The organism is Bacteroidota bacterium, assembly GCA_018266755.1.
Classification (GTDB): domain Bacteria; phylum Bacteroidota; class Ignavibacteria; order Palsa-1295; family Palsa-1295; genus JAFDZW01.
Genome location: JAFDZW010000005.1, coordinates 288357 through 346027 on the forward strand (window position 1 = coordinate 288357; position 57671 = coordinate 346027).

Sequence of the window (57671 nt, forward strand, 5' to 3'; positions counted from 1 at the left end):
CATGCTGCGTGATGTCCTTTTTCAGCTTCTCAATTGGCGGCGGCTTCGGTGGTACGAACGGTAGTTTCAGTGCCATACTTTCTCTTGAGACGCTTGATTGTTATTACACTTTGATGAATGCATCCGGTTTGTCCCAATCGCCGTTCTCAAAGCGATAGGTCGTGCCCTTATCGACGAGCAGTTCGCCGGTTTCGGTGAGCGTGATCTTGGCGCGCTCGAGCGGACGAGGTGCCGGTCCTTCGAAGTTGATTCCTGCAAAGGTGAATCCTGACCCGTGGCAGGGACATTTGAACTTATTCTCCGCAGCAAGCCAGCGGGGTGTACAACCGAGGTGCGTACAAATCGCGACGAGTGCGTATATCTTCTCTTCGTCGCGGCAGATCCATACACGCTCGGTGTCTTTATACTTTTCGGAGACCGTATCCGTCAAGTACTCGTTCGGCATGCCCGCCTTAAACACCTTCGGCGGTTCGTAGAGCGTGCGCGGGAACATCATGCGCAACGCGCCGACGGTTGCAATGGTAATAAAACCAAAGAAGCCCATCCAGCCGGATGCACGCAGGAAGCTGCGACGTCCGAATTCCCACGTACCCGGATCGTCCTCTTGCTTCGGAAGCGGCTTGGCCATCCGCACCTTCTCGGGCGGTGTCGCCTTGCGGGCAGTTGCGGAAGAAGGGTCAGCAGCTTTTGCCGCAACTTCCTTCAGTTCTTCCGGTGCATTCTTCATCGGAGGCATATTCGGCGTACTCGTCGGATGAGTACCCGCCTCTTCAGGACGAGGGATCTCCAGAAATGGCAGATCCGCTAATTGTTCGCTATTCTTGATATCGTCAGCCATGGTCTATGACATCTCAAACTTGATCACACCACATCGATCGTCTATGTACGATCAATAGGTCACACCCATTTGACGAGCTTCTTCGAGCACGTCGGAGTCGATCATTTCGATCGTCTCCCATGGGCAATACTTTGCACAGAGTTTGCAGCCGATGCATGTGGCTTCGTCGATCATGACGACGCCGTTGACAGCAGCATGCGGGTTATACTCAAGGATATGTTCCGGTCCGGGTATATGGTAGATGCAGTCGACCGGACAGAACTCGACGCAGACATCGCACCCCGTGCAGCCTTCCATGTGCACGACGGCGAGTAGTTTTGCTTTTTTCTTTTTGGCTGGAGCTGCGGCAGGTGCCTCGGCGACGGCCGTTGCAGCGGCAGAAGCGGCCGCAGGTGCAGCAGCCGCAGATGCGGGGGCGGCAGGTGCTCCTGCGCCCGGGCCTTTGATCGAACGGTCAGCCCCCTGTTTGAGCCACGGCGGGACTGCCCCAGATACTGGTCCTTGAGCCATCAGAGTTCGTTACGAGCTTCTCAAATCGAGCGTCGTGGGAATGAGTGTGCGTATAACAAGTTCTACACAACGCTTGTTCACTTCGGCGACCGCTACCGGAGCAGACTGGCCAAACCCATGGGGTTATGGTTCATCATCTGATCCGACACCGGCCCGCATTGTGGGCGCTGAGGGGTTCGAACCCCCGACCTTCTCGGTGTAAGCGAGACGCTCTAAACCAGCTGAGCTAAGCGCCCGACATTCGTCGAGTCTCTGTCCAGAGAATTACAAAAATACAAACAGAATCAAAATACAGTGGGAAATTCGGGAAATTGTGGATAGTGGCGAGAGACTACCCTTCGATGATACAGCCCTACCGTGAGCGTACGGTACGCTCTAATACAGCCTGATGAGCGGCTGTTCCATCTTCATTAGTGCCGTCAAGGATCAATTTATAGAGGTACGTACCGTTGCCGACCTCGTTGCCATTTTCATCGCGGCCATCCCACTCGATCGCATTAATGCCTACCCGTTGATTGGATGTGCCCTGGGTGAGTGTTCGTATCTTTCGACCCGCAATCGTATAGATCACGACCTTCACCTCCGACGTCCCGGATGCGGTGAGTCGATACGTAAACCATGTCTTATCCTTGAACGGATTCGGATAATTCATGACTTGTTGCAGCGAGTTCTTCCCTGCAACCACAAATTCAAAATCTACGGTATCAGTCTTGTTGCCGCTTGCATCGATAGCCCAAGCGGAAAGATCGTACGTTCCGGGCGCAAGCCCGCTGTCACGAGATGTAAGGAGCGTCGCCTGTATTCCTCCGGTTGGCAACGTCGCAAACGACGTACTGAAGCCCTCGGTTAGTTTTCCGCCCTTGAATATCCAGGGGGTAGTCGCAGGTGGATCGATCTGGATGAGCATCATCCCAATTGCACTCGAATCGGATACTCGCACCGGATTTGCATCGAACAATCGCGCATTGATTCGAACCTTCGATGCGACATTGTCCCGCGAATTGATATGATGGTCGTCGAAGAGCACATCGATCGTCGGTTTAAGGCTGTCGCGCAGAACATGCAGCGTAGCAGAAGCGGCATTGTTCAGGTCCGACTCCTCATTCACCGCCATACCAGGGTTGACGATTGCCGTATAGACCACATCGCCCAGTAACCCATACGTGGTAATGCTATCGACAAACGTTGTACTGGCATGTCCGGAGAGATGATCGATATTGTGTCGGGCGAGTGTGTCGTTCTTTCCCCCAAATGATCGCACAAGGACTACCGGAATGTTGGAGCCGTCAACACACAGCAAATTCGAACAGCTATATCGGATCTGCGCGGACAGACCCTCCATAATAGAGGTAGGTGTGAGCGAAAGCAGCATCGGATCCAGGAAGAATTCCGGCGCTAGGTCATATTGAAGATCGAGCGACGTGAACGCCGGACTCGAAAGCGTTATCGAGTCACGTTCGATCGTCAGTGCAATTTGGATCTGATCGTACGTCCGGGGATCGATAGTCGATAGGTCGGCGGAATTCGCAATGAGACCATCGAGCACTCTCACCGTATCGACCTGTCCCGTATGTTTGCGCGAGCCTAACACCAGCAAGCGTACGGCACTGTTCGGTGTCACGTTCGATGTGCTCCAGCGCAGTGTACCGTAGGCACTCGCGGCACTGGTGGCCGGGAACAGTGCTCTACCCTGCTTCCGAGTGATCCGTACCGTATCAAGGAGATGCACCCCATCCTTTCCTGCGACAGCGATCTGTTCGCGGGCTTTGCCGCTATCGAGCCCCTTCTCGCCAATGAGCGCATACGAACCGAAATACGGCAGCGTGACCATACCACCGGCCGAGCCGAGTTGCTGAAGCGCTGCGGTCACTTTCGGATTGGTTGTAAAGCCGACGATGAACGGCTGTAGGTTCGTGAGCACGATCGCTTTCGTCGCGTTCGGCAAACCGGCGATAATCGTCGAGAACGAATCGGCAAGCATCTGGCCATAACCAACCGAATCGTTATGTGCATTCTCGAACTCGAATACCGATTGCAGGCTTTGCCCGTCGTTCGAAAGCACAAGCAGCATCACTCCATTGAAGAACCCCCCGTCGGCCACGCGACGAGTCTTATACAAAAGTGTCGTATCGTTCAAATAGACATGTCCCGATGGAAGGAGATTCACATTCGTATCCTGAAGGCCTCGCGCCTCGATGTCGTAGCGAACCTCTTCGTTGTTCGGCAGCAACAATGCGCCGTTAGCCTGATCCACTACGAGTCCGGTAACGACGGTACGAGCGAGTTGATCGGGAGTCGTATACGACAACGATGACCTCTCCTGTGTTAGCCGAATCGAGAAACTCGAAGCTGGCGACGGTTCGTCCGGTTTATTTTTCGGATGTGCGATCGTCCTCCACCATATCACTCCACTACTCGGATTCGGAAGATCAGCAGTTGCAATCATCCGCGAATAATATGTCTCGCTGTCTGTGGTGACCTCGAACAGTGTCCGTGGGTTCGTAAATGCAACCGTCGTATCAGCCTGAACATCGAAGCCGGTGAGCGCTTGGGGCGATGGGACGGTAATGCTCACACGAAGCGAGTCCAAACGGATATCGCAGAAATTTTTCGCACCTTCCGGCGGAAAGACGATCTGCGTATAGCCTCCGGAGACGGAAAAGGAGACGATCGCTTCGTTATCGAGTTCGTTCGTTTCGGGAAATTGATTCAGCGAATCGATATAGATATGCAGCGAATGAAGTCCGATACTCGATGTATCGAGTGTTAATACTTCCGTAAGCGTGACGGTCGTGTCGAACACCCCGATCGTATCGCGTATCGTCGACGAATTGCCATTGACCACATCGGTGATGGAAACTATCACCGGGGTGGTCGCCGAGTATCCGTAATTATGAAGTGTGGCAGTGATCGAAACCGTCGAATCGAAAATACTATAGGTCGAACGTACCGTACCGTTCGACGACTTCAAACTGACATCCGAGGCCTCGATGTGAAATTCCGGCTGCGGCCGGAAGCTGAAGCCAAGCGCCGCGTCGCCAAGGACTGTGTATTCAAACAACGAATTGTCCTGTCCGTACTGCAATCCCAGATTTGCAGAATACACCGATTGAATGATCTTCGAAATCGTACAGATCGTCGGGAAGTTGATGACATGTGCGCCACTCCTCGGCAAACGTCCGATAATGGTATCTTCCTTCATGAGTTGGAAGATTCGGTTCGACATATAAAAGTCGTAGTCGACTTCCCCGAATCCCGTCGTGCCGAACGTCATGATAACCCCGGATGAAGCGCTTCGCAGGAAGGACTCGTTGAGCGAGATCAGATTCGGTTCTGCAAATGCGCCCGTTCGGCAGGATAGCGTAAGAAAGACTGGGTACATACCTTCATTGCGAAGCGTCCCAACCTCCGGCATCACTATATCGGTAATGAACGGCGCTCCGTGACCGAAGAAGTACATGAAGCCGATCCCGCGCTGAAATGCCGACTGAATCTCTTCGATATGATCCGCATCCAGACTATTTGAAAAATTTGTGCGGCGAATCATCGACGTTCGGGCATTCATCGGTGGAGCACTGATAAATGCATAGTTCGGATCATGAATAGAGGCCCACGCATCGCCGAACAATCGTGAATTTTCAAGCGGGTCACTGCCACCAATGACAAAGAGCATGTTCCGATTCCAATCGGCAGGCGGACGTGTTTCATACTCGACGATCTTCCGAACCGCCGCCTCGGCTTCATCCGGTGTTTCTACCGAGATGCGGCCGATTACCATGTTCGAGACAACCGAGTCGGGAAACCCCGTTCCTTGTGCGGCAGTGAAATAGTAGTCGCTCGACGGTACGCCGAAGGTCGGAACGAAGTCCCGATGATTTGTCGTCGGCATTGATACCTTCGGATCCCAGGTTCCATCCCCCATCAGCGTCACAAACGACGGCGGCACGCCAGGATACTGTTGGTACGCGAATTGCAGATAGCGTTGCAACGCCTCGGGGACGTTCGAGCCAAAGCCGAACGCATCGAAAATAGCGTCAGTCGTAACGACTTTCGTGCGAAACCCGTCACTCGTCGCACGACGAAGCGCTAATGCATCGGATGCATGCTTGAAGCTTGGGTGTGTAATAATGATGTAATCTGCCCCTGAAGACGTATCGAGCAAGGACGCGATCACCCCAGTCCTGTCCTCTACTCTATCCGGGGAGAGGAACGTCGACGACGTCGCCGCTGCAACGTGGAGCAACTGCGGCAACGAGGCAACATTGTAATGATAATCATTACCGCTCGACGACACCGGTGTGGAGCGAATTCTGCGATCAAGATCGAATAGGGTCGGGGCTCCATTACTGCTACTCAATTTAACAGAACGATCCCCCGAAGTCAGATCGCATATATACGACCATTGACCTTTTGCTATGGCCGTGTCACTGGAAGGGGCAAGCGGAGATTGAAATGAAAGTTCGGTATAATCGAGGTACCAGGAATCCTGATTATTATTCGGGAAGAGGATACTGACAACATTACTCCCGCCGTGTAGCAGCCCCATTGGCACACGGAGTTGCACGAGATCCTCATCAAAATCGGTGAATACGGCATCGGAGATTTTCGTGCCATTGACCACGACGCGGCATGTGTGTGTATCCTGCTGCACAAGCTGTTTAGACATCCCGCGCACAAATACACGCAGATCGGCAAACTGCCCAGCAGTATCGGATGCAAATGACGGGAGCACGAACGTGTCCAGAACAGAGGTATTGTTATTGCGCATGAACTGCCATACAAACCGCTCTCCGGGAATCCAGTTGTATCGGTGCAACGTGGTCGATTGATCCGATACTTCATCGCCGCCGTAGTAGTTGAGATCTCGCTCGTGGTGCATCGTCACGATCCCGCGGTCGAGCGTTTGACCGGGCGAAACAATGGCCCCTTGCGTATAACGAAGCGGGGGCGTCTGAGAGCGATTGCTCGTGGTCAGAAAGTATGCATTCGAATCGGTCTCCCAACTATAGTACTCATTCGGGAAACCCGGATACCGCTCGCCATAAAATTCAATGGCTGTCAGCACTCCTGCGCTTGCGTCGACCCAGATCGGTACCTCTTTCCCGTGATTCATCAGTCGGATCGCATCCGGCTGCCAGTTTGCCACACTCTGATTGCCCGAGCGGGTAATCAATTCTTGTGCACTGATGCGATATAGCCCTGTTCGCGTGACGGTCAGCTTGATATACGGGGCGGACGGATCGATCCACGCCGACACAGTCGTGTCGAACGTCCCTCCATTTACAAGTGTACGCGGCGTATTCTTGGTCGGCAGTGAATGAAATGGGGCTGCAAAACTGGCCAGATCGTTTGCATTCGCAACCATCGCTCTATATGCCGCGTCAAACGCGGGATCAAGGCTCGTTGCCGTCGACGGTGCAACCGGCGCGTCGAGATCGAAACCTACTTGCACGGAAAATTTTGTTCGGGCGCGAACATCATCCCCCGCTACCTGTGCAAGCGGTATCGAGATGGTCACGAACCGAACTCGGCGGAAACGCGCCGTCCTCGAAATCGACACCGTGCGACCTAGCCCCGTTGTGGAATACACCGAAGCCGAATACACACGCGGTCCAATACTGTCGCGAATGTGGGTCGGCGCCGGTGCAAGCAGCGCGTGTTGCAGAAGTTGTTCATCGGTGGAGACGATCTGTGCTCGGAGGTTGCGTGCGCCAAGAGGGATGGCAAGCGTTACACCCACAGTCGGGATCTCGGGGGCACCGGGCCGTCGGATTGACGAAAGCAACGTCCCTCGAGGCATGGAAGTCGGCGATATCTTGGCCCACCGCAGCACGGAGAACGTTCGTCCGTCGGCCTGTTCAATCTTCTCGGTACATGGGGTCGTAAATGCACGGCCGAGTGAACCCAAGATTGTGATGGTGCCCTGCTTGCCGCTCAGGTTGGTTTTCAGTTCGATTGGGCTGGCACTGACCGATTGCCCCACGTGTCTGAGAGGTGGTGCCGGACGAGCAATGAATCTGGAACGGGGTACCGGATGCTCCCGGTGGCTCTCAACAGGACGTCGAACGAGTCTTGCATTCTTCTGAGCGAATGCAACTCCCCCAAGCAGTACATAACCGAGCAGTACCGCGAGAACTGACAACAAAATAGGACGGGGTACGCGACCTCTGACGATCATGAACGATACAACCTCAATCCGGGACAATTCGTTAGACTAGGGAAAGATTACTGCCCTTAGTTGAGTTTGCTATACGCGTCCTCGTAAAAATTCGCGTGACCCGGATCGAGATACTTGAGCTTCCGGAAATACACATCCGCATTGTCTTTGAACCACCGGCCAAAATCAGCCAGCTCCGTGTATTTGGAATTAAACATCGTCTTGAAAAAGACACTTCTGTCGAGGTCCGAACTACTGCGTTTGATTTCGATGAGTGTATCGATTATCCCTGCGTACGCATTCCGGGCTCCGTCTTCATCGGACATCATCCGGTCGAGAACGTTTACATGATAGCTCTGCCAAAGATCTCGGATGACCCTCGTTCCGGGCGAAGCAAGGTCTTCGACATACCCGACACGGGAAAATGCACCGCTGGAGGTAACCAGTCTGTCCCATCCCGCCCCGCTTGCGGCATTGGCAACGAGCGCAGCCTCCTGCGCATGCTGAAATGCCACCGAGCCGAGTTCGGGGGTGTAGGAATCCTGATCGAGTCCGATGATAATTTGCGCGTAATAATCAAGGACACTCTCAAGATCTCGGTAATTGCCCGAATGTTGCAGTGCCATTCCACGCGTATAGTCGAAGGTTACATTGTCATCGAGGAAACGGGCCATCGTCGCAAGCTGTGTCGTGCCCGCGATCGGGCGGACGCTCTGGACAAAGAGTTGGACATTATAGGAAGAGCCGTTTGAACCCTTGATATTGAATGTCATGGTACACTGAATTTTCTGACCCGAAAAGTTTGTTGTCCACGCGTACGTGTTGAGATATGCTTCGACATCCGTGGCGAAACCATCCCACACGATACGCTCTTCGGTGCTCAGCGCTTGTGTATTGACGTTGACCTTGCAATTGAGTTCTTGCGAGTATGCTGCACCTGTCATGGCGAGCAGTACGACGAACAGAACGAGATGACGAAGAGTATTCATGCGACTATGTGCAATGATTGGCATTGATGCCTCTGGGTACGTAGTACAAAATCAAAAGATTCTATGGCTTGGTTCGCTCGATCCAAGGAAAATATCGATAGTACGGCAAAACCCACGACCGATACCCTGCCAGATGGGATGTGGGTCAAATGTGCCGATTGTAAAGAGATCTTATATAAGAAGCAGCTCGAGGACAATCTGTTCACCTGCCCGAAGTGCGGCAAACACTTCCGGATTGGCAGTGACGAGTATTTTCAGATCCTCCTCGACGACGGTGTCTACACCGAACATGCTGCGAATCTCGCGCCTGGCGATCCGTTACACTTCGTCGATACGAAACCGTACCCCGCCCGCGTAACCGATGCGCGCAAAAAGACCGGCCTCAACGAGGCGATGCGTATCGTCGTCGGTACGATGGATTCGATTCCGGTCGTCCTCGGCTCGATGGACTTTGACTTTGTCGGCGGATCGATGGGATCGGTCGTCGGCGAGAAGTTTGCCCGCGGAGTGGATCTGGCGATCGCAAATCGCTCGCCCTACATCGTGATCGCAAGCTCCGGCGGCGCCAGAATGCAGGAAGCAGCAATCTCGCTCATGCAAATGGCGAAAACGAGCGCCAAGCTTGCCGAACTTGCGGAAGCGAGGTTGCCGTATTTCTCAATCTTGACCGACCCAACCACGGGAGGTGTTACTGCAAGCTTCGCAATGCTTGGCGATGTGAACATCGCCGAGCCGAAGTCACTTGTCGCCTTTGCCGGGCCGCGTGTTGTCGAACAGACGATCCGCAAGAAATTACCGCCGGGTTTTCAACGTGCCGAGTTCGTTCTCGAACACGGATTCGCCGATCTGGTCGTCGATCGGAAAGAAATGAAGCAGACCGTCGTCACGTTGTTGCGACAACTCCTCCCCTAACCGAACCCGTATGAGTCCGGAGACAAAAGACAAACGACAAGCGGCACAGGAGTGGCGCGTTCGACTCATCGGGTTTCCGATGGATCTCGGTGCAGATCGCCGTGGTGTCGATATGGGGCCGTCCGCACTGCGCATCGCTGGCGTATCGGAGAAACTCACTGCGCTTGGATACACTGTCCTCGATAGTGGCGACATCGATATCAATCCGCCGGAGATATATCGCATCGAAAATCCGAAGCTCAAGTACCTCCCGCAAATTGCGAATGCGTGTGAAGCATTGGCGTCGGAAGTAGAATCGGCACTCGACCATGACGAATTTCCGATGGTACTCGGTGGCGATCACTCGATGGCAATCGGTACGATTTCCGGTATTGCTGCGCATTGCCACAAGACGAAGAAACGTCTGGGTGTAATCTGGATCGATGCTCATGCGGATATGAACACCGTCGAGACAACGCCGAGCGGTAACATTCACGGCATGCCACTGGCTGTGTCTCTGGGCATTGGCGCACCCGAACTTATAAACGTTGGTGGCGAATTTGTCAAACTCGCACCGCATCAACTTGGCATCATCGGGCTCCGCTCGATCGACGAGGGCGAGCGCAAACTGATTAAAAAGCTCAAGATCGATGCGTATACGATGACCGATCTCGACAAGCAAGGTGTACACCGGATCATCGCGAAAATGCTCAATGCTATGCGTGCGAAGGTGGATCACCTACATGTCAGTTTTGACCTCGACTCCGTCGATCCGACGGTTGCCGGCGGGGTCGGTACACCGGTACCTGGCGGTCTAACCTATCGTGAAGCCCATCTGATCATGGAGTCGATTGCAGATACGGGGTATATGTCGTCCTTCGAGATTGCTGAGGTCAATCCGATTCTGGACAATCGCAATGCGAGCGCTGAGTTCGCTGCCGAGCTCATCGCCAGCAGTATGGGCAAACGAATACTCTAAACTCAGTTCACACTCTTATATGAAAACGGCCCGCACTGCGGGCCGTTTTTCGCTTCAACGTTCATTTCTACGAGGCTTTCTTAACCACGAACTCGACGCGGCGATTGGAAGCTCGCCCCTCGTCAGTATCGTTCGGAGCGATCGGATTTTCCGCCCCATAGCCTTTTGCAATAATCCGCCCCGGCTCGATTCCATGGTCGATGAGATATTTCCGGACGGCGTTCGCGCGTCGAAGCGATAGATCTCGATTCACCGCATCGCTACCAACATTATCAGTGTAACCGGCGATCTCAACGCGCATCTTTGGGTTTGCCTTCATTATCCCGACTGCACGATCGAGCTCCGGCACCGACTCACCGCGAAGATCGTCCTTGCCGAAATCAAAGAACACCAGCAACCGAACATGGCCATGAGTGGATGACTGCAGTTTGATATCGTGGTCTCCATCGAGAATACGACCTTGGTCATCCACCTCATAATATGCAGAGCCGAATAAGTACTTGTCGGCATCTGCCGTGACCGAGTACTTCCCTGGCCCGTCAACATCGACACTATACTTTCCGTCGGGGTCGGTCTTGGTCTTCTTGACAACTTTATTCTTCCCCAAATCAACCACGGTGACATTCGCCTTTACCGGATCGCCTGATTCGGCATCGGTCACCCGGCCGGATAACGTCGTCTTTTTTGTCTCGTGCGGGACAGCCGACTGGGTTTCGGACGGTGTAGATGTTTGCTGAGTCGCCCCGTCCTGCGGCTCGTATTGTGCCTGTTCTTCACGCGAGAGTGCACCAAACGGGATCTTCACGCCAATCGATGCCGATGCGTACCACAAACTTGGTGGTGTTGCGCTGGCGTAGGAAGGGTTGAAGGAGTTGTTCGACGGGTATCCTGCTTTATACGCATCGACCTGATTGCTTGCAAGTACATTCGAAAGTGGAATTCCAATTGCAATTTCCGGCGTAAGTACCACGTTGCTTCCCCCAAGCCGAATGAACGTTCCAACTCCGATCTTGAGGTGAAGTTGAGAACTATTGAAATATCCGCTCGTCGATTGTTCAGGGATCGACAATGAAGTTTGTCCCGTTAATCCGCCGCTGGGCAGGGTCAGAAACTGACACCCGTTTGTCGAACTCACGATGGATTCTCCTCCTGAAAACTTGTTAGAGGACAACGAACTGTACTCCAGTCCAACTGTCCCGTAAAAGCTTTCGGGGACGAACTGAATCCGTAGTCCGAGGTCACCCCCGAGGTAAGACAACGTCATGGAATAGTTACTTTCAAACGTTGCCGTCCCGGCAGATCCCCCGCTAACGTCGGAGCACGACGCTGTCTGCTGTTCCGTGGACGACGTATGATTCTGACGATAGAAGAACTTAGCCTGGATTGCAAGTAGATCCGAAAGTGCAAAATCGCCCGTGAGTGCAACATGGAAGCCGAGTCCGCTCCCGAGACTGTTGAAAGCAAGCGGAGCGATGACTGGGTTCGTTGGATCGTCGGAATATGGGTATGTATATGCCCAGAAGAAATTAGTACCTCCGGAGAGCCACGAGTCATTGAGTCCTATTTCCGCACCAATGTAGTGCCGAGAACTAATCAGCGACGGATCGCGCTGCGCGAAACTAATACTCGAAGCAATAGCAAGTAATACAAGCGCAAGGAATGGTCTGAGTAACTTCATGGTGAAGGATATTGAATGTATACGCACAAAGATACTACTGCCGAAGATGAGCGAGGCAATTTCGAGCGGAACCCCGAAGGACAAAAATGTGTATTTATGCCGCACTTAGCTGGCGCGTTCGTCTAGCGGCTAGGACACGGCCCTCTCAAGGCCGCGACACGGGTTCGATTCCCGTACGCGCTACCAGATGAGACAAATTTAGGACATTTTCGTTTCCATCCGGTTCAACTCCCACTAACTCATTAATATTCGAAGAGATTAGCGTTAGTGCCCTGCTAACCGACTTGGTTCGATAGTTTTGCCCATCAAAAGTAAGTTTCTGCGGAAATATCGAACCAAGAATACGTTTCTTGATGTGCGAATTGCCAGCGGCAAAATACTCATGCAAGTGTGAGAGCATATTTCTTGCCGGATCGGTGTACTGAGAAACATTTGCCCTCGCACCTTCAGCCTGCAACATGCTTTCGATTGAGACAATCTCATCTTTGAGCTTTCGACTCTGTCGATCATACGTGTCACGAGCTATCTGGTCACGAATCCACATTTCTTCCACTTTATCAAGCAAGGCCGCGGCTTTCTCCTTCTGTATCGCAAGTGTTCTCCTTTTTTGATCCTCGACTCTTGCCTTTTCTGACAGCTTCTTCGTAAGCAGATGGTCGTATAATCTAATCGCTCGTCTATCAATCACAATTGTTCTCAACAATGCTTCAATTTGACCATGCAATTGACTTGCGGGAAAACGAGCGTTGCATCCAAATTGCTGTTGGCAATGATAGTACGCATAAGCTCCTCCATTCCCTTTTGAATAACTTCCCGTCAAGTTACGACCGCACTGCGGGCACAGCAGGATACCACGGAGATACAAATTCAAAGATTTCTCCGAGCGATTCAAGCCACGACCTCGTTTCTTCCGCTTTCCCAATACGGCTTGTGCGCTATCGTACAAGCTTTCCGGTACAATAGCTTCGTGCAATCCTTTGACTTCATAGGACGGATTATCTTGAAACGCATCAACTCTCACGAAGCCTTTATAGATTGGATTCGTAAACATCCGGTGGAATTGGGATTTGCTGATTAGCATTCCTTTCTTCCTCATCACTCGTCGGACTTCCTCCACCGTCGATGAACTCCGAGCAATCAACTCAAACGCTTCACGAACGAGACTCGCCTTGTCTGACGGCTGAATGACACCGCCTTTCCCAACGAGTGCGTTCTTGTAACCGTATGGTGCGTTGGATACAAACCTTCCGCTTTTCAATGCCTGCTGGATACCAATTTTGGTATTGAGCGACCTGCGGCGATTCTCAACTTCCGGAATTGTCGCGTTAATCATCTCAATAAGCAAGCTCTCAGGATTGTTGCCGTCAGTCGGTTGTTCAATCGCAACAAATTTTACCCCGATGCTATTCAGCTGGTTCTGCATATTAAGACCTGCGGCTACATTCCGTGAAAATCTATCCCAGCGGACGCAGAGTACTTGAGTCACGTTTTCGTTCGAAATAACGAAGTCGAGTAGCTTCCTGAATTCCGGACGATCTTCAAAGGTTTTTGCTGATGCTTTATCTTGAAAATGCCTTTTGACCAGCAGTCCATTATCTATACAGTACTTCCGCAAGCGTTCCTCTTGCGCTTCCAACGAATGACCGTCACCTTGCTGTTTGGTCGATACGCGAGTATAAATAACTACATCAGCACCCTTGCGCATGATCGGTTTCTTCATGGCTTTATCTTCCTTTCTGTCTGGGTAACAGCAATCCGCCCGGAACGGTTTTTAAACACGCCCGGTGCTTCACTCGATCACGCATAGGTCGGATTGCCATCTCGCTCATCACCAAGCTCGATGGAATCAATAATCTCGATTTGGATTGCGAGAAGTGTGTCAAGAAAGGCACGAACCTCGTCGTCGTCTTCTTCACACAATTCGTCACCTATCCATAAAACCGATGCAAATTTGTCGGTGTTACCGTCTCCAGATGAAATCACGAATGTACTAAACATGCCGACATCTCACCTTGAGATGCAAGCGATAATCGTTATGCGAAACCTGTCGGTCTCGCGTTAATTAATGTTTAGATTTTCGTCAAGCAGAACTTGACGTTCCATTCATTTTTCATTTGTCCGTCCAGAACGGACGGCTTACGAACGAGGAAGTTCGCGTAAGGTAGGATTCGAGTGTCATGGTTTGGGATCACGCCCAAGAGCCGAATACTATGGAAACCATTCAGCCCAACCGCCGCTAAACCACTCGAACAGATTTGTGCTTAGCGACAAACACGCTAACAGTGCTCACTCAATATGGTTCCCTTGTTTGACTCTGCTCCGTGCAAGTCCATTATGTTGCAACAGGCAGCGCGTTCAACTCTGCCCGGATTGACTTCCACTTCGGCAGGCGCTTATCCAAATATTGTCGAAATGCGTCATTGTGTTTGCGCTCGATCAGGTGTAGAAGTTCGTGAGCGAGGACGTACTCAATGCAGCCGACTGGCTTCTTCGCGAGTTCAAGATTGATATTTATGCTCTTCAAATCAGGATTGCATGATCCCCATTTTGTCTTCATACTAACGACGCGATAGGATCGAGCATTGACCCCAATGATCCTCTCCCATTTTGATATCAATACTGCAAGCTCCTTCTTCAATTCGGCTCGATACCATTCCTTTAGGAGATCCGCTTTCTCTTCAACACCATCGTCAGACCTGACGAAGAGTTCGAGATATGACTTTCCGTGAATCCTGACTGCCCGATACCGATGCTCATCATTCGTCTCACGGACACGAAGCAAATATGGCCTTCCAAAGACATAATGCGTTTCCCGATCAACATATTTCCGAGGCGATTGTCGATCTTGATTCGCACACTTCCTCCGCTGCTTTCGTATCCATGCAAGTTTCGAAGTCACGTATAGCTCCAGCGTCTTACGGTTTACGTTTGCTGGCGCAGCCAATCTGACATGTCCGTCCGGAGGATACACCGCCAGATGAATGTTCTTGATATTTTTCTGGACGATTTCAACAGAAATACCAGCGATAATCATTACATATACTCCCGCTGACTCTTGATGATTTCAAATATGGCATCTGCTTTTGCTTCATCATTAACATATCTGCGGATGACACCTTTGACTTCTCTTTCCTTTAACGTATTGCCTATCCAATCATCCTTCTTCGTCTGCAGAATTTCGGCATCCAGCGCAAGTACGAGTGCAGACTGTTTGTCCAAATTATCATATAACGACATCTTGGCAGCAGTATCAATATCTTTTGGATAGTTGTGGTTGCCCTTCCCCGGATTGAGATCTCTGGCAATCGCTTCGATCTCCTTTAGGAACTGCTCATACTCAAGTGCCGATTCCTTCCTTCTACGGATCAATTCTTCGAGCAAGGTGCTCATCTTTTCGTAGTAGACCGGATTGATCGGCATTTCCTGCGTGATCACCTTGCGCATATTCGCTTCCAGTGTTTCGGCAACAGCTTCCTTGCTTTGCCTGATCACTTTTGGGAGCTTTTCACTCGCTGACTTTATTCCTTTCTCGACGATCAATTGGAGCAGTGTAGCATCACCGAAGTCCGACAGCGTTCTGCTGGGATCAGCGCTCAAATACATATCCAACAACTGCCGCATTTCCGGTTCGTACTTTTTCAGGTCGATGTAATCGCCGCTGGCAGCTTTGATTGCATTTCTTAACTCGGCATATTCATCTACCTGATGCTTGATTCTTGCAGCTTCAGCATCGGAGAATCCGGCATCAGACATCTCAGGAGCAATATTGTTGTAGGCTCGAATCGCACTTACGACAGCTTTATAAAAGGTAAGCCGAGTTTCTTCCGTGTCCTTGAGCGCTTGCTTGTCGTCCGGATTGCCGCAGAAGTATCGGATATATTGTTCAATTTGCTTCGGTGGTTCTACAGGAGCACATAACTGATGAAGCACTTCGAGACTGTCCTCCATCCGTTCCTTTGCAACCAGCAGTCGGTTTAGCAGCAGTCCTTTGACATCCTCTTCTTCGAATTTGTCAAATGCATCGGATGTGTAGTCATCAATCGCGCCGTGTACGTTCTCAAAGAGATCCTTGTAATCGACGATATACCCAAATTCCTTATCTTCGTTCTCCGTCCGATTAACCCGGCAAATTGCTTGAAACAGGCCATGATCGCGCATTTGTTTATCAATGTACAGATACGTACAAGATGGCGCATCGAATCCGGTCAATAGCTTATCCACGACGATCAGCAATTGCATATTTGCTGGTTCATCTATGAACTGCTTCTTTACGTCTCTTTCAAAGGTTTCTCGATCTTTGCCGTTGAGCATCCGCTGGTAGATCTCATACTGTTCGATCTTCTCTGTGTCACCTTCACCTGTCGTTTCACCTTTGATGCTTGTCGTTGTCGGCTCGTACGATGTCACAATTGCACAATTCTTAAAGCCGAAGTTCTGGAAGATCTCAAAGTATCTGCAGGCTTCGAAGATGCTTCCGCTGACCAGCATAGCATTGCCACGACCATTGCGCAGCCGTGGCTTTATTTTGAAGTCCTTGATAATGTCGAAAGCGATCTTCTGCAGGCGTTCCTTCGTGCTGAGGATCTTCTGCATCGTTCCCCATTTCTGTTTGAGTTCGGCCTTTGGAAGATCGTTCATGCCTTTGGTCACGACCTCGAACCATTCGTCGATGCCTTTCTGATCGTTCGCATGCTGATCCACATCTCTGGCTTCGTAAAGAAGATCGAGCACTACACCATCTTGAACAGCTTCATCAAACTTATAGGTATGGATGTACTTCCCAAAGATCTCGATGCTCTTCCGCTTATCTGCCTTCAAAAGCGGTGTCCCGGTAAAACCGATGAACAGTGCATCCGGCAAGAGATCCTTCATCGCTTCATGGAGCGCTCCGCTCTGTGTTCGATGACATTCATCAATGAAGACGAACAGGTTGCCTTTCGGAGCAAAATCCTTCGGTTTGTGCAGCTGCTCCACATATTCATCAATGTCCAACTCGTCGTTGCGTCCGAACTTATGAATAAGACTACAGATTAGCCACGGTGTTGTATCGTTCAGACGATTTATCAGATCCTGACCGCTCTTTGTCCGATAGATCTTCTCGTCTACGCCGCTGAACACCTTCTCAATTTGGTCATCAAGTTCTGTCCTATCTGTTATGATCAACAGTCGTGCATCCCTATGATGCTCTCGAATCCATTTCGCAAACCAAACCATCGTTAAGCTCTTGCCGGAGCCTTGTGTATGCCATATGATGCCACCTTGACGTTTAGCGACCGATTCCTGAGCTTTCTTTACCCCGAAGTACTGATTTGGTCGGCATAGCTTCTTAATGCCAGCATCGAAGACCACGAAGTCATGAATGATCTCCAATAATCGGCGCTTGTCACAGAACTGTAACAATTGCTGGTCGAGCAGGCTTCGATCTGGATCATATGAATAGCCGTCTTCCTTCCATTTGAGAAAGTACTTTTCGGATGTCTTTGTCGTTCCGTAGTATAAGCCTTGAGCATCATTCCCAGCAAGAACTACCTGAATTGTCGTGAAAAACGGCTTGATGAATCGGTGTTCTTGATTGTCGAGGTTCTGTCTGATGCCTTCGCTGACCAACACACTTGCTCGTTTCAACTCCAGAACACCGAGAGCGATGCCATTGACGTATATGACGATGTCCGGGCGTTTGGTATTTACGCCAGCTACCGTAACTTCTTCGGCGAATGAGAATTCATTCTGCTCCGGATTATTCCAGTCGATCAATCGCACGGTCTGATCGAATTCGCCGACAGATTCCTTGACCGCGATACCGTATCGAAGTAACGAGTAGACCGCCTTGTTGACCGGGTAAAGATCTTCGTTGGGATTGATCGTGGCGCTCTTCTGAAGCTCATAGAGTGCTTTTCCGATGGTCACATCGGAGTATTCACCATTCTTGCGAAGAAAAGTCTCCAGATCAGCCTGCCGGATATTTGAGTTATCTCGATCTTCGAGATTGCCAAGATAGGAATATCCAAGCTGCGATCTTAGCAGGTCTACGACTCGATCCTGTGTAACGCGTTCGTTGCGCATGAGCTAATGGGTTATGACGGATATTCCTGTCGGCATCGTCAAATTAAGCGGATCTGTCCTGTAAGGAGAACTTGCATCATTGCCTGTTTAAGTGCGATGTATTTGGAGAGAAGTAATTGGTGCGCTGTCAAGTCCTCGTCCATTTTCTTAAGAGAATCGGCAATTGCTGTTTGCTCTATTTTCGTTGGAGGCAAGATAATGCAGATCTCCCTGAGATGCCTTGCACTTATGTGTACTACTGCATCACCTTGTCCCATCCTCGCTTTCTGTCGTACGACTGGAAAGCAGTTGAGTTGGAAACCGAGGAACAATGAATCCACATCTGTGCCCGGTCTAAGAATAACAATGTCTCCTCCGGCATATGCTTCCTCATCAGAAACGATTGCGACACATTTCCCGATTTCAGCGGCTGTCTCACCCGATCCAGCAAATAGCAGGTCTCCTTGACGAAGAGCCGTACTTTGGGAGGCAGCATTTCGACCGATGAATGATTCGAACCTCTTTACATACTCATTGTGCGTCGTATAGATCTCACCATATCTGATGCATCCCAAACCACTATCGCGGACTTCATCCCTTCTAATGCCGCTCCCCTTCAGAAATGACCCAATATCTCCAATTGTACATTTCACCCACGGCTCTTTGAACCCCGGCAATCTTCTCTTCCCCGTCAGCAAATCCTGCATCGCTCCCTGTTTGATCTGCTTCTTTTTTTCGATCAGTTGTTCAAGATTCTGGATCAGGTCATCAATATCCGTAAGTGCGGTGGCAATGGCAGTTTGTTCAGTCACTTCAGGCACTGGTAGACTTATTGAGCCAATTTGCCCGAAATTTAGTCCTTGTCGATTGCCACCAGCTTGAAAACTTTCGATCTGTCTCTGCCCATTCTGGGAAAGCAGGACGTAACACAAATAACCGGGGTCGAGACGCTTGGGATCAACTCGAATAATACAAACATGTTGATTCACATTTCCACCAACTACTAATGACGTTGCAACGGCCGCTCGTCCGATGGAGGCTCCCGTAATATTTAGCAGCACGTCACCCACATGCAACTCTGTCGAATCGAAGGTATGGTGCGTCTTATCGTCAATGAAAGCCACTCCATCAAGCAAGAGCTTTCCCCAATCAACGTTCTGAGAGCGGAGAAATACACGCCCATAGGGCTTATATACTCTTGATCCTCCACGCGGAGTGATGCCACTACCAATCTTGACGGTTAACTCGTTCAGGGTTTCTACTCTCCAATTCGGATAACCCTGTTCATTTTTTCCATTTCGACGCAGATTGTCTACTCCCATTTGAACCCCATCCTTCTAAGATGTGCATTTACCTTTTCTTCAAGCACGGCTACACTCTCGTTCAATTGGGGCAAAGGCGTTTCATATCGCTCGACAAGTTCTCTGATTCGATTAGTCAGGCGCTGACTGACACGCTCCATTTCCGACTTAATTGATGACTCCATTGCAGTCATCCATTTGTGATCGACTACCAGCGTCTTAATATCGTCAGCAGTCAGTTTGCGGTACTGTAGAAATGCCTGCCTGCTCAGTTCTTCTGAAGCTTCCTTTATGGCAATACCTAAAGCTGTCTGCTCTGTAGTGAGTTTGAGATAAAGGGTAAGAATCTCAATCTCTTCTTTCGAACTCCGATCCTTGCCAATTTCCTTCAATCGCTTCGATACCGATCCCTTGTTTACTTTCTCAAAATCGGCGAACCATCCGTCTTCACCACTATTATCTTCTTCTAACTCCGTCAACTGGGCTTTAATGGCATCTTCGGCTGCTTCCATCTTCGCCATTGCATCCCGCTCGTTCGCAAAATGCTGCTCGACGATAAGACTTGGTGGTACGAGATCGCACGTCCAGCCTTTATCAACTTCTGCTCCCTTCTTGTTTCTTTCGGTGATCCTACGCGGTTCTGCCTTCCAACCGTCCCCAGCAATGAGATAGCAATCGTCCTGCATCGTCTCTTTCCAATAATCCAAAAGATATTGGTATATATCATAACGGTCGAGCAAAGGCTTGTCCGTGTAAGTTTGGAGCAGATCTTCAGCAATCTCGGCGATTACTTCTTTTGGTTTGCAGCCTTTCGATAGCTGTTTGAGATACTTAGTATTTGTCTTCCGCCACTTCGCAAATAGCTGATCCATCTCCGAAGTGAATGCGACGAAATCCGGATGCGTGAATATCGTCTCCTTGATCTTGTCCTTCTGGATCTTTGACACTACATACCCGGCTCTTGTACTTTTGCCGAACAGATGCTTGCGCAAGCTCGGATACGCACTCCAATAATTGCTGAGAGCATCAATGTCCGAAACAGGAATGTCACCGAGCAAATGGGCTTCGATGTCCTGAATGTCTTCCGGTTCTTGACTGTCAATGTATCGTGGAATGTTCAGATTATAGTCGTTCTTTGGATCTGCAATTTCCTCATTCTTTACAAAGCGGCTGTACTTAGGAATCTCGATCTGCTTATTGAAGACATCGACGGTCTTGTGAATGTCTTGCTCACGGAGTCGATTCTTGTTGCCGTCTTTGACAAAGCCTTTACTTGCATCAATCATGAAGATGCCTTCCCGCTTCTCTGCATCTTCCTTGTCGAGAACGATGATGCAGGCCGGGATGCCAGTGCCGTAGAATAGATTGGAGGGAAGTCCGATAATGCCTTTTATCAAGCCGCGTTTGATGACATTCTTTCTGATCTCTCCTTCGGTATTGCCTCGGAAAAGTACACCATGCGGAAGAATGACTGCTCCTTTCCCGTTCTGGTTCAGAGATCTAACGATGTGAAGGAAAAACGCATAATCTCCATTCTTATCCGGCGGAATGCCAAACCCGGTGAAGCGCTCGTGTATGTCTTCAGCAGGATTAAATCCTTGTGTCCAATTCTTTAGCGAGAAAGGTGGATTTGCAACCACGAAGTCGAATGTCTTCAGATTGCCACGGTTGTCTTCAAATTGCGGATTGGACAGAGTACTTTGACCTTTGGCAATCAATGCCGTGTCATTGTTGTGCAGGATCATGTTCATTTTTGCAAGCGCTGCCGTTGCACCTTCCTTCTCCTGACCATAAAGCGATAGCTTTTTCTCGCTTTCGGCAGCGGCCCGGAGAAGCAATGATCCAGATCCGCAAGTAGGGTCATAAATGGTTTGCGTACCGCTCGTAGCTCGATTGATGCCGATAACCTTTGCGATGATCCGACTGACCTCGGCTGGCGTATAGAACTGACCTTTGCTCTTTCCAGATTCGGTTGCAAAATGACGCATCAAGTATTCGTATGCGTCACCGAGAATATCATCGCCTTCCGCCCTATTGCTGCGAAAGTCAAGTTCTGGTTTTTCGAAGATGGCGACGAGTTCGCTTAACCGATCAATCTTTTCCTTGCCTGAACCAAGTTTTTCGTCGTCGTTGAAACTGACGACATCAATGAATCCCTGAAGATCGTTTGCTTTCGCGATTGCACCAATGGAAGTGTTGATCTTTTCTCCGATCTCTTTGTGTCCTTTTAGCGCGGCGATGTCGCTGAAGCTGCATCCCTTCGGAACTTCGATCAACGTATCCTTTGAACCAGCTTTATCAGATACATACTTCAGAAAAAGCATCACCAGTACGTAATCCTTATACTGGCTGGCATCCATCCCGCCGCGTAATGCATCACAACTCGCCCAGAGAGAACTGTATAATTCAGACTTCTTGATTGCCATAAACTGACTTCAATTGACATTGACCGCGCCACAAGTACAAAACGTGCTCAGAAACGATGTAGCAGCCACGTTTCAATCCGGCTACTCAATGCGCATGTGTACAAAAATAGTCAATTGATCAGGCTAACAGTTTGATCTGTGGAGAACAACGGTCTTCAAAGGATACCGGGTATGCAGGTTCATCGCTTTAACCATATCTCGTCGGTGCGAATTACAGCTTCGCGTCCAATCCCAGTGACTTGTCAACAGGCCAGAAGTTCTATGTGACTATTGAAAAGGCTTCAGCGAAAATGAAATCGCTGGGAATGCCGTTATAACTGTTGCCGGATTCGCAGATACGTTCAGGCTGTCGAGGTGGCTTTGTCGTGCTGGTAATAGCGCTCCGCACCAACCCAAGATCCACCCTTCTTATTGAGCTTGGGTTCGGATACCGAGATGGCAATTGCTTCTAAGTGATTGAGAATTGTATCAAGATTCTCATTGACGGTCTGCGGAGCGTCTTTCAGTGTATTGGAGCTATTAACTATTCGGACTCCGAACCATGAGAAATAGCGCCAGCGATTCTGCAGATCATCATCCAAATGCTGCTTCAGGCGCGAAAACAGCTTCTGTGTCTGTGAACCGACCTGTCCTACGTAGACAAGATTGAAAGATGGGTCATATAGGGCATAGATTGCGGCTTGTTCTCGAAAGTCGACTGGGTGTAACTTATCTCCATCAAGGTACCCTTTCAAAGATCCAATTTTGTTCTGCCAACCCCAGTCGACTTTCTGGATGTCCCAAAATAGTCCGTAATTGCGAATTATCATGATGCTCAGTATTGTGGTAAATGCAATTGATCAGTGGTCACTCTTCCCCAAAATAGTCACCGTCGATCTTCTTAAGCTCGTACTTCTGCTGAGGAACAACGCCGACATTGTACTCGATCATCAATTGAGCGAGTTGCTTGCCATCAATAAGAACGATCTTAGTATCATTCCGCGGCGCATATTCGACCGCAGTATCTGCAAAACGGCTTGTCGTAATGAATATGCCTTTCTTTGCTCCTTGACCAGCCAATGCTCCTACAAATCGTTGAATTTCAGGACGACCTACGGTAGATTCCGGTTTCCACCGTTTTGCCTGAATGTATATGGCATCCAAGCCCAATTTGTCTTCTTTAATGATTCCGTCAATGCCTTCATCATTTGTCTTGCCGATTGCTCTTCCTGCATCACCAATAGAACCACCGTAGCCCATTGCAACGACCAGTTCGACGACCAAATGCTCAAAGGCTTCCGGAGTTATAGACAGAACTCGACTTAAAAGTTCTTGAGCCAGAGAGTCATTTATTGCTTGATATGCCGATTCAAGCTGCTCTACGGGCGTTCTTAGAGTTTCAGTCTCGTCCGAAAGGATTGCGTGATTCGGTTCGCCTTTCTTGGCAGTTTCGAACTCGACGAACTCTGGGAATTGTCGCAAGAACTTGACATTGATTTGGTCTTTGTGCGTTTCCAAAATGTTCTTTCCACGCGGCGTAATGACGACAACTGACCGACGTGGCCGATTAACAAGTCCAGCTTTCTTGAGAAAGGTTATCGCCCATCCTATTCGGTTATCAAAAACAAATTGCTTCCCACTGGGAAGAAGGATGGCTCGGTCATCGCTTGATATGTTCAGTTTTGCAGCGACCAAATCCCGAATCTCCCGGAAAGAGTATTCTCTTCCATCGGATAGTTGATCAAGAACTGGCGACATTACTGCTTGGAAATCTGGTAGAGCCATACATTATTAAGTCCTTGAGATATTCAAAAATACTATTATCCGCGACAATCTCAGCAGAAACCGTCTACGATTCGTATATTTGACCATTACATAGCATATCCATCTCTTCCATGTTTTCGAGATACATTAGCAGAATCTTCTCGTGTGCACTCCCGGCATTGATTGCAGCGAACCTCTCATCGTGCACCACGGCTCAGCCGACGACTACGCCACCGACCGTGGATACAGACTGTGGCGTTGAGAGATGGGCTGTAAAAACCCTGTCCGATGTCGACACAACAACAATCGACTTTTCCAAGATTGACACAAGCTCGATTCGGGCTGAATACGCATGGACAAAGCCTACGAGTCCATCTGCACGATTGGATCTGGAGAAGCATGTTGTCTCAATTACGGCACATCTCGTTTCATACGTCAAAGAAGATGATGGCGATATTCATTTGGTGTTGCAGGACGATTCAGGTCTGACAATGATCGGTGAAATTCCTTCTCCTACTTGCGCTTCAGTGATCCATACTTCGCATGTAGACGAATACTCGACTGCCGTTCAATGGATCAAAACAAATGTCGGGAATCCGACTACGTCGTTCAAAGATGCAGAAAGGATCGTCACGGTGACCGGGGTTCGGTTCTTTGACTTCATTCACAATCAGCGGGGGGTCGCGGACAATGGTGTTGAGATCCATCCGGTGTTGAGTATTAGGTAGAAGAGACCGTGAATGGTTAGTAGATAGTCGGCAAGAATTCTCCCGACCGGGCAACGGTTGGACTTCTCCCTGACACCCATGATTCTGGGTCAATATCGCTCTTGGGCAGGCCATCAATGAATTGTTGACTTATCCTGCCATGCTTACCAATCCGCTGTTGTAGTTGCCGCTCCACAACTGTTGCTGCTTGATGGGTAAGCCGTACGTATGGCTGCTGACGGAAAGACATGTGAACCGCAATATTCCTTTCGCCAGCATCGAATCTTTCGCTTGTTGTTACGAAACTCCTGTAGTCCAAGTCTTTCATCAGATCCGATAGTCTGTAACAATCTGCCATTGTCCCTTTTTGGAAAACAGGGTTCCTAAAACGCAGGTAAGCTTCCCATTTGCGCTTCCACTCACGCTCTTGCCTTTCTCTCAGGGTAGCCCAATCACGGTCATCATTGAACTCAATGGCTATTGCTTTTCCGAAAATAGCTACATCGTGCGGTTTACGCGTCAGCCGTCCAAGAAAAATTACGTCACCCTCATTAATCTGCAACGGTCTTTTCGACCGTGAAAAGCCACATGCATAATGACAGAGTGCTCTGTCCACCTCCTCCTCGATTGTGAATGTATCGTCTACACGATCACGTGCATCACCAAAGAATTTCAAGTAGTATGAAGTTGTAGTACGAATGTTAGACACGTTCGCACCATAATCGTGAAAGTCGGTCGGTGGTTGTGCAACAATCGGTGGCTTCGCGTCCAATTCTGATTGCCATTCTGCGCACCGAAGAACGCTAAGCGGCATGCCAGCAATAGACTGCAAGTATCGGAAGTAGAGGAGCAAGTCATGAATTGTACTTGGATCAGACGTATAGATACCGCATTCAAAGTTGTTCGAGAGTCCGTTTTCGGTCAGATTAGCGGATGTCACGATTGCTGCTCTATCATCGAACAGATACACTTTACTGTGAAGCCCTTGTACACCGAAAATTTTTGCCCCTTGAACTGTCGCTTCCTTTAGCGCATCCAAATTTGATACCCCCGTTGCAAAGTCCTTCAAACTAAATCGGGTAATTAGCTCAATCTTCGAGTAGTCGCAAGTCGCACCTACTTCGCTGAGAATACCAGCGCCGATAAATGGAGAAATGATCTTGAGATGCTTGGTCTTCCGTAGTTCTTCTTGGAAGAATGGCTTCCAATTTCTCTCGTATAGTGTGATTATCTTCATCGCGGTTGTTTGACTATGTTGGATAGATTATCTGACGGACGGACGATCCTTTTATAAGATCGTGGCTTTCACTCTATCCCCACCACAGGATGAATCTCCCGTCCATTTGTCGAATGTCCTGTGCCGTGATTCATCTTCTCCCAAAAGCCGATACCCCAGATCGTAATCTTCATCGGCTTCACTTTCACAATCGCGCCGGGTTCACCGTACACTTTCTTCAACACTTCACGAGCTTGCCGATATTTTGGCGCAAGCTTTGTATTTGACAACTCCTTGCAGTCAGGATCAGGAATCTCCGCGATCATTGTCTTACCTGTTTTCGGATCTTTGATAACGAGATGATAATCGTTGTCGTCTTCCTTGCCCAATTCCACCAAAGTGCAGGTGATTTTGTACAGCTGTGATTCGTCCTGCTGCCGCGCAAGCGTTTTCCAACCTTTGTCGAATCCTCGTTCAAGACCGATCTGGTCAGCAATCGAGGACTTGACAGCTTTCCAGTTGATTTGTTTCGCTATGGGATCGCGGATTGTCTTTATGCGCCAACGGTCAATTCCACATTCCTGAGCATTAACTGATCCAGCAATTGAAAGGATTATTAGCGCCAATATTGGAAGAATTGGCAATGATGTGATCTTCGTGTTCATGTCTTTGGCAATAGTTTATGAATACTGGTCCAATGGATGACAGGACCGTCAGCAAATATACAGAATCCGACCGGGTTTGTCAATGGTCGGGTTCAATTCAGCTGTCCTTCGAAAAGAGGTTTTCTCAAATTCGTCTCTTGGGAGGATGGATCAACCATACTCGATTCGTGGAATCCATGTCGAAGGCCGACCGTCATACATGAGCTATTGATCGGCATACGTCCATTCACAAAAACTCATCGCTGCGGGATCGAGGACTTGAAATTTGACATACTCTGAAAGTTCTATTACAATCGCCTGCCGTTCTTTCAAGATTTCGGACTCGGCTTCCTCTTTCGACATACTTTCGAAGGACGGCAGCTTTTCGACTGAAGTCCGAGCGGCTTCCTCGCTCGTTTCGATAATTTTGACTTCTAATCTGTCCTTGTACCCACCATCGACAAGGTTCCTGTTCATCATGAACGCAGCGACGAAGTCGGCAACCAAGAACTGCCCGACCAAGACAGGTCCTCTAATGCCCACAATAGGAATCTCTTCATAATAGCCATAGATCGGATTTATTCCGATGTTATCACCAGAGAAACTTACTTCCATTCCGGCATCTTCGAGATAACTCAGGTTCTGTGATAGGTCAATTAAGTTCATCATGATCAAGGAAGGAACATGCTTGCTTGCTCTGAGCGTCGCGACTTTTTCGATTAGCTTTGTGGTCACCTGTTCTAACGAATCTACGACCAGATGCTCCTTGTACTGTTGACATGCTCCAACAAAGGCATGGTCTACCCGTATTGCCAGATCATAGGCGGGTTGCGAAGAGAACATCGCTATCCCATAGTTATCCGAAAACATTCGTCTCCCTACTCCATTTATTCGTGCGACACCCACAATTTGCGGCAGCGGTTTTTCCTGTCGCGGCACGTCTGACGTTCTGCTAAAGTGTTCAAACACCGATTCAATAGACGACATGTCTTCCCAATGTGTACCCGTATCCTGAATGAAGTGTGCTAATTTCTGTGGGGATATAGGTTCATTGACCACCGCCCTGCTTAACGATGTTTTATACCGCGTGATGAGCTTCTGAAACAAAGAGTCGAGTGCTTCAACTCTCGTTTCTAAACTCATTGGATCAGAAGCGCTTCCAAGCACTATAGGAAACCATCTTTCAGGACTTGCACGAATCTTGGCAATGGCCGGAGCCGCGTACATATAGATGTACTCATATGTCGGCAGATTCATGAATTGCTCAGGATTGCTATTGACCACTGCCGGGAGTCGCATCATTCGGAGAAGACTCCCGATTATCAACCATGAAGATGCCGACGGATACATTTCTGTGACCATTTCCCTGCTCACACGAGATTTCCACACCCAATCGTTGAGATCGAAAAGGCCTTCATTCTGATTAAAGAGATACAGAAGTCGTATCATTTCGTTGGCCATCGACCCTTGATTTTGGTAGAAAAGGATTTGATGCATTTCTGCCACGGTTGCAGCTTCGAAAGTGGAGCCAAATTCCGAATCTTCAAGGTAGTGATAGCACAACCATGACCAGAGAATGTTCTTACAAAGTGATGCCAACCAGTAAGTCTGGATTACATCGGCATCGAGAAGGGCGAATTCTATTCGCTCGTTTTCTGACGGCAGCCTCTGATTGAAACCGCTGATTGTGGCATTGATTCTTTTGGCGATCTCTTCGTCACTGTTGGCCGTCTTTATTATCTCAACTCTATTTGCGACCTTGAGCAGGCCACGAGGATTGTTAAGCTCCAAACAAGCTTTCGCCATATCAAGCATCATCTGAAGAATCGTTTGCGATAATTCATAGTCACTCTCTTGAATGGGTCCAAATCGATCATTGGTCAGCTGTCGGTAGCCATTTGGCTCAAACAATCCAACGCACTCTTTCAAATGGAGACTCAACACGTCAGGGACAAATTGCACAAACTCAGGGTAGGGATTCGCATTCTTAACAAACCAGCTTGGAATGTCACGCAACTCAAACAGCATTCTTGGATCGCGACGTGTCAAGGATTCAAGCAGGATCTGCCGGAAGCCGAATATCATCCGCAAGCAGAAATCCGTGGTCCGGTTCTGCACAGCGGATTGCATGGTTAGGTAGAGTGTCCGGGGAAAGTACTTGAAGAAGGGAGAATAGCCAGTTTCGCGATAGATGCGAGAGAAAGCATCGAACAGTTGTACGCATAGGGTGACATCATCCTGCGAAGCGGAGCGAATCAAAGCCGAACTAAAGCTTTCTGCAGCCGCCGTAATCTTACTCTGACTCTGGGTCTTTAGTGGCTTGAAGAAGCGTGATAAGTCCTGAAACATACACGTTAAAGATATATTGGTCGTTCGCAATAACAAATATTCTCACAAATAGAAACACGATTGATGCTGTCTCGCAAATTGTCATCCAAGCTGAAGCGATGTACATCGTATCGGACGAAAAGCAGGTCAGAGCAAAAGACGACTGTTGTATCATGCTTAGCAATTGAAAGCCAATTAGCACAGCTGATTGGAAACCAATAACAGGAAATATGAATGACTCTTCAAGCATGTATGGGATCGGATTAGCAATTATCTTTAACGCTTTGGTTGGACTGCTCTGCAACAGCGCGAGGATAACCGCAACGATGCCGAACATGCCCACGAGGAACGCCACCGACCAACCCACAACAGTCGTCACCTTGTCAGCGGCATCGGGTGTATAACTCTTGTACAATGCATACTGATGCCAATCGATACTTGCAAGCACAATGACGAACAGCGAAACGGCGAATACAAAGCTAAGTCCGCGTGGCCCTTTCAGAAATTGTTTGAAGAGTTGCATGATGAATGACATTCAAATGAGCAGATCCTTTGGCAAATATACGGCTTTCTAATGCTATATCGAGCGCCCCGATCAGTTCAATTGACCTTCGAACAGTAGCCGCCTAAACTCCTCATTTTGAAGCAGCAATTCCATCGTGCTTTGTATATACCATTCCTGCTCATCTTCGGAAAGAAGTGCAAAATCAACGACGTGTTCGATGCAGTATTGCAGCGCTTTCTGCCTGACAATGTCGGGTGTTAATAGACTCATGGTCGGATATAGCTCGATGTGTTGGATTTCAGGAAAACAGGTTCTCTTGCCCATGTCCCTTCTCATCAAACACGAGTTCTCGATCAAGATAATAGGCTGAGCTACCTCGATACAATTCGTTCTCCAGATCGGTGTGGCTCAGTTTCTTCCGAGGAAAGAACGACACCATGAATTTGCGAGAATGGCCGTAACTACTTTTATGATTCCACGGCGACCGAAGCATGCGCTTCACAAGTGGATACATTGTACGTCCAAGTTCAACCTTATGGTCTTGGTGTGATGTATAATCCAAACACTGAGAAGTCCCGGCAAGAAGCAGGTCTGTTAGTTGGATCAAGTGCGAATTGTCAGATTGTGACTTTCGGTGATCCGAGTCGATGAATGTGATCTCTTGACACTCAAATGCAATATCCGGTTGATTCCTGTCAATGTGATACGGGACGTGCCACGAAAAATATTCATGACTCTCAATATTTGCATTATCATGATATATGTCTTTGACGACCTTTAGCGCTTGCTTATCGAACGCAATATGTAGCAAGCCGACGATAGTTGCCCGAAATAGCCGATTATACATATTGTCAAATTCCTTATCGCCAAATGCATCAGTATTGATATTCGACTGATTGATGCCGAGAATGCTGAAGTACACCGAACGTTCTATCGCATCCTTGAAAACGACTTCTTTAAGCCATGACTTTGCCAGCCGCATTTTGTCATTGCTTGTCAGCTTCTTGCCATGAAGTTCTCCATGATAGTGTATTAGCTCCCGGTGATGGTGCAAGCGCTTCAGTAATGACTGCTTCTTTACAGAAGGAACAGCAAGGATGCCGATATATGACCAGCGTTCTCCTGTTGTTGAACAGGTCACGTTCTTGATCTCATCAGCAAATAGCTCCAGTTCGATTCTTGAAGGCATCCTGATCGAGCAAGGAAATGTTGACTGAGCGTCTTAATGCGAAAACACCTTCGTCCCGGCTTCATTTCTGACAGATCCCTTCAATGCTTTGCGCCGTTCATGCGCATCAGATCCAAAATCCTTCAATCCCCACGCCATGATCGAAGGTTTGGCGTTATACATGATCAAATCCTGATCGACCCGACTGAGCGCGATTGAGAATGTTCGTTCTGGTGAATCGCCATTGAATGCCGGGATCAGTTCATGCTTGCGCAAATATTTGTAAATGTCTTTTGCCTTTTTGTACTCATCATCTTGAGCAATATAGTCTCGAATCTCTTCAATGACTGAATCCGTAAGAATTTCTGATTTGCGCTTGATGAATGCTTTCTTCTTCTTTGTCTTTTCGGCAACAACTTTGGCAGCCTTGCCGATCTGAACGCCCGTAAGCGAATCGACAGATCTTTTACCCGTTAAGATCTCGTCGATGAGCGTTAGACGCTTTCTCATCATATACAATTTCGGCGACAACTTTTCCCATGTGTCAATTGCAGAATTCAACTGAGCGAGTTCTTCATGGACTGCTTCACCTGTTGAATCATATTTCTTCACAAGTTCTGTCGTCGATTCAACGAGATTGTTCAATTGATCTGTCGACACTTCTGCAGGAGCTTTCCCATTCTGATCATTCATTTTCAATTCCTATTCGTAAGAGATGTGCTGCGATATTGTAAAACCCTTGATCACTGTTGCCGGATCTGATCGACTTGATATTCCGGCAAAGAACATGCTCCATTTGCGGCAACAATCTGGTTCTGCTGGAGCACATGCTTGATTACCAATCCATGCCCGAATCCGAATGTTCCCCGGCGCTTGATCACGCGATCAATCTGGTCCGGCCAGACATCCATTCCCTTCCATTTTCACCGTTTGTGTCGATTTTTGAGCGAATTTTGGCCATATATTCGATAATTGCCGTTTCCGGGCTGTTTTCGATGTTTTGTGTCGTAGCCATATTCTTCTTCATTTTGCCCTTTATTTTCGCGTTATAGGGGGTTTCCTTTTGATTTGCGGGGCTTTGTTTGAGCGGACGGCTCGTGATGGGGTTCGGGATGGAAAGGCTGGGAAAGGAAGCCTTACAGAGTTCCTCGGTCAACCGTCGATGCACGGCTGGCTTCTGTATGCCAGCCGCGTGTCGTTGCGTTTACCGATAGTATTTGCTGTCCCGATTATCGAACGCAGGTAGTGTACCCTCCAAGATATTTATGATACGTGAATTCATTTCCTGATCTTCTATTGAAGCAGAATAGTAACTGACCTGATTGTCATGTTCCTTGTCAATGTTCATGTGAATAATCTGATCAGCATCACAGACGATAGCAAGATTCGGATTGTGGGTCACCATGAAGATCTGTCGTCTCTCTTTGATCTGCTTAATGAAGTGAACGAGTAAGTGATATATGCTCTCATTATCCAGATTCTCCTCCGGTTGATCTATGACCAGAGGAATGTCCGACTTATCCAATATGAGATAGAAGATCAGCAACAGCGCACCACGTTCACCGGGTGACAACTCTTGTAGAGACTTGCTGCCAAGTTTAAGGCTAAATGTCGGAGTCAGATAGTCAAAATGAAAAATGAAGGAATAGATGTCCTCAATCGACTTTCCCTTCTTTAGCTGTTGGCCAACATCCATAATCTCATTTCCGCCACCGGATGTGTTAACCTGCAAAGCGTCAATAAGTCGATTTGCAAAGGATAGAACTTCGGCCTTTTCATCGAAGTGAACTCGCTCACACATGTCGGAGAGCACTTTGTATCCTTCATTGGTTGAAGCGAATGTGCCTTTTCTATTTTGGACTATGAAACCAAAGAAGTCATCGACGAAACGACCAATGGAAAGCGATACATCAACCCTGACATCATATCGCTGAGACAAGTCCTTATTGGATGCGATAAAAGCTGACACTGGATCAAAAAGCTCACGGCGTATCTGCACAAGCAGCGACTTTTTGTCCAAGAGCAAGCCAGCGTACTTGTCTCGCTCCTGTCTTTTCGAAGCGAGTTCGCTTGGCAAAGTTTTCGAAAGATACTCCAATTGTGCTGACAAATAATGAATGGTGTCTTCGGTTTCGGTATCCCCTTCGATGGCCTTGACTTGAATCTCCCAAGCTCTTACCGAATTGAGATACTTTTGTTGCTCAAGTGCAGGACGATCAAGTTCTTCTTGACCGCGTTGATAATCAGCTTTTGCCGCTGCGAGTTGCGCAGGCAGACTTCTTATACTTGCATCCTCCGGCGATGTTGGACTCAATAGCTTATCACAGTCGGCGATGGTAGCCACATAACCCGCAATCGCCGTTTCAATCAGGTCGAGACTCAGACTATAGGTGAACACATCGCTTATACTGATGCCGTGCTTATTGAGAAGTTGGACATGCTGTTCGTCTTGGGATGTTATGCCGTGAAGATATTCATCCACGCTCTTGAAATGTTCGCTGACTTTCCGAAGTTCGCTCAAGTTGATGTGGGCAACTGATCGTTCCTTCTTGGTATTCGATGTCAGTTGCTCAATCGATGCGATCTGTGTCTGCAGCGTTTCGAGTTTTGCTGTAAGTGTTGGATCAATTGTGCCCGTTTCCTCCAGCAACGGTTTAGTTGGCTTGACGAGCGCTGCCAATTCCGATTTCTTTACGGCCAGTCTATTTTCGAGATTGGCTTTGTGGTCCTTCGATGCCTTTGCTTCAAGGGCGATAATATCTCGGTTGATTCTGGTAATATCGGTCTGGATGCGCAATATGTCTGCCTCCACCACGCTACTTCGGTATGTGATGAGATCGTCGAGAGTGCTCTTGCCTTCTCTTCGTTCCACTGGCATGTGTGAGTATATGATCTGCTTCAACTCACGTTCGAAGTCACTTGAATCAACGTCCGAACAGAGACTCTCCAAGAAATTCTGTGGAATGTAGCGTATCCGTTCAACCATCCTGCGATCAGGCGTTTGGTTGAGCACGGCTGTTGATTCCGCACCATCACCCCAACGAACAGTCGCGGAATAACTTTCTGACAGGTTTTCCGGTTTGGGTCGTTTGAACTTATTCTTGGTGAGAAAGGAAAATGCTTCCGGATCTTGGTGCGTGTTCCCGCATAGTCCCAAAATGTCCGTGATCGCACTCTTACCACTTCCCTTATTACCGATAATCGCTACAAGTGACGTATTGAAATCAATCGTTAGATCGTCAAACCAGCGCTTTCCGATGTGACTGTCTGCAGCTGAGAGCGACAAGGACATGACAAATTTTGTCGGATGTGCTCGTTCCCGTAGCAACAACTCTGGTGTCACACCAATAAATACGCGATCAGGCTCGATCACAACTTGTCGGAGACCGTTGAATGTGGTGTCCGCTTTGATCCAGCAATATCTGTCACTCGGTTCTGAATTCCGATCTTGTAGTTTGCCAAACGGGTATTGATTGCTGTGCGCATCCGATCCTTTAATGCATGGCTTTCGCACTTTAATAAGCTCCCTGATATTCTCTGCACTATAATCCTCATGTTCCCACTTAAAGAACCTAATTTGCTTCTCATTCCCTGAACCAAGAATGTGAGCCTTGAGGATCAGACTCAACTTGAAGAAGTTGTCATTCGGGTCAATGTCGTCAATTCCGCCGTACTCGTCATAAGGAAGCCAGATCAACGCATGTTCATCGAGTAGTTTCAGGTCGGCAAGCGTTCTTACTACCGCTTCGATGTCAAAGGTTAGTTTATTGAGAATCTCACTATTGTTGGCTGTTGCCAGTTCTGCACCAAGCAGCGTGGATTTACCATCCTTCCCAAAACAGGGCAGTGAATTCAGCCAATTCTCTATCTTCGGAAAGAGCAGTGGATCGTTGTCGAGTATGACGTGAAAATTTACGAATGGCCCAGACGGCAACTGATGTCCATCTTTTCCCTTGCGATTGGCAACGATGTTGTGCATTCTGAACTCAACAACCGGGAACAGAACCTTTCCAACAATACCTCCACGATCCATGATTGATTTATAGCCGCTCAAAGTGCAGTAGTCATTGATCCCAATCACGTCAGCATCGCAAGACTTTGCATTCGTGATGAACTCGTCGAAGTTTCCACCATATGAAGCTGGCGTGTGAACGTGCAAATCCCATTTGCGCCAAACTGACCCAATCGTTCCATTCATATTCAAGAAGATGTTGCTTTGCCAAAGACCTACATCCAACTAAGCAATGTCGTGAAAGGATTCACTTTCTCCCCAATCTTTCCTCAATCCATCTTTCTCTGATAGCCTGATCGAATGCCCGGCCTTTCGCTTTAAGCAGTCAGTCAGCGGATATGCCGTAATCGCCCAAGAATTGTGGTACAAGAAGATACTGCAAACTTCATACTTGCCTTTCACGTCCCCACCCTTCACTTCTACGATCTCTCCCGCCGAATATGGGCACAACAACTCTGCCGCCTGATTCTCCAACTTCAACGCGTCCGCATCAAGACCAGCAGCTTTTGATCTCAATTTGTCAGCCATTCCGATCTTGACCTTCGCGTCAATATAGCCGTCCATCCCAAGCTGCGTTAGGAACTGGTTGATCTCATATTTTGCAAAGGCGACTTCATCATCATTTGCGAATACTTGGACGAATATTGCTCGATCAGTTGGATCGCATTGAATGCGAATTACGATGCCATCATCAGATCCCATTTCAATTCTTTGCACAGCTATATAGGTGCTTATCAATGCATGGAGTAATATATGCTAATCTCGGTGGAGGCTTTGCAGACTCTTGACGCAAAGAATGAACAGGCGGCGTAAGACCAAATCTGCAACTTTCGTAACTTGTCCTGAGACTTTTTGAAGGTTCAATCGTATATTAAGGTTTAACTTCAACACTATTGCAATTCTATGAACATCATCATCGCATTACAGGCAAAAGCAAATCAAGGCAAATCGACAACGATCTCACTTTTAAGGCCAATGATGGCTCGGCTTGGGTACGCTGAAATTTTCTTCCAAAGTCACGGAAAGGATTTTATTGCAGTATTCGAACACCCGGTAACAAAGCATCGTATTGGAATCACATCTGCAGGCGATACTCTTGATTTGGTAACGAAGAGATTGACCGAGCTAATCGCTCACGGCTGCAGTATATGTGTCTGTGCTGCTCGAACGTCTGGTGGCACGGTGGAAGCTATCGAGAACCTTTCAGGCTACGCCCATATGTATGTTCCCAAAACATCGGCAGTCACCGAGGAAGAACAGGATGCCGCTAACGACCATGATGCAGAAACCTTACTCCGAGAGATTGAAAAGCGGATCTGATTCGATCACACAAAATGTCGATTGAGCCAGAAACGCACAACCTTTTGCGTATTTAGAGAGTTGAGGAAAGCGCCGTTTATCGGTGCTGTTTTTATCACATTAGGTATTTTCGTCATCCTTTACTTTAGCAGATCCTATGGCAGCATTCATATTTTTCTTGACAGCCGGACTGGCACTCCTGTTGGCGTATATAGGGCAGCAAAAGAAGAAACAGCAACAACAGAATACGGCTACCAATAGCATCCCAAAGTCGACTCCGCCAACTATCCAGCCTATCAAGACAACCCAGATAGCATCTTCGGAACCAGTCGCAACACCTGATCTTCCCTTCACGGTAACATTCGGTGGGTTTCAAGAGGTTGAGCCAATGGTTGAAGCGGTTGGGCTAAACGAGTGGAAGATCACTTCTCCATACAATAAATCATTCACACTATACAACGCTCCAAAAGACGCAATCGAGGAGTTGATGGTACATCTGAAAAACAGAATGGGATCATGGCGAGAAAGAACTGTCCCCATTGAGATGATCATCCACAAGACTGACCTGCGCTGCCGAGAGATTGATGCTTTCCTCGCTCAATGTCACAAAGAACTGACCGAGCTTAAAGAACGCAGGATGAAAGAGCCTGATTGGAAGGAACTAAGCGAACTCGACAGAGAAGATGAAATTGACGGGATCGAGAGTGAGTATTTTGACCATCTAATTTTGAAGCCGAGCGCAGTTCTTGATACTCTGTATGCTACAAGAGATAGCAAATCTGATTCCGACGAGGAATTGATCAAGTTCTATGGAATCGAAACAATTACACCGTACCTGCGGTCACGTGCTGGAGACGTAGAGCAGATCCCTGCATCGCACTATCTAAGAAATGATTACGAATTGTTGGTTAAGAAAGGGTTGGCCCGGAAAGGAAAGGATATTCCACTTCAAGATATTTTGCCAACACTCACACTCAAGGAAATGAATGCTATTGCCGATACTCTTGCACCAAAGCCGTTTGGCCGAAAGCAGAAGGCTATCGACTTCCTGATGCAGCAGCCCAATTTGTTCGATCTTCTCAATCGGTCGATTAGCTTCAACTCACTTTTTCAAACGCTGCCGCTTGATCCGAAATTTGCCCAGATTAATCTCGATGACATCTCTGACTCTTGGCGGTTTGACAGTGAACTTGCCACAGCAATAATTTCCGCATTTGATCGGTCAGAGATGCTTTACGTTGATGACTGGAAAAAGCAAGACGCAGAAGAGTGGAGAAAAAAGCGAGGGTTGCCTGTTTAACGGTTGCAATATCAACAAGCACATAACACTGAAACCATTCGTATCTTTGCCTAATGACAACAAGACTTCTGATAACACTAATCGGGCTTTTCTTCTTTCAGCAGAAGAATGAGAATGTCAATGGGTGGTACAAATCTACTTGGGGCATAGATCGAGATAGTATCAGCAAGCTATTCCCCGAAGCCACAACTCCGCAACATCGAGACAATGTGGACGGTATTTATACATCTCTGGAAATGAGAGATTATGATATAGCAGGATATAAATTTACGGTTGCATTCCGAATGGATGCGAAAACAAAATCTCTTATCTGTGTCAGAATGACGTATCTCGCAGAATATCCGGGGCTTGTGTTTGACAAATTCAACGAAATGCTAACAAGCAAATATGGTTCTCCAAGTTCTAAAGAGGATAACCACTCCTACGGAATTGATAAAATACGAATTTGGTCTCTGGCAAAGACTACTATTAAGTTAGAATATGAAAACAACAGTTTGCTGCAATGTGTCGTCGTTCATTATAATATGAAGCGAGATAGTGAGTCGTCGAAATTTTAACCCTTACTGATACAGCAACTCCGCTACATCTTCCACCTTCCGCTAATGCTCTTCAATTCCTCCCATAGCGGGTGAACGGCGTAGCGTTTGAAGAATCCTTACGATGTTACATTGCATAAAGTAGAATACAATTGCTTCCGCAGCCTTTTCTTCGGTTGCCATTATCGTGTTGCCGAGAGCAGCCAGTTTTTAAGTTCGCTTGCTTGTGAATCTGTCATCGTCCTCCCCTTCCGGGAAATCACATCAATGGGCATTTGGGCATTCGGCTTCCTAAAGACCCGATTCAGTACCGTTTGGAAAGAAGGCGCAAGCTTCTTGATCTGACGCGTTGTAAGATACATGCTATCACTAACGTCGCCGATCATATAGGTTTTCTTAATCCTGTCGAAATCGTATAAGTGAACACCTCCGTCGTGCACGTTGTATGCTCCCGCTGCGTCAACGATGATATTTCCATTCGGATTCTTTCTACCCATACGTTTGCTTCGAAGACCGCCTTCGGCATACGCTTGCTCGTGCGTAGTCTTTCTTTCGATCCTCATATATCCGTAGATCATCTGTGGGAGATTCTTCGGATGTGCCGGAAGGACAAAGAAGACGTACTCACCAACACCCCGGTTCTTCCGAATATCACTTCTACAGATTCCCCATGTTGGTGGTTGCGTGTAGAAATGCGGATCATTGTCGATAAACTCGTCAACAATCGCACATCCCTTTCGAACAACCGTCTCATACACGCCTGAGATGTAGATATATCCTGCCATACTGCCTTCCTCAATATGTGTTATATTTGATGCGCAACGTTCGTAGAGACTATGATTTCATTGTGTCGGCTTTTGGCAAATGAAATAGGATCAGCGCCATACTGACTTCCTTATCCTTGTCCTGATCCAGATGCAGTCGATAGTTGATCCAGCTTTCGCTCGGTCGATCAACTTCGCGTAGAAAATTGGGATGAGACTTTACCGCTGCGTCTGCCTTCTTAATGATCTCAGAGAAGCCTGCTTCTCTGACAAAGACAATCATCGCAGTCTTCGTATCTCGCCAAGTCAAGTATCGCAGCAGCTGTGGAATATCCGTCTCTCTTAGACGTTTCTCTCCTCCCCACACTTTGCATTCTGCGACAAAGACATTGTGACTTTCGTACTTCACCAGAATATCGGTCTTCCCATGTCGGTTGAAAGCTTCGCCTACAATCGGCAGTTCAAACCGCATCTCCAAGAATAGCATGAGCATATCTCGGACATCCTCTTCGCCTTTGTTACTATAAATCGACGGCAGACGTTCAAATCCCAATCCGACATCATGAATCGTGTTGAGAATCTCATTGTAGATTCCTTCCGAAAGCGAAGGCTCAGGTGCAGTCGATGTCTTGCGTGGCACCTGAACCACGATTAGCTTTTGTCTCGGTGTAATCGGAGCGACTGCGAACGTTCTTGGAATATCATTGCGCTTCTTCAATGGAATCGTCAATGCGGATCGCAGCTTCCCGGTTCGTTCTGCCTTCTGCTTCCGTTCGTTTAGTGCTTGAGCGATTCTCTCCCGTAAGCTACTATTGAACTTGTTCCATTCACTAAGTTCATACTCGTACTCCGCTTTGAATCTATTGATCGTGCCATGAAGGCTCTTATTGAGTTCTTGAGGATCTTCATTGTCGTACCAACAAATCCGTTCAAACCACACATCACGCTGATCGTACTCAATATCCGTTCGTAATCCGAGCGAAATATGAGTCTTGTACCTGAAGAGCTTAGAATCGCCTTCATAGGGGAAGTGCACTTCAATACATGTCTTTCGCACTGTTTCATGATTTGAATCGAAGGCTCTCGCCCTGACGAATGCGTCGGGGTGCAGGGAAAGACTTATGTCCTTCTCTGTTTCTTCCCGGTATACATTCTCAAAATCAATTCGAATCACTTTCAAGGCGTATCTGTCATGGAAGGATTGAGTCATTTGTTCAATATTCATCTCCAATGCACGAGCTTCCGACAATTGCTCGATTTCCTTCATTGCCGAGCGTGTGAGTGATTCGGTAAGATCACCAAATTCGTTGCCAGTGAAAGCGGTTATCATTTGTCTGTTAATTCATAATGTGAATGTGTTTGCGGACGGGTCCATCGTAGCTAATGAATGCACACCATCTGTCACTATGCTATACAAACATCAAATCGTCGTTGACTGCTTTCTATGCTGATCAATATTTGAATATTTATTGTGCTACTTACAGCTTCACAGGAATGGTGCTCCTGCCCCGTCTCAATAATATATGCAATTCCTGCTCGATCCATTTCAGAAACCATTCGGCAATCTTTGGACAAATGAAAAAGGCCGGAGTTGTTGGCTCCGGCCTTTCCATACTCGAATTACTGATCAGGATCTGAACTACTTGATCAGTTCGATCTTGCGAGTAGCAACTCCCATGCCGCTTTGAACACGGACGTAGTAGGAGCCAGACGTCAACTGATCGGCTGACAGCTGGTACGTATACTTGTCAGTGGTTGCAAGAGCATTTGTCAACTCCATAACTTTTCTTCCGAGCGCGTCGAATAGTGTGACGTTCAGTGGCGCATCCTTCTCAACGGTGACAGAGACGGTTGTTGAGGAAGTGAATGGATTCGGTACAATTGTAACGAGTGGATCCTTTCGTTCAACAACTGTCGATGTTGGCTGCGAAATTGTCTTATAGCTCGGCGCGTCTGGAGCAATCATGTCCAAATAATCACCGTCCATCACGACGCAGTTGTTGACGCTGAACGAATCGGCGACATTCCCACGTGAAGCTTCAATGCTCATGTACACAAGTCCGACGGGGGCGCTTGATACATAGTATGAACCGTGTGTGCTTCCTCCAACGGCGATTGATTGTGTAACTCCATAGCGCTTAGACAGATTTACCGAGTCGAGAACAGCCACGAGAGCATTTGTACCGTTACTTCTCAGTAGTATTCTCACCTTCGCAAAATCATTCGAATCTGCAAGCGATGCAGCTATCGCCGAAGTATCCCCGGCTGTATACGTGCCGACCTGAAAATAGCGGTCATAGGAAAGAGTATCGCCTGCTGACAATGCAAATAATTCCGAATTGTACCGATTGTCATCCCAGCCTATCGGCGATGAGACATCTACTGTATTAGATGACAGAGCAAGGTCGCTCATGCCAACTGCCGTTTGACTACTATCATGCTTGATCACAATTGAACTCATGCTTCCGCCTACTACGCCTTTGCAATATAGATTCGGGATGAGACTGATCCTAAACTGCGGCAGCTTCGTTTGTGACACAGGTGCAAGCGGAAAATCGTACTGGCTGATCTTTGCGACTGAACCTGCCTTATCAGTAATTTCCCGATAAAGCACTGGCCTTGGAATGTCATTTCGTCGATGATACATTGCCATCGCAGGTTCGAGCGATGGCTCGATCATCTTGAACGTCTCCCAGCCGTGTTGCAATGGAGTACCGCCAGTCGAATCATTTCGTCCCCATTGGGCAAACCCGAATACTCCTGAGATGGAATCATGCCACATAAACCTTCTCCATATCGAACCCCATGCTCCATTGTCATCGAAGTACACACTATCGCTCATCATTGCCACATTTGGGAACAAATGGGCCGAATAACCTATGCCAGCCGGAAGCGTATCTCGAACAACAACGAATTTGATAGCCGACCCCAACCAGCCATTCAAAGGGTCTCGTTCTCGTTCAACAGCTGACTGCTTCTGAATTGTCACTCCACCGCGAATGAACTGAGGTTCGCTCTCTTCCCAGATCACACCTGCTCGACCATGCTTGTCTACCGTGATTTGTGGGAAATGATCATTATCACAGCCTGTATTCGCAATGAAATTCGAGATGTTCTTGATCGCTGATTTTGTTATTGATCCACTGCCATAGACGGCGTTCATGTAGAAAATATCAGCGGATCCCCACCCTGTATATTCTTCCCATGCCAGATGCACCGTATCCAATGGCGTATGTGTAGCCAATGAAATGAATTTTGGTTCGCCGGAAGATGTGGCTGCAAAAGTTGTGCTTGCCAATTTGCTACCAGAAGTATTTACAAGTGTCAGCTGACCACCGAGCGATGGATGTCTCCATGAGATCCAGAACGTGTTGGTGCTATTATTAGCTGGAACAATCGCTGGTGCAGCTTCAAATGGAATATCAGATCCTGAATTATGCACTGTAAACGAGTCCAGTCTCACTGCCGGAATAAATGCATACGGCAGCGTATTCGTGGTCTGGGTGTGATAAATAACAATTGTATCATTATGACCACTATGAGTATCATAGTGCGTCACAGCATACACGAGACCGATCTTGTTGTTCGGCTTGTTGTAGGCGATTGCGGGTGTCGAGCATAAGCCTGAGCCATCAATAATCGTATCTACTGGTGACGCGACAGAGCGTTTGGAAATACCGCTCGGTGTTTCGACCGGGTAGCTGACCACGATCTTTCCAGAACGTTGATACGTCGTTAAGAAGCGAGTGGTGCTCGTGTCCGTTTCAACCGCAGCAATGTGTCTGGCATTGTTGTATGTGTTTGTTGCCATTTGCCCAAGTTGCAGACCAATCGCTGGCGCGATGCGGAAAAGCTTTCCTTGACCGGGTTTAACTGTGAAGGAGAATGTGTCATGGGCAGAGATCGTTGTATCATGCACTTGCCCTGATACATCTGTGACACGCCAATCAGATACAGATGCAAACGCCTTACCAAATTTGGTCGAATCAACAATGAACGAGATCGTACGGTAGTCTGTAGTAAGCGTATCGAGAGGATCACACCAGAGTCGCCGATTCAGTAGTGTTATGTATGTCGCCGTCGAGTCGGAAGGAAGTTTGCTAATTCCAATATCAACGTATGTCTCCGCATCTGAATCAACTGATCCCGTCAGTGTCGCAGAACGAACGTTCCTGATTGGAAGTATCGCAAGATTTGTCGGAGTCGAATCACGCATATGCCATGATAATGCGCCCTTCCAACTTAGTCCGGCAAGTGTGTGCACAATAGGAGCAAGTTCTTCATTGATAATCGACCTGAAGGTTGGATACATCTCTTTAAAACCGGGAGGAAGCTCAGTATAGCGATAGGTGTTACAATACCACGCTCCCGTTGAATCGGCAGAGTGCCGAATGTAAATCGAGTCGGAACCAGCAAGCTTGATGTCGCACTGCTGGATTGTGATACACGTCCTGTCTTGCGATCTAACTAAACTATCTCTACCGCCAAAGCCAGTGGTGTCGAATATTATTCCATTTTGGATTTGGCGATCATCGTACGCAATGTTCACTACATACCCCTTCATACCGTGCTGAACGCCGCTCCAAAATTGATAATCCGCTTCTGCAGCAGTTGTAGCTCGGTTGATCCAAATCGGGTCAAACATCGAGTCCTCGCAGTAGACGTTTGTACCAGCATGCCGATTCAGATACGGGACGACAACTCGCCGATTGTAAAGTGAATCAACATTCGTATCCGCTTTGGCTGCGGCGAGAACGTGAGCATCCCAATCGCTTTTGCCTTGTGTCTTCCAATAGGCTCTCACCGAATCATATACAAGACCGTACAGTACAGAATCTCCCGAATGAAGTGCATCGTCGGTTGCCCATCGACGGATCGTCCATCGGAACGGATTTGCTTGTGCCATTAGAAGGTATGGTTGTGGATGTTGCACATCGTACAGGTAGCAAGCCTGACTTCGGTTAAACTGCGTCTGTGCATCTCCGCGTCCGCCCCCGAACATGTCTGAATTGTAACCGATAATGTCGTTCTGCCAATGATACGTGTAGCTTGTGTAGTCATTCATAATTGAGATGCCCTTAAGAAATGGCTTTACAGTATCCCCTGCAGGAGCGAATGGAAAAGGCATTGGTGTTGATGGATAGCTCTGGGATGACTGATAGGCCCAATACCGTTTAGGATAACCACTGCTGGTCGTATCCCACGCCGTTCTCCAACCCTCCCCTGTGAATGGAGTCCATTCATGCCAAAGATTTGCCGGATAGATATTCGTGCCATTAGAATATTCCATTTGGTCATGCATAACTCGTTGCAATAGCTCGTAGGAGATCGGTGCAAGAACATTGGCTCTCGGTGCATGAAGTCGCACACATTGATCATTCAAATACGACCAAGCATGAAATGCCTTTACGTCAATTTCATTGCCGACCGTCCAAGATGCAATTGAATCGTTATTTAGATAGTGTAGGAGATGGTATATTGGAAAATATAGCTGAGACTCGGCAGCACGAGTAAGAAGACGTTGACCTACCCAATCCCGAATTCGTAACAGTCGAACGTAGATTGGCAACTTGTGAAAAGTGCGAACGCGAACATCTACTGAAGGTGGTCTACCAAAGTCTCCAACATCTCTTCCGTCCTCGTAGTAGCTCCGGACATTCAGGATTCGCTTCTGAATTTTGTAATTATGACTTTGCTGTCCCGTCCACTTGGCAAGGTATTCAGCTGTGATGAAATGTCCAGCCGCTTGAGTGCTTGCGATGGATAACGTCCGGTATTTGGCCTTCGTTATCGTATCGGCAACTATTAGCACATAGCCTGTATCACTCGCCTTCCTTATCCAATACTCAACCGAATATAGAGCGTCATTGTCTCCAACCGATGACGTATCCGTCGGAGCAAAATAATAAACCAGTTCGTATGAATAGCTTCCTACGTGTGTTGGATTGAGAACTGGTTGACCCCATCCGCCCGGAGTATAGGGATCAATCGTCGCGTCGGCGTTCACGCCCAGAACACCAGAAAGATCACTCAAGATATATTGACCTGAAGGTATTCCTGCGGTGTCCACAAACCATTCCGGATCTGACGGTGAAATCAAGCTCCCAGCCTTATTCTTCCATCCGTACGTGTACTCACTTGTCTTGTCGCTCGTTCCGGGCAGGTACACACGAACGTCTACGCCGTATGCTGCAGAAAGCAGGATGGAGTATGGTGCGACTAATACGGGCGCATGTGTCGTGTCATAGTAGAATGGATCGGCGACATGGTAGCTCGTGTCATCAATTGGTTGCGATTGCAATGTGAATTTGACTGCCGAATCGCTTCCTGCGAATCCCCACCAATTGAAGTTCATACCAAGCATGTGCTGGAGCGTATCTGCCACAGGGTATCTCAATCCTCCGACTGGAAAGATCGAGTATGGGCAAATGGCTTTCAATGAATCAGGATTCTGCGCAAACGCTGTTGAGGTCAACGCGCAAAATAGAAGCACAAGTAATATGCGAGTTTTCATACGATACTCCAATTGTACTGTTGATGGATACGGTTGTTGTTGATGTCAATGATGAACAATGAACTTGGTCGATACTTGGAAGCCGTTTATTTCAAGCCGAACAACATACGTCCCGGTCGGCCATCCTTCGGTATTAAAATAGGCAATATCGTGATTTCCGTCCAGTATAACCGCTCTCTTTGCGACGCTATTTCCAAGCAGGTTAAAGACAGTCAGCGTACCGTCTCCACTGATCGACGTGCTAATGTTACATCTGCTAAACTTGTCTGCCAGCGACGGCGACATTACCACTGTGTTCTGTTCGGGACTTCTCCATAGCACTGATCCATCCATAGCAGGATTCGTCCGATGAGGAATGGTTTCGCAATTTCGCGATACAAGCAGGTCAAGATCCTGATGGTTTGCATTTGCATCAAGGAAATCATTCACCAGACATACAGTTCGTCCGCTCGTGTTGATGGTATGCAGCGTATCTATGTTGCCCAGACCGTTACACTCGATTTTGATGGAAGCATCAAAGAGACTATCAAGCGCTTTTCCACCAGCATAAAAGAATATGTAGTTTGCTGATATACCACCAGCCGATTGGGAAGTAGTGACTGCCAGATACGGAACGCCGCTTCCGGAAAGATCACCAACTGCTCTCATTTGCAGACCAAAATCTGGGTTAAGAAAGCCGTAGTTTCCGAAGTCGGTTAGACGCGGCGACTTGATCGTGTAGAAGGCGTTTTCTGGTGAAAGTGCGACAGTTCCAAAGCTTTCATCACCCTTGAAGATATAGAGTCTTAGTCCATCGGAAACAATCAGATCGGTCACTCCATCTCCGGTAATGTCTGTAGCATACATACTCTTAACTACGATGCCACCATTCGCGCTATCGGAGATTAGTTTAATCGGATTATCGTGTAAGTGATGGTTTGCCATGTTAACCATGTACGTCCGCGGCCCATCCGTGAACAGCACCGAAGACTCATGGACTGACCTGAACTCACCTGTGACCATAGTCCACATTGCATAAAGTGACGGCTTATCAAGGACAAGAGAATCATTTGCAAACATGAATGGCATTGATCCGAACTCTTTACTGCCTGTGTAACGCAAAATGAAATTATGCAGGCCATCCGAACCTTGAGATAAGAGGTCAGTGAATGACACCTGATCGAAATGGACGGCACCAATAAATCTCTGAAGACTACCATGAAACGCAAGACGTGACGAGTACGACGAGCCAAAGTGCATGCTCGAATTAACTCCCAGATATACTGCATTAAAGAGAGCATCAATAATATCGCCAATCCCATCCCCATTAAAATCTCCGAACAACACTGGGTTACAGCCGACTGCGCAACCGATACACGGTGCAGGACTTGAGTCAAGAATCAAATCACCTCCGTACCGGATTGTCGCAGAATCAGAGTTTCCCTTGATTATGAAGTCCTCCCACTGATCACTATTCTGCCTTCCGATGTTCAAGAATCCAGACAAGTCATTTCCGACAGCGATTGTATCCATGCTGCCGCTCAAATCAATCGCATTCGGATCTGCAGCGCCTTGAGCAGATAGCTTTGGCACAATAACGAACAAGAACCCGATGACCAAGAGAACTCTCATAAAACAATAAGACACCTTTGTCGTCGATATGGCGCAATGTTTTTTCATTCTGTGTCAGGTCAATCCTTCATGACCCATTTTCAAACACGCTAAGCCAGCAAATATTGCATCAAATTGATGTCAATTCAACCTCTTCTCTCGCACAATTCTCTCCTGCGATGTTGACGCATTGTGGCCGGAATGGGTTACTATTTCTGCAATCATTGCCAATGATGAGTAAGAGCCAAATGCTACTGTCATTCCCATCACTCAATGATCGAGAACGATGCCGTCTCAACGCCATTGTCAGTATCAACGCTCATTGTGTATTTTCCGGGCGGCAGGTCCGGCAATGTGATCAATTGATCTTCTCCTGCCTTCCCATCGCACTGTTGTGACAATACTTTGCCACCATCACCGTTGCAGACAATCACATTCGTGATCACATCGGCGCAGCGAACACATAAGATCTTCTGATCGCCATTCTTCTCAATGAACAATGTTACCTTCCTGTTCGCGCTTGTTTCTGCTTCATATAGTTTCTCATCTTTGTCCGTTGAACGAAAGAGACCGCTAATAATATATTGTGCAGCATAGATCAATGCGTATGCTGGCTGATGCATGACAAGCTTAACAAAGCCAAAGCCGAAAGCGAACATAACTCCGAAGACAAGGGCACTCATCCCAGATTCCCATAGCTCAGACTCTCTGAATTCCTTTCTGAACAACGCGACCGCACCAACTCGCCAGTTCGAAGGGTCTGCCTGAATTGTCCCAAATCTGTCTGAGAACCAGAACATCAGGAAGCTACCGCTGAACATGGACGCAACAAGTTGATCATTCCCTTCTGAACGCCCTGCTGCGTAGGAATAGAACAGATACTCGATGAGCAAAACGGAGCTAAGCAGATAAAGAAGATGAATCTTCAAGCTATGTGCCGAGAACTTCCGATCAGGCGAGTAGTATGGTGAGATGCTTAACGCATTCGAAACAAATATTGCATACTGCGCCACACAGAACACCATGAAGACAAGACTGATCCAGCTGGCGCTCTTCACAGCCGGACTCAGGAGCCAGAAATCAAAGAAGCCATGACAAAGTGCTGCAAGAAGAAGACCGCCCAAGAACCCATATCGAATCCGCGACTTTCCTTTGTACCTTGAAAGAATGATCCCGTATGCGACAATTGAAGAGAAGAACATATGGCCGAACACACTGATCAATGCCCTGCCATGAACAATGTTGATAGCATCTCTTTCAAAATACATCAAGTTCTCCACGAATGCAAATCCAAGCGCGGAAACCGAAGCATATATGATGAAGTCGATTGGTTCAGCTATTTCATCCTTGAATAAGAGCAAGCCGATCAATAATGGCAGGATCTTTACACTTTCCTCGATCAGTCCTATCCCAAAAACACAGTAAAGAGCATCTGTCAGGATATTCGAGTGATAGTTACTTCCGATGAGATGACTGAGATAATCGTACAATGGAAAGGCGATGATCGAGCAAAGCATACCCAATACACACGTACCGATCAAATACCGCCATTTTTCGGATCCATACAGATCAATATCACGAAGATAGACAAGCCATGCTATTAGGATCAGTAATGCTGCAATAAAACCCTGCCAATTCAAATTGACCTCCAATGTCCTGAACAGTCCGTTGATATACCCAATGAAGTCATTCGTATTGAAATATGCAAGCCTGAAAACTTCTGAAGGGCAATATTGAAGCATTCGAGGATCATGGCTCAGAACCTTTACGACTTCCTCCCACTGATCAGTAAGGACCAAGCATTTAAGCAGATTGCTTGCAGCGCCGGGAAGATTGCCATTCAATGCTATTTCATTCCGGAAGAACGTTTCGGCTCGTCGTATCGAATCTGCGTTAGCTGTTTCATGTGACATCGCTATACCCAGATACACATGACCAATGGAATTGTTGAGATATTTGAGCGACCTATTTTTGACGCTGGCGAACGCGGCAAGTGCTTCTGGGTAATGCTTCAAATGGCTTTGAATCAATCCTAAGCAATAGAACCCGATGTCGGCTTGGCCTTGATCAGATCTCCTCGACCATTGGTAATAGTGTTGCGTGAGTGAATCATCATTCCGATAGGTTACTTTCTTTGAATCATCATCCTTGACTTCATCCGGCATTGACATATGTGAATCAATTAGCCAGAAATGATTGTCGATATTCAGCGAATCTCCAGTTCGTAAGTCGTCAAGGATCGCAAGAGCATGGCTCGGCCAATTGTGATCGTCGTAATATTTGGCTTGTTCGAGCCTGCTGAGATGATCAAGTGATGCTGGACGTATAAAGAAGACGTTGACAACGACGACAGCTGCAACTAATGCAGTGAAGATAGCCAGTATTGGTCTGCGAAAGTACCAGTGCTTTTCATCTGTCTGCTCGATGAAGATGCCTTTCAGCCGTTGCAGTAGGTCTTCAGTTGCAGGATCTTTAGCTTCTGTTTCAGGCATGATGTTAATCGACGACTACTTCTTAATGGATGTCCCGGTCGTATTTCCGTGTTTGTCCTTGTGAACGATAGTGTTGCCATTGACAACGTCTCTCCCAGTTGCATTGCCATGAGCATCTTTGTATATGACCTCGTTTCCCTGTCTGGTAGCGCTGCCTATTGCATTGCCGTTCTGATCCTTGTATATGGTGATATTCTTCTGTTGAACAGCCGATCCTGTGGTGTTGCCGTGACTATCCCTATAAGTTGTCCGATCATTCCTATTCTCCTCATAGCCGATTGTATTTCCGTGCCGATCCTTATTCACCGTCATATTCCCTTTTTGCTGCGACGTACCAACAGAATTGCCGTGAGCATCTTTGTGCGTTGTCGTGACGGTTTTTTGACCGAATGCACAAGGAGCGCTTGTGACGACTGCTAAGACGAGCAAAGAGTACAGTAGTGTTTTCATGATCGGTGGTTAGTATGATGATCGCGTTCGACCGCTGCTTTTTGCACAGATTGGAAAGGGTTACTTATGAACTGAATCGTCTCCGGGTCATTGTTGACAGCCAGCAGTTGAAGATCTTCCGTTTGATTAGCGATGTCTTTGATCGACATCGGATCTCCATCGACTGCCTTAAGATCAGCGATTGATACTCGGAGTATGTCGCTCATTGAATCCGTTTACTTTCCTTCTTGGGAATCGTCATCGTCCAGATGATATGCAAGATTCATTGCTTCCTGCCGTTGAAGGAGAAATGCGCTGATATGCGTGTTCGTTTGAATATTGTTAACAGATGATAGCAGAGCGCCAATACCTATTAGCGTCAGTGCATTCACGAGCAAGAGAGCGGCGACCATTGCAGTCAACATTCCGAAACCAAGTGATTGCGCTCCAGTTTGCCCGGCGAATAGCTGGTAGATCAAGTACGCCGAAAACAACGCAACTACAAGACCAACAGCTGAAAGGATCACACTGTACGCCGACCCGATAATTCGCTGAACTTGCGCTTCTCGAAAGTCACCAACTGATGGACCGCGTTTCTTGGAAGCAGTATTGTTTTCCGGTAGAGTCATAGTCATATTCCTTCTTTACGTGGTTATTCATGATCGCCCGTCAGTCCATCTTCTTGCCGACCGACGCAGTGATTACTGCCGCTGGTGCTTTCGCTGACTTGATGTGATAAACACCCATAAACTTTCCTGTGAAGGCTACATTGTCTCCTGCCTTAAGATGTGTAAACGCAGGTATGGTTTTGTAAGATGTTCCATTTTGGCCGCACAAGAAGATAATCCCATCAGGAAACATATTGCCAACACAGACCATTATCCCACTTTCGTCCTTTGTTTCCATTGGCTGACCTTTATCGTCACCTTTCACAGTCGCACTAAATGTATACTCTCTTCCTGCGAACATCTCCTCATTTTCGACCATCTCGTTAAACCGCCTCATCTGCGTCATGACATCTGCTATGTAACCAAGCTTGGTCGCGGAGCCACTTTTCTCTTCCTTGCCATCAGTGATGCGTTTGAGCGAATCAACCTGCGCCTGAAGGACGGCCACAGCAGATTCTGCATTAGACTTATCCGGTGCAACCGCTGGTGGTGGAGTCATCATTGAATCGCTGCTCGGTCTCGTATCCACGGACTTCTGAGCAGTTGCCTTTCCTTCGTCAGTCTTACCGCAGCCGATGAATGTTGTGATACAGATCACAATGGCGATATACTTCAATTGATGTAGATGTGTCATGATGATCAACGAATAGTAAATGATGCCGTCTTATGCCTGCAATTTTCAGTTCAAGCCAAGAAAATGTCATATTTGATGTACTACATCAAACCCTTTCAAACGAATATACGGCATATTTGCGTCGATGGACGCAAGGAAAATCATAGGGATCAACATTCGGCGATTCAGGAAGGAAATCGACTGGACTCAAGAGAAACTTGCGGTCAGACTTAAAGTCTCAAACGAATTCATCAGTAGGCTCGAACACGGTACTGAATATCCAAGCATTAGGCTGTTGGAGCAAATGGCAAAGCTCGTTGATCACAAACTTTTCGAGTTCTTCATCGAACATTGAAGCAATAAAAAAACCGGCCAGCAACCATCTCTGATCACCGACCGGGCTTTATTTGTGAGACCACTCTTAGTTTACCGAGAATCCGGGCATTTCATCAAAATAATCATCCTCGTCGTCTTCGATAACAATCTCGTAGCTATTTGCTCTAATCTCTTCTGCTTCTGCCTTTGTATCAAGGCCGAACACCGACTCGATATACCCTTCGATTACACCTACTGAACCGGGCACAATCAATCGAATATCCTGAATCTTCCAAGTATGATCTGAGGATCGGGCAATCTTCAGATACGCCTGTTGACCGCGATCTTCTTTGTCATTTGGGTCAAAGAGGATTATTTCGAGTCTACCATGATCCCTGCAGTCGGATAGATGACACGTTATGATGTCATAGTGCAAGCCTTTGTTCAGAAATTCCAGCAAGATCCATTCTGCATTAGGCAACTTCACGATTTCGTCTGCAAAATACCTACTCATGTCGACATGATAAGGATTTTGTGAATAGCTGCTCAACAATTGTTCTAAGAGCATTGCCGGACTAATAATGCGAGTAAACGTATTTGTATTCGTCTTCATATTTGGTCTCCGTATATGATGATTTCTCAATATTGATCAGCACCGTGCCGATCTTCATTATAACTATTACCATATTTCGTTTTTACCAAAATATTCTGAGACCATTTTACACTATTACGATCATCGAGCGAACGGTATTAGGTGATATTGATACGATCCGGAATCACTCTCACGATTCATCACTTAATGTCTTCGCTCGTGGCACAACGGCAAGCACAAACCGATCATTCTCTTTTGCAAGTCGCAGTGTGACTGCATAATCTTCTCCGTCATTCGGGCGAACCTGACATTCGACGGTTGCTACCTTGTTCCGAATCTTTGCCGACAACAATTTGACATAATCATTCGCGAGGATCGTAAGACTCTTTCTCAGATCTTGTTCGGACAGCTCATTGCTGGATAGGTATTTGAGAGCAATCAATGCGTTCGTTTCGTCCTCTGAATCCAGAATTGCTCCGGCTTCAGATAAGCGAAATAGTCGTATTGCAGTGTCCCTGATTGAATCGACAATGGCATCATCTATTGGCGATGATTTTTGCCCGGTCACAAAGTTGACATGAATTACATTGGTTGAGTTGTTTTCGGTAATGTTGGTAGATTGCTCTGTGGGCATAATGGTTGTGAGTGAAGTTGAAAATGTGTTTAGGTATTGTCTGCGATTGTAAGCATCGTTACTAAGAGATCGACATTGTCGAGGACGTTTACAGTCCTGAACTTGCCCTTCTCATTTTGCTGCATTAAGAAGCATATCGTATCACTTCTGCCATCATCGGAGATCTGGACGATTGCATGGTTTTTGTAGGCTACGATATTGAGCGGCACGGAATCGCGAATGCCCTTGACTTTTGTAAGATATCCAAGAATTGCGGATGTTGCCGCACCCGGAACAAAGAAGTCTTGCGCCTGCTCGATGAGATCCGGGATTGCTGCTGGATCGTCGTTCACAGCCGACGCGATTGATAAGATCTGTTCGATGGGGTATAGGAGCAACTCCTCGATGGTCTGATGACGAATATTTGTACCATAATGGCGCTTGCCTTGCGAATCCGTCGACACAAGAGTCGTTGGCTGCTCGAATATGGGTATCCGGTCGATGTTTAGCTCTTTGAGTACAATCATATTCTGCTTCGGTCTAAATGTGTGCTTGTCCATTCATCATCCTATTATAAATCAGCTGGTACGATGATAGCGTTCACTTCTGCTTGCATCATGATCTGCATCTGCTTCATTCGTTTGGATTGTTTGGCAATGCCTTTTCAGTTGTTGTCGGGTCGTGGAAGTCGTTTGCACGGATGATTGAATCAATTATCATTTCCGATCTCGTGTATTTCAGCAATTTGTCTTCAGTGCTATTTGCGATGACTGTCTTTGCTATGCTTTTATCAATAGCGGCAACCAACCATCCCGGACAATGGAAGGATATGTGCTGCGCTTTTGGTAATGTTGATACAATGGTCTGTTCCATACGACTTACTCCTAATGAATGTTGAATGATGATATTGATAAATACCGCAATAAATGCGATGGTGTCACTTTGTCATGATTTTCATGGAGGATAGTGAAAAAGGAATCGGCTGCAATAGTCCGGTGGAAGACTACCAGCAGCCGATTGTTAGGGATAAAGGGTCTACTTTAGTTGAGCGAAGGCTGTGAAGTCCCGATTGAGAGTGGATCTGTTTGCAAAGCATTCGGCTTCTTTTTCAAGACTGGTTCAGAGTCTTCACTAAAACGCATCGTCTTCCGGTTCATCATGAATGGTACGTCGCCTTTGCCACCTTTGCGGTTCTTCGTGATTGTAATCGTAACGTTTACCATTTCTGGACTCTTCACTTCGCGTTCATCATCCTGCCATATTGACAGCATGAAATCAGCTGCTTCTGCTATGCTTCCCGAATCACGGCTACTGTTAATATCTGGCCGTTCGTTATCTGCCTTACTTTTGTTTATCTGCGTCAAGAATATGATCGGCACATCCAGCTGTTTGGCGAGATCCTTGATGCTTCTGGCAGCACTCGATACGCGTTCGTAAAGATTATTCCCCACGCCCTGTACGAGTCCAAGATAGTCGATTACGACCAGCCCGGTCTTTTTTTGGTATATTGATTGTTCGGCGAATTCGATGTATTGTCGAATCTTGTCGATTGTCAAGCCACTTTTCTCAATCGTATATAGATTCGGCAACTTTGAGAATATCATCTTTGCCAGTTCTGGTATCCCGTCAGTGCTTTCGATGAAGGATTGTTCCACCGTCGCACCCTGCAATTCAAGTTCAATCTGAATCGCACGTTCCACGACACTAACTATCGGCATTTCCATCGAGAAGAACAAGACTGGCTGACCTGTCGCCTTTGCATAGTTATGCGCGAAATTCTGCGCTCCCGCAGATTTGCCGCCACCAGCTTTGCCTTGTACTACTAATACTTCTCCGGGAGCAATGCCACGTAGTTTGCTGTCAAGAATCGGATAGCCCGTCATAACCTTACGTTCGCTAATCCGCTGAGAATACTGCCAGTACTTTTCCACTGCTTCCTGTATGCTGTAAATATCCTCGCTCAGATCACCTTTTGACACATCTGCGTATCGCGCATAGGCTTTTTCAACGACTCCAATCAATTCTTGTTCTGACATTGGCGGTTCGTTGTGTTTATTCCACATTCGCAAAATAGCTTCGGCTTCAAATTCCTTCATCCCACGCTGAATCAAGGTTCCGCACAATTGCATTGCCGAGCGATTTCGTGCTCCGTCAGATACTCCTCGGAGTAACTCTTCAAAGTTCGCCTTCGGAGATCGGCGCTCTGTGCTTTCTTCTTGTACTTTCGACTTCACCGTGAAGTCATGCTTTGACCACTTTTGGTACAAATCAACGAGCGTTGGAAGCTCTTTACACTCATACGCAGGGAAGACAAAATCAAGTCTTGGCGATGCTGCAAGCTTTCTGATCGCTTCAGTATCCAGCGATTTCAGTTCAATATATGACAAGGGAATCTTGAACAAACCTGACTTGCTATTTTTCGTATTCGGTAAGCGCAATAGACTTGTTGTCGAATAAATGGAGTCATCCATGTAGGTAAATGTGCCTGCAATATCATCAACGATTCCTGCTGCTATCTGTGAGAAATTATACCGTGGCGTAATCGCTCCGAATAGCTCAATTGGTAAAAACACGTGAAATCCTTTGCACCCGGAATAATAGATGCGCAGGCAGTTTGGATCAATGCCAAAATGTGCATCGAGATACATGCAGAACTTAATCGTTTCCTCCTGCACTGCTCGTAAATTATCCTTGCAATCAAAATCAAATGGCAAAGCATGAGCAGTGTGTTTACCTGCATACGCCTTCACCGATCCGGTTCGATTAACCCAGAAGCTGAAATCTTCATCAAAATCAAATACTGACCGATAGCAATCCGTACGACCAACTGGCATTTGCACCGACTCACAGTTGACGACCGTATTACGATTTTGCACTCCACCAATTACTAACTCACAATAACTGTACTTCATATTTCATTGTCCTTTCATATTGTTCATTCTCAGCTGTAATACTGTATTACAGACTACACTCTATTATCGACCCATGCTTCTTCGCCTGCAGTCAGATATTGGATTGGTTGCTTCTCGACCTGCGGTTGTTTGGGTGTCAACTTCGACAACCATCTATCCACGAAACCAATAATATCTTTCGGCTTTTTTTTCGGGTTGTCGTTGATCCACTTTGTCATCTTCTCGGACTCCGCTTGGAGCACGTCCGGTCCGATTTGATACTCGACCATTAGCCGACTCGATTCGGCTTTCGAAATCGAAAGCTGGCCGGATCGGAAACTCGCGGCGGCATTATCTGCATTTTGATCCATAGAAGGGAATGCAGAAGCTTTCTTTACTTTCTTTATTTTCTTTATATGGGGAGCGTTTTCACTCACTGTCGAGGGAGCAGATTCACTCACTCCAGAGGGAGCTGATTCGCTCACAGGGAGCAATTTCACTCCCACCCATTGATTGTAGTCCTTGTTTAATCCGAGATGTCGGGCACTGTTTGCCGTGGGCGGTCGGACCTCTACGAGAATCCGCATTTGAATCAGTTCGCGCACATCTCGACGGACTTGCGTTGGATGCAATCCCGTCCGTTTCGAAAGGAAGTCATAACTCATTTGATGATCGGACTTCTGAAAACCATATGTACACCGTATTACAGCAAGGATAATGCGCCATTTACCGCCGGAAATATCGAGATATTGAAATCTGTCCAGCAACTCGTTCGCTATCCGGGTATATCCATCTTCCAATTGCGGCGAAGCCATTATTGTACCTCCGCCTTCTCTTGCTGATAGCCGTAATATTTCTTGATCGCTTCAAGGATCAGATCCGTGCGGGTATACTTGTAAATTCTTCCCCGACTGCTATGCTCGTAGACAATCTCGGCGACCTTGCGATCAATAAACTCTTTCAAATCTTGATCACAACGGAATGATGTGATCGGCTTCTCTAATTGTTGATTGTACTTCTCTTCCATTTGTGCACCTGTATTTCACCATGTATTATTGTATTACGGTTTATGTAAGTATCGGCAATTTGGAGAAGAATACAGAATCATTTGCGGCAGCCGGAGAAGCTGTGCTGGAAGGCCATTATCAAAACGACAAAAGCTTCCGATTCGGCATTATTTACCAATTGACGTACGAACGCATCCAAGCCCTTGAAAAAGAGTGCTTGTGATTTATCGTACTGACGTTGGTAAAAAAATGCTTCGAAAAGGAAGCTCGACCAAACAATCAGTTTTGTGTTCGAACCGGAGCAAAAAAAGAGTACAACAACTCCGATTCATCTTGACCTGATCACGAATGATCTTGTCACTGCAATGAACGCAAAATGCGAATCAATTGCATATGTAAAACATTGAATGATACCTGTGCCGTTCCGCATATGAGTGCATCGGCTGCAAATTGCAAAGGTCTACAACCGTTGTGCCACAAGGCTTTCAGCGTATCATGAAAAATAGTGAAAGAATTCTTCCAATCAAGTGACACAACTTTGTAATCCCTATATTATTGTTAGGTGGTCGCATGATGTATCCACACCCACTGTTGAAGATACTTTCCTATCACATCAAATGGGAAGCTGATCTTGAAGAAGTTTACACGAATGCAAGTGGTCTGGACACAACACCAATCATCCTTCGTCTTTCGATAGGACGCTCCGTTCTGAGAAGAAACCGCTTATATCAGCTAATGTTCGGGGGACATGTTGAAGCGGAATTACAAATTCGACGCTGAAGAAGGATCCGTGCGCTCTTCCAAAGGATCCTTTTTGCATATCTCGTTCAATTCACTCAAATCCCGCAATTCTGCCTGAAATTGGTTCGATAATAGTGTCGTCAAGGCTACTACCAACCTCGGGCATTCCGCCCTGTTTTCCCAGCCATTTCAAACGATAATATTGCTACACAGGATACTGTGCATAGCCCGCATTGAATCATGCTCTACGTTGCTGTGCAGTTACGGTCAGGCACCTAAATTCTCAAAGGGAAGCTCAGTCGTTGGGAGCGCCCCTGCTGATCCAGCTTCGGATCGCGTCGATTTCGTTCTGGGGCAATTTATCGAGTCGTTGCGGCATACGGTCTCCTTCTCCGGACGCAGGATTCGTTATCTTGATATAGAGGAAGCTCGAATCCGGCTTTCCGGGGACAACGAGTGCCCGATACTTCTCGATCGCAACGCTATTTTGTAGCTCATGGGTCATTAGGCTTTTATAGGCACTATCGGCAGAAAGATCGAGTAATGCCGATGGGAAATCGCCCGCATGGCACCCACTCACTCCGCATGTCGGGGTGATAAGCCGCTTCTGGATGTCCGAAAACTTATCGCTGAGCACCGGCTCGGACGGAGAACTTTGGCTGCAACTTTGAAACACAAGCGATCCGATCAATAATAGTGCTGTGCTTGCCCCAAAAAGAAACTTCACTGGTACTCCTTACTCCTTTATGAATACTGTTGTTGCCACTACGTCGGATCCGTAAAATCTGATCGAATATGTTCCGCTCGCAAAGGAGGATGTTTCGAGACGAAGCTCGTCTGTGACAACTTCTCCTGTCGCGACGCGCTGCCCGAGCAGATTCATCACCTCGTAGCGACTCACACCGAATGGCAGACCGCCGAATGTTACCGAAGATGCAGCGGGCTGTGGGTACACAGTAATGTTCGATGCAGGACGATCCGTGCGGCGAACCGAGCGAACCAACTGCAGCGGCTCGTGTGCGACCATGCCGGTGCTCGAGCTATCCATTTTCTCTTCAAAGGTGATCAATTGATCGGCAGGAATACTGTAGTAGCGATCGATCTGACGATGCCGATTTTTGTCGGCAGGCCAATAAACGATGATCGAATCCGCTTCGGTGCTGGTCCCGAGCC

47 protein-coding genes, 2 tRNA genes and 1 pseudogene (2 of these 50 cut by a window edge) are annotated in these 57671 nt (G+C 47.5%); 8 read left to right on the top strand and 42 right to left on the bottom strand.

Going from position 1 to position 57671, the window contains the following annotated elements:
* From JSS75_05835 to JSS75_05860, 6 genes are all read right to left on the bottom strand, one after another.
* Positions 1 to 76 carry the 5' end (the start) of a cytochrome b N-terminal domain-containing protein gene (locus tag JSS75_05835; protein MBS1903206.1) on the bottom strand. It extends 950 nt beyond the left edge of the window, so the window shows 76 of its 1026 coding nt (coding positions 1-76); its start codon is at positions 74 to 76; its stop codon lies off the left edge, out of view.
* Between the two features lie 27 nt (positions 77 to 103).
* The gene (locus tag JSS75_05840; GenBank protein MBS1903207.1) at positions 104 to 628 is read right to left on the bottom strand and encodes a Rieske 2Fe-2S domain-containing protein; all 525 of its coding nucleotides are present in this window, start codon (positions 626 to 628) and stop codon (positions 104 to 106) included.
* A 261-nt stretch (positions 629 to 889) separates the two neighbouring features.
* Positions 890 to 1348, bottom strand: a complete 459-nt coding sequence (locus JSS75_05845) for a 4Fe-4S binding protein (GenBank protein ID MBS1903208.1) — start codon at positions 1346 to 1348, stop codon at positions 890 to 892.
* 161 nt (positions 1349 to 1509) lie between these two features.
* A tRNA-Val gene (locus JSS75_05850) sits at positions 1510 to 1584 on the bottom strand.
* Between the two features lie 116 nt (positions 1585 to 1700).
* On the bottom strand, positions 1701 to 7331 hold the full coding sequence (locus tag JSS75_05855) for a T9SS type A sorting domain-containing protein (protein MBS1903209.1): 5631 nt from the start codon (positions 7329 to 7331) through the stop codon (positions 1701 to 1703).
* 251 nt (positions 7332 to 7582) lie between these two features.
* A complete protein-coding gene (locus JSS75_05860; GenBank protein ID MBS1903210.1) occupies positions 7583 to 8494 on the bottom strand; it encodes a DUF4835 family protein in 912 nt (303 codons plus the stop codon).
* A 63-nt stretch (positions 8495 to 8557) separates the two neighbouring features.
* On the opposite strand from JSS75_05860, the gene JSS75_05865 reads away from it, so the two are divergent.
* A complete protein-coding gene (locus JSS75_05865; GenBank protein MBS1903211.1) occupies positions 8558 to 9406 on the top strand; it encodes an acetyl-CoA carboxylase carboxyltransferase subunit beta in 849 nt (282 codons plus the stop codon).
* A 10-nt stretch (positions 9407 to 9416) separates the two neighbouring features.
* Positions 9417 to 10364, top strand: a complete 948-nt coding sequence (gene rocF / locus JSS75_05870; protein MBS1903212.1) for an arginase — start codon at positions 9417 to 9419, stop codon at positions 10362 to 10364.
* Positions 10365 to 10431: 67 nt separating this feature from the next.
* Here rocF and JSS75_05875 read toward each other — a convergent pair whose 3' ends face one another.
* Positions 10432 to 12042, bottom strand: a complete 1611-nt coding sequence (locus tag JSS75_05875; GenBank protein MBS1903213.1) for an OmpA family protein — start codon at positions 12040 to 12042, stop codon at positions 10432 to 10434.
* Positions 12043 to 12153: 111 nt separating this feature from the next.
* Between JSS75_05875 and JSS75_05880 the strand changes: the two genes are divergently transcribed.
* Positions 12154 to 12228 (top strand) — tRNA-Glu (locus JSS75_05880).
* Here JSS75_05880 and JSS75_05885 read toward each other — a convergent pair.
* The 9 genes and pseudogenes from JSS75_05885 to JSS75_05925 all read right to left on the bottom strand — a co-directional run bounded on the left by JSS75_05885 (position 12188) and on the right by JSS75_05925 (position 23575).
* On the bottom strand, positions 12188 to 13063 hold the full coding sequence (locus JSS75_05885; protein MBS1903214.1) for a zinc ribbon domain-containing protein: 876 nt from the start codon (positions 13061 to 13063) through the stop codon (positions 12188 to 12190). The genes JSS75_05880 and JSS75_05885 overlap by 41 nt on opposite strands.
* A 222-nt stretch (positions 13064 to 13285) precedes the next feature.
* A pseudogene (locus JSS75_05890) lies at positions 13286 to 13762 on the bottom strand (recombinase family protein).
* Positions 13763 to 13839: 77 nt separating this feature from the next.
* The gene (locus tag JSS75_05895) at positions 13840 to 14040 is read right to left on the bottom strand and encodes a hypothetical protein (GenBank protein ID MBS1903215.1); all 201 of its coding nucleotides are present in this window, start codon (positions 14038 to 14040) and stop codon (positions 13840 to 13842) included.
* 334 nt (positions 14041 to 14374) lie between these two features.
* The gene (locus JSS75_05900; protein ID MBS1903216.1) at positions 14375 to 15076 is read right to left on the bottom strand and encodes a M48 family metallopeptidase; all 702 of its coding nucleotides are present in this window, start codon (positions 15074 to 15076) and stop codon (positions 14375 to 14377) included.
* A complete protein-coding gene (locus JSS75_05905; protein MBS1903217.1) occupies positions 15076 to 18105 on the bottom strand; it encodes an HsdR family type I site-specific deoxyribonuclease in 3030 nt (1009 codons plus the stop codon). Before JSS75_05905 ends, JSS75_05900 begins: the two co-directional genes overlap by 1 nt.
* A gap of 38 nt (positions 18106 to 18143) precedes the next feature.
* Positions 18144 to 19406, bottom strand: coding sequence for a restriction endonuclease subunit S (locus JSS75_05910; protein MBS1903218.1), 1263 nt, complete (start codon positions 19404 to 19406; stop codon positions 18144 to 18146).
* A complete protein-coding gene (locus JSS75_05915; GenBank protein MBS1903219.1) occupies positions 19397 to 21811 on the bottom strand; it encodes a type I restriction-modification system subunit M in 2415 nt (804 codons plus the stop codon). Before JSS75_05915 ends, JSS75_05910 begins: the two co-directional genes overlap by 10 nt.
* Positions 21812 to 22152: 341 nt before the next feature.
* The gene (locus JSS75_05920) at positions 22153 to 22620 is read right to left on the bottom strand and encodes a hypothetical protein (protein MBS1903220.1); all 468 of its coding nucleotides are present in this window, start codon (positions 22618 to 22620) and stop codon (positions 22153 to 22155) included.
* A gap of 37 nt (positions 22621 to 22657) precedes the next feature.
* Positions 22658 to 23575 (bottom strand): restriction endonuclease, encoded by a 918-nt coding sequence (locus JSS75_05925; GenBank protein MBS1903221.1) that lies wholly within the window; start codon positions 23573 to 23575, stop codon positions 22658 to 22660.
* Between the two features lie 218 nt (positions 23576 to 23793).
* Between JSS75_05925 and JSS75_05930 the strand changes: the two genes are divergently transcribed.
* Complete coding sequence (locus JSS75_05930) at positions 23794 to 24282, top strand: hypothetical protein (GenBank protein ID MBS1903222.1); 489 nt, start codon at positions 23794 to 23796, stop codon at positions 24280 to 24282.
* A 16-nt stretch (positions 24283 to 24298) separates the two neighbouring features.
* On the opposite strand, the gene JSS75_05935 is transcribed toward JSS75_05930, so the two are convergent.
* The 9 genes from JSS75_05935 to JSS75_05975 all read right to left on the bottom strand — a co-directional run bounded on the left by JSS75_05935 (position 24299) and on the right by JSS75_05975 (position 34851).
* Positions 24299 to 25498 (bottom strand): phospholipase D family protein, encoded by a 1200-nt coding sequence (locus JSS75_05935; GenBank protein ID MBS1903223.1) that lies wholly within the window; start codon positions 25496 to 25498, stop codon positions 24299 to 24301.
* Positions 25499 to 25566: 68 nt separating this feature from the next.
* Positions 25567 to 26142 (bottom strand): hypothetical protein, encoded by a 576-nt coding sequence (locus JSS75_05940; GenBank protein ID MBS1903224.1) that lies wholly within the window; start codon positions 26140 to 26142, stop codon positions 25567 to 25569.
* A gap of 204 nt (positions 26143 to 26346) precedes the next feature.
* Positions 26347 to 28470 carry a hypothetical protein gene (locus JSS75_05945; GenBank protein ID MBS1903225.1) on the bottom strand — a complete coding sequence of 708 codons (2124 nt, stop codon included), beginning with the start codon at positions 28468 to 28470 and terminating at the stop codon, positions 26347 to 26349.
* Complete coding sequence (locus tag JSS75_05950) at positions 28415 to 28972, bottom strand: hypothetical protein (protein MBS1903226.1); 558 nt, start codon at positions 28970 to 28972, stop codon at positions 28415 to 28417. Before JSS75_05950 ends, JSS75_05945 begins: the two co-directional genes overlap by 56 nt.
* A 280-nt stretch (positions 28973 to 29252) precedes the next feature.
* On the bottom strand, positions 29253 to 30143 hold the full coding sequence (locus JSS75_05955; GenBank protein MBS1903227.1) for a hypothetical protein: 891 nt from the start codon (positions 30141 to 30143) through the stop codon (positions 29253 to 29255).
* 33 nt (positions 30144 to 30176) lie between these two features.
* Entirely contained in the window at positions 30177 to 30815 is a 639-nt protein-coding gene (locus JSS75_05960) for a hypothetical protein (GenBank protein MBS1903228.1), read from the bottom strand.
* Between the two features lie 184 nt (positions 30816 to 30999).
* Positions 31000 to 31278, bottom strand: coding sequence for a hypothetical protein (locus JSS75_05965; protein MBS1903229.1), 279 nt, complete (start codon positions 31276 to 31278; stop codon positions 31000 to 31002).
* A gap of 48 nt (positions 31279 to 31326) precedes the next feature.
* Positions 31327 to 34320, bottom strand: coding sequence for an AAA family ATPase (locus tag JSS75_05970; GenBank protein ID MBS1903230.1), 2994 nt, complete (start codon positions 34318 to 34320; stop codon positions 31327 to 31329).
* Between the two features lie 39 nt (positions 34321 to 34359).
* Entirely contained in the window at positions 34360 to 34851 is a 492-nt protein-coding gene (locus JSS75_05975; GenBank protein MBS1903231.1) for a hypothetical protein, read from the bottom strand.
* A 186-nt stretch (positions 34852 to 35037) separates the two neighbouring features.
* On the opposite strand from JSS75_05975, the gene JSS75_05980 reads away from it, so the two are divergent.
* The 3 genes from JSS75_05980 to JSS75_05990 all read left to right on the top strand — a co-directional run bounded on the left by JSS75_05980 (position 35038) and on the right by JSS75_05990 (position 37290).
* Entirely contained in the window at positions 35038 to 35454 is a 417-nt protein-coding gene (locus JSS75_05980) for a hypothetical protein (GenBank protein MBS1903232.1), read from the top strand.
* A 136-nt stretch (positions 35455 to 35590) separates the two neighbouring features.
* Positions 35591 to 36733, top strand: coding sequence for a hypothetical protein (locus JSS75_05985; protein MBS1903233.1), 1143 nt, complete (start codon positions 35591 to 35593; stop codon positions 36731 to 36733).
* 53 nt (positions 36734 to 36786) lie between these two features.
* Positions 36787 to 37290 (top strand): hypothetical protein, encoded by a 504-nt coding sequence (locus JSS75_05990; GenBank protein MBS1903234.1) that lies wholly within the window; start codon positions 36787 to 36789, stop codon positions 37288 to 37290.
* A 161-nt stretch (positions 37291 to 37451) separates the two neighbouring features.
* Here the strand turns inward: JSS75_05990 and JSS75_05995 are convergent, their stop codons facing one another.
* From JSS75_05995 to JSS75_06030, 8 genes are all read right to left on the bottom strand, one after another.
* Positions 37452 to 38054 carry a hypothetical protein gene (locus JSS75_05995; protein ID MBS1903235.1) on the bottom strand — a complete coding sequence of 201 codons (603 nt, stop codon included), beginning with the start codon at positions 38052 to 38054 and terminating at the stop codon, positions 37452 to 37454.
* A gap of 49 nt (positions 38055 to 38103) precedes the next feature.
* On the bottom strand, positions 38104 to 39363 hold the full coding sequence (locus JSS75_06000; protein MBS1903236.1) for a hypothetical protein: 1260 nt from the start codon (positions 39361 to 39363) through the stop codon (positions 38104 to 38106).
* A gap of 309 nt (positions 39364 to 39672) precedes the next feature.
* Positions 39673 to 44418, bottom strand: coding sequence for a T9SS type A sorting domain-containing protein (locus JSS75_06005; protein ID MBS1903237.1), 4746 nt, complete (start codon positions 44416 to 44418; stop codon positions 39673 to 39675).
* A 174-nt stretch (positions 44419 to 44592) separates the two neighbouring features.
* The gene (locus JSS75_06010) at positions 44593 to 46119 is read right to left on the bottom strand and encodes a T9SS type A sorting domain-containing protein (protein MBS1903238.1); all 1527 of its coding nucleotides are present in this window, start codon (positions 46117 to 46119) and stop codon (positions 44593 to 44595) included.
* A 284-nt stretch (positions 46120 to 46403) separates the two neighbouring features.
* Positions 46404 to 48629 carry a PrsW family intramembrane metalloprotease gene (locus JSS75_06015; protein ID MBS1903239.1) on the bottom strand — a complete coding sequence of 742 codons (2226 nt, stop codon included), beginning with the start codon at positions 48627 to 48629 and terminating at the stop codon, positions 46404 to 46406.
* A gap of 15 nt (positions 48630 to 48644) precedes the next feature.
* A complete protein-coding gene (locus tag JSS75_06020) occupies positions 48645 to 49079 on the bottom strand; it encodes a hypothetical protein (GenBank protein MBS1903240.1) in 435 nt (144 codons plus the stop codon).
* A 215-nt stretch (positions 49080 to 49294) separates the two neighbouring features.
* Complete coding sequence (locus JSS75_06025; GenBank protein MBS1903241.1) at positions 49295 to 49687, bottom strand: hypothetical protein; 393 nt, start codon at positions 49685 to 49687, stop codon at positions 49295 to 49297.
* 40 nt (positions 49688 to 49727) lie between these two features.
* Positions 49728 to 50360 carry a hypothetical protein gene (locus tag JSS75_06030; protein ID MBS1903242.1) on the bottom strand — a complete coding sequence of 211 codons (633 nt, stop codon included), beginning with the start codon at positions 50358 to 50360 and terminating at the stop codon, positions 49728 to 49730.
* A 124-nt stretch (positions 50361 to 50484) separates the two neighbouring features.
* On the opposite strand from JSS75_06030, the gene JSS75_06035 reads away from it, so the two are divergent.
* On the top strand, positions 50485 to 50694 hold the full coding sequence (locus tag JSS75_06035) for a helix-turn-helix transcriptional regulator (protein ID MBS1903243.1): 210 nt from the start codon (positions 50485 to 50487) through the stop codon (positions 50692 to 50694).
* Positions 50695 to 50760: 66 nt separating this feature from the next.
* On the opposite strand, the gene JSS75_06040 is transcribed toward JSS75_06035, so the two are convergent.
* The 9 genes from JSS75_06040 to JSS75_06080 all read right to left on the bottom strand — a co-directional run.
* The gene (locus JSS75_06040; GenBank protein MBS1903244.1) at positions 50761 to 51267 is read right to left on the bottom strand and encodes a hypothetical protein; all 507 of its coding nucleotides are present in this window, start codon (positions 51265 to 51267) and stop codon (positions 50761 to 50763) included.
* A gap of 169 nt (positions 51268 to 51436) precedes the next feature.
* The gene (locus JSS75_06045; protein MBS1903245.1) at positions 51437 to 51880 is read right to left on the bottom strand and encodes a hypothetical protein; all 444 of its coding nucleotides are present in this window, start codon (positions 51878 to 51880) and stop codon (positions 51437 to 51439) included.
* A gap of 29 nt (positions 51881 to 51909) precedes the next feature.
* A complete protein-coding gene (locus JSS75_06050) occupies positions 51910 to 52386 on the bottom strand; it encodes a hypothetical protein (GenBank protein MBS1903246.1) in 477 nt (158 codons plus the stop codon).
* A gap of 106 nt (positions 52387 to 52492) precedes the next feature.
* Positions 52493 to 52732, bottom strand: a complete 240-nt coding sequence (locus tag JSS75_06055) for a hypothetical protein (GenBank protein ID MBS1903247.1) — start codon at positions 52730 to 52732, stop codon at positions 52493 to 52495.
* 167 nt (positions 52733 to 52899) lie between these two features.
* On the bottom strand, positions 52900 to 54771 hold the full coding sequence (locus JSS75_06060; protein ID MBS1903248.1) for an AAA family ATPase: 1872 nt from the start codon (positions 54769 to 54771) through the stop codon (positions 52900 to 52902).
* A gap of 53 nt (positions 54772 to 54824) precedes the next feature.
* Positions 54825 to 55565, bottom strand: coding sequence for a replication protein (locus JSS75_06065; GenBank protein ID MBS1903249.1), 741 nt, complete (start codon positions 55563 to 55565; stop codon positions 54825 to 54827).
* Positions 55565 to 55777, bottom strand: coding sequence for a hypothetical protein (locus JSS75_06070; GenBank protein ID MBS1903250.1), 213 nt, complete (start codon positions 55775 to 55777; stop codon positions 55565 to 55567). Before JSS75_06070 ends, JSS75_06065 begins: the two co-directional genes overlap by 1 nt.
* A 1016-nt stretch (positions 55778 to 56793) precedes the next feature.
* Positions 56794 to 57225: a hypothetical protein gene (locus tag JSS75_06075; protein ID MBS1903251.1), complete on the bottom strand. Its 432-nt coding sequence runs from the start codon at positions 57223 to 57225 to the stop codon at positions 56794 to 56796.
* A gap of 9 nt (positions 57226 to 57234) precedes the next feature.
* A protein-coding gene (locus tag JSS75_06080; GenBank protein ID MBS1903252.1) for a VCBS repeat-containing protein crosses the window boundary here: on the bottom strand, positions 57235 to 57671 show its 3' portion. It continues 1525 nt past the right edge of the window; 437 of the gene's 1962 nt are visible here — the last part of the coding sequence; its start codon lies beyond the right edge, outside the window — the gene reads right to left on this strand; it ends in the stop codon at positions 57235 to 57237.

Bases quoted from the DNA above. Each gene is read 5' to 3' on its own strand.
- JSS75_06060 (MBS1903248.1), bottom strand. From the start codon at position 54,771: ATGAAGTACAGTTATTGTGAGTTAGTAATTGGTGGAGTGCAAAATCGT.
- JSS75_06045 (MBS1903245.1), bottom strand. From the start codon at position 51,880: ATGCCCACAGAGCAATCTACCAACATTACCGAAAACAACTCAACCAAT.
- JSS75_05970 (MBS1903230.1), bottom strand. From the start codon at position 34,320: ATGAATGGAACGATTGGGTCAGTTTGGCGCAAATGGGATTTGCACGTT.
- JSS75_05900 (MBS1903216.1), bottom strand. From the start codon at position 15,076: ATGATTATCGCTGGTATTTCTGTTGAAATCGTCCAGAAAAATATCAAG.
- JSS75_06000 (MBS1903236.1), bottom strand. From the start codon at position 39,363: ATGATAACCGCTTTCACTGGCAACGAATTTGGTGATCTTACCGAATCA.
- JSS75_05925 (MBS1903221.1), bottom strand. From the start codon at position 23,575: ATGGCTCTACCAGATTTCCAAGCAGTAATGTCGCCAGTTCTTGATCAA.
- JSS75_05865 (MBS1903211.1), top strand. From the start codon at position 8,558: ATGGCTTGGTTCGCTCGATCCAAGGAAAATATCGATAGTACGGCAAAA.
- JSS75_05905 (MBS1903217.1), bottom strand. From the start codon at position 18,105: ATGCGCAACGAACGCGTTACACAGGATCGAGTCGTAGACCTGCTAAGA.
- JSS75_05945 (MBS1903225.1), bottom strand. From the start codon at position 28,470: ATGTTTCAGGACTTATCACGCTTCTTCAAGCCACTAAAGACCCAGAGT.
- JSS75_05955 (MBS1903227.1), bottom strand. From the start codon at position 30,143: ATGCCTTCAAGAATCGAACTGGAGCTATTTGCTGATGAGATCAAGAAC.
- JSS75_05860 (MBS1903210.1), bottom strand. From the start codon at position 8,494: ATGAATACTCTTCGTCATCTCGTTCTGTTCGTCGTACTGCTCGCCATG.
- JSS75_06015 (MBS1903239.1), bottom strand. From the start codon at position 48,629: ATGCCTGAAACAGAAGCTAAAGATCCTGCAACTGAAGACCTACTGCAA.
- JSS75_05995 (MBS1903235.1), bottom strand. From the start codon at position 38,054: ATGGCAGGATATATCTACATCTCAGGCGTGTATGAGACGGTTGTTCGA.
- JSS75_05990 (MBS1903234.1), top strand. From the start codon at position 36,787: ATGACAACAAGACTTCTGATAACACTAATCGGGCTTTTCTTCTTTCAG.
- JSS75_05840 (MBS1903207.1), bottom strand. From the start codon at position 628: ATGGCCAAGCCGCTTCCGAAGCAAGAGGACGATCCGGGTACGTGGGAA.
- JSS75_05980 (MBS1903232.1), top strand. From the start codon at position 35,038: ATGAACATCATCATCGCATTACAGGCAAAAGCAAATCAAGGCAAATCG.
- JSS75_05960 (MBS1903228.1), bottom strand. From the start codon at position 30,815: ATGAATGATCAGAATGGGAAAGCTCCTGCAGAAGTGTCGACAGATCAA.
- JSS75_05910 (MBS1903218.1), bottom strand. From the start codon at position 19,406: ATGGGAGTAGACAATCTGCGTCGAAATGGAAAAAATGAACAGGGTTAT.
- JSS75_05875 (MBS1903213.1), bottom strand. From the start codon at position 12,042: ATGAAGTTACTCAGACCATTCCTTGCGCTTGTATTACTTGCTATTGCT.
- JSS75_05985 (MBS1903233.1), top strand. From the start codon at position 35,591: ATGGCAGCATTCATATTTTTCTTGACAGCCGGACTGGCACTCCTGTTG.
- JSS75_06070 (MBS1903250.1), bottom strand. From the start codon at position 55,777: ATGGAAGAGAAGTACAATCAACAATTAGAGAAGCCGATCACATCATTC.
- JSS75_06055 (MBS1903247.1), bottom strand. From the start codon at position 52,732: ATGGAACAGACCATTGTATCAACATTACCAAAAGCGCAGCACATATCC.
- JSS75_06030 (MBS1903242.1), bottom strand. From the start codon at position 50,360: ATGACACATCTACATCAATTGAAGTATATCGCCATTGTGATCTGTATC.
- rocF (MBS1903212.1), top strand. From the start codon at position 9,417: ATGAGTCCGGAGACAAAAGACAAACGACAAGCGGCACAGGAGTGGCGC.
- JSS75_06025 (MBS1903241.1), bottom strand. From the start codon at position 49,687: ATGACTCTACCGGAAAACAATACTGCTTCCAAGAAACGCGGTCCATCA.
- JSS75_05950 (MBS1903226.1), bottom strand. From the start codon at position 28,972: ATGCAACTCTTCAAACAATTTCTGAAAGGGCCACGCGGACTTAGCTTT.
- JSS75_05895 (MBS1903215.1), bottom strand. From the start codon at position 14,040: ATGTTTAGTACATTCGTGATTTCATCTGGAGACGGTAACACCGACAAA.
- JSS75_05920 (MBS1903220.1), bottom strand. From the start codon at position 22,620: ATGATAATTCGCAATTACGGACTATTTTGGGACATCCAGAAAGTCGAC.
- JSS75_06020 (MBS1903240.1), bottom strand. From the start codon at position 49,079: ATGAAAACACTACTGTACTCTTTGCTCGTCTTAGCAGTCGTCACAAGC.
- JSS75_06050 (MBS1903246.1), bottom strand. From the start codon at position 52,386: ATGATTGTACTCAAAGAGCTAAACATCGACCGGATACCCATATTCGAG.
- JSS75_06065 (MBS1903249.1), bottom strand. From the start codon at position 55,565: ATGGCTTCGCCGCAATTGGAAGATGGATATACCCGGATAGCGAACGAG.
- JSS75_06040 (MBS1903244.1), bottom strand. From the start codon at position 51,267: ATGAAGACGAATACAAATACGTTTACTCGCATTATTAGTCCGGCAATG.
- JSS75_05935 (MBS1903223.1), bottom strand. From the start codon at position 25,498: ATGAAGATAATCACACTATACGAGAGAAATTGGAAGCCATTCTTCCAA.
- JSS75_05845 (MBS1903208.1), bottom strand. From the start codon at position 1,348: ATGGCTCAAGGACCAGTATCTGGGGCAGTCCCGCCGTGGCTCAAACAG.
- JSS75_05940 (MBS1903224.1), bottom strand. From the start codon at position 26,142: ATGAACACGAAGATCACATCATTGCCAATTCTTCCAATATTGGCGCTA.
- JSS75_06035 (MBS1903243.1), top strand. From the start codon at position 50,485: ATGGACGCAAGGAAAATCATAGGGATCAACATTCGGCGATTCAGGAAG.
- JSS75_05915 (MBS1903219.1), bottom strand. From the start codon at position 21,811: ATGGCAATCAAGAAGTCTGAATTATACAGTTCTCTCTGGGCGAGTTGT.